This is a genomic window from Escherichia sp. E1130, from assembly GCF_005781065.1.
In the GTDB taxonomy this organism is placed as follows: domain Bacteria; phylum Pseudomonadota; class Gammaproteobacteria; order Enterobacterales; family Enterobacteriaceae; genus Escherichia.
In genome coordinates, this window is the sequence record NZ_VATL01000009.1 from 56,576 (window position 1) to 114,246 (window position 57,671).

Annotated in this window: 58 protein-coding genes (2 of these 58 running past the window's edge); 42 read left to right on the top strand and 16 right to left on the bottom strand. The window is 50.5% G+C overall.

The genetic code is table 11. The annotated features are described in order from the left end of the window. Together ftnA and yecR are read right to left on the bottom strand one after the other, a co-directional pair. Positions 1–264, bottom strand: partial view of a non-heme ferritin gene (gene ftnA, locus FEK66_RS09465; protein ID WP_000917207.1) — the 5' portion only. Its footprint begins 234 nt before the window's first position; only the first 264 of its 498 coding nucleotides appear in the window; its start codon is at positions 262–264; its stop codon lies off the left edge, out of view. A gap of 178 nt (positions 265–442) precedes the next feature. Further along, positions 443–766: a YecR family lipoprotein gene (yecR, locus tag FEK66_RS09470; RefSeq protein WP_130208545.1), complete on the bottom strand. Its 324-nt coding sequence runs from the start codon at positions 764–766 to the stop codon at positions 443–445. A 253-nt stretch (positions 767–1,019) separates the two neighbouring features. Between yecR and azuC the strand changes: the two genes are divergently transcribed. Both azuC and yecJ read left to right on the top strand, forming a co-directional pair. Further along, positions 1,020–1,106, top strand: coding sequence for a stress response protein AzuC (azuC, locus tag FEK66_RS09475; RefSeq protein WP_010723106.1), 87 nt, complete (start codon positions 1,020–1,022; stop codon positions 1,104–1,106). A gap of 116 nt (positions 1,107–1,222) precedes the next feature. Beyond that, positions 1,223–1,474 (top strand): DUF2766 family protein YecJ, encoded by a 252-nt coding sequence (gene yecJ, locus FEK66_RS09480; RefSeq protein WP_064529310.1) that lies wholly within the window; start codon positions 1,223–1,225, stop codon positions 1,472–1,474. A gap of 82 nt (positions 1,475–1,556) precedes the next feature. On the opposite strand, the gene FEK66_RS09485 is transcribed toward yecJ, so the two are convergent. After that, positions 1,557–2,060 (bottom strand): non-heme ferritin-like protein, encoded by a 504-nt coding sequence (locus FEK66_RS09485; RefSeq protein ID WP_130208543.1) that lies wholly within the window; start codon positions 2,058–2,060, stop codon positions 1,557–1,559. Positions 2,061–2,851: 791 nt separating this feature from the next. Here FEK66_RS09485 and araF point away from each other — a divergent pair. The 5 genes from araF to otsA all read left to right on the top strand — a co-directional run bounded on the left by araF (position 2,852) and on the right by otsA (position 8,792). Further along, positions 2,852–3,841 carry an arabinose ABC transporter substrate-binding protein AraF gene (araF, locus tag FEK66_RS09490; RefSeq protein WP_130208541.1) on the top strand — a complete coding sequence of 330 codons (990 nt, stop codon included), beginning with the start codon at positions 2,852–2,854 and terminating at the stop codon, positions 3,839–3,841. 70 nt (positions 3,842–3,911) lie between these two features. Continuing rightward, positions 3,912–5,426 carry an arabinose ABC transporter ATP-binding protein AraG gene (gene araG, locus FEK66_RS09495; protein WP_130259923.1) on the top strand — a complete coding sequence of 505 codons (1,515 nt, stop codon included), beginning with the start codon at positions 3,912–3,914 and terminating at the stop codon, positions 5,424–5,426. A 14-nt stretch (positions 5,427–5,440) separates the two neighbouring features. Beyond that, entirely contained in the window at positions 5,441–6,427 is a 987-nt protein-coding gene (araH, locus tag FEK66_RS09500) for an arabinose ABC transporter permease AraH (protein ID WP_130208537.1), read from the top strand. 162 nt (positions 6,428–6,589) lie between these two features. Then, on the top strand, positions 6,590–7,393 hold the full coding sequence (gene otsB / locus FEK66_RS09505; RefSeq protein ID WP_130218666.1) for a trehalose-phosphatase: 804 nt from the start codon (positions 6,590–6,592) through the stop codon (positions 7,391–7,393). After that, the gene (gene otsA / locus FEK66_RS09510) at positions 7,368–8,792 is read left to right on the top strand and encodes an alpha,alpha-trehalose-phosphate synthase (RefSeq protein ID WP_130208533.1); all 1,425 of its coding nucleotides are present in this window, start codon (positions 7,368–7,370) and stop codon (positions 8,790–8,792) included. Before otsB ends, otsA begins: the two co-directional genes overlap by 26 nt. Positions 8,793–8,798: 6 nt before the next feature. Here the strand turns inward: otsA and uspC are convergent, their stop codons facing one another. Beyond that, the gene (uspC, locus tag FEK66_RS09515) at positions 8,799–9,227 is read right to left on the bottom strand and encodes a universal stress protein UspC (RefSeq protein ID WP_130208531.1); all 429 of its coding nucleotides are present in this window, start codon (positions 9,225–9,227) and stop codon (positions 8,799–8,801) included. A 780-nt stretch (positions 9,228–10,007) separates the two neighbouring features. Here uspC and flhD point away from each other — a divergent pair. The 15 genes from flhD (at position 10,008) to flhe (ending at position 24,097) form a co-directional block, all read left to right on the top strand. Further along, the gene (gene flhD / locus FEK66_RS09520) at positions 10,008–10,358 is read left to right on the top strand and encodes a flagellar transcriptional regulator FlhD (protein WP_130208529.1); all 351 of its coding nucleotides are present in this window, start codon (positions 10,008–10,010) and stop codon (positions 10,356–10,358) included. A gap of 2 nt (positions 10,359–10,360) precedes the next feature. After that, positions 10,361–10,939 (top strand): flagellar transcriptional regulator FlhC, encoded by a 579-nt coding sequence (gene flhC / locus FEK66_RS09525; protein WP_064529301.1) that lies wholly within the window; start codon positions 10,361–10,363, stop codon positions 10,937–10,939. Positions 10,940–11,064: 125 nt separating this feature from the next. Continuing rightward, the gene (gene motA, locus FEK66_RS09535; protein ID WP_130208527.1) at positions 11,065–11,952 is read left to right on the top strand and encodes a flagellar motor stator protein MotA; all 888 of its coding nucleotides are present in this window, start codon (positions 11,065–11,067) and stop codon (positions 11,950–11,952) included. Further along, positions 11,949–12,875: a flagellar motor protein MotB gene (gene motB, locus FEK66_RS09540; RefSeq protein ID WP_131161115.1), complete on the top strand. Its 927-nt coding sequence runs from the start codon at positions 11,949–11,951 to the stop codon at positions 12,873–12,875. The genes motA and motB overlap by 4 nt, the downstream gene beginning before the upstream one ends. Positions 12,876–12,879: 4 nt before the next feature. Beyond that, complete coding sequence (gene cheA / locus FEK66_RS09545; protein WP_135494081.1) at positions 12,880–14,844, top strand: chemotaxis protein CheA; 1,965 nt, start codon at positions 12,880–12,882, stop codon at positions 14,842–14,844. A 21-nt stretch (positions 14,845–14,865) separates the two neighbouring features. Next, a complete protein-coding gene (gene cheW / locus FEK66_RS09550; protein WP_130218676.1) occupies positions 14,866–15,369 on the top strand; it encodes a chemotaxis protein CheW in 504 nt (167 codons plus the stop codon). A 145-nt stretch (positions 15,370–15,514) separates the two neighbouring features. After that, on the top strand, positions 15,515–17,170 hold the full coding sequence (tar, locus tag FEK66_RS09555) for a methyl-accepting chemotaxis protein II (protein WP_135494079.1): 1,656 nt from the start codon (positions 15,515–15,517) through the stop codon (positions 17,168–17,170). Next, positions 17,170–17,307 carry a hypothetical protein gene (locus FEK66_RS25675; protein WP_165383289.1) on the top strand — a complete coding sequence of 46 codons (138 nt, stop codon included), beginning with the start codon at positions 17,170–17,172 and terminating at the stop codon, positions 17,305–17,307. Before tar ends, FEK66_RS25675 begins: the two co-directional genes overlap by 1 nt. Continuing rightward, a complete protein-coding gene (cheR, locus tag FEK66_RS09560) occupies positions 17,304–18,164 on the top strand; it encodes a protein-glutamate O-methyltransferase CheR (protein ID WP_135491485.1) in 861 nt (286 codons plus the stop codon). The genes FEK66_RS25675 and cheR overlap by 4 nt, the downstream gene beginning before the upstream one ends. A gap of 2 nt (positions 18,165–18,166) precedes the next feature. Then, entirely contained in the window at positions 18,167–19,216 is a 1,050-nt protein-coding gene (gene cheB / locus FEK66_RS09565; RefSeq protein ID WP_135494075.1) for a protein-glutamate methylesterase/protein glutamine deamidase, read from the top strand. A 14-nt stretch (positions 19,217–19,230) separates the two neighbouring features. After that, positions 19,231–19,620, top strand: coding sequence for a chemotaxis response regulator CheY (gene cheY, locus FEK66_RS09570; protein WP_000763855.1), 390 nt, complete (start codon positions 19,231–19,233; stop codon positions 19,618–19,620). Between the two features lie 10 nt (positions 19,621–19,630). Then, positions 19,631–20,275: a protein phosphatase CheZ gene (gene cheZ, locus FEK66_RS09575; protein ID WP_135494073.1), complete on the top strand. Its 645-nt coding sequence runs from the start codon at positions 19,631–19,633 to the stop codon at positions 20,273–20,275. Positions 20,276–20,482: 207 nt separating this feature from the next. Beyond that, complete coding sequence (gene flhB, locus FEK66_RS09580) at positions 20,483–21,631, top strand: flagellar biosynthesis protein FlhB (protein WP_130208511.1); 1,149 nt, start codon at positions 20,483–20,485, stop codon at positions 21,629–21,631. Continuing rightward, positions 21,624–23,702: a flagellar biosynthesis protein FlhA gene (gene flhA, locus FEK66_RS09585; RefSeq protein ID WP_135491483.1), complete on the top strand. Its 2,079-nt coding sequence runs from the start codon at positions 21,624–21,626 to the stop codon at positions 23,700–23,702. The genes flhB and flhA overlap by 8 nt, the downstream gene beginning before the upstream one ends. Continuing rightward, positions 23,702–24,097 carry a flagellar protein FlhE gene (gene flhe, locus FEK66_RS09590; protein WP_130208733.1) on the top strand — a complete coding sequence of 132 codons (396 nt, stop codon included), beginning with the start codon at positions 23,702–23,704 and terminating at the stop codon, positions 24,095–24,097. Before flhA ends, flhe begins: the two co-directional genes overlap by 1 nt. A gap of 52 nt (positions 24,098–24,149) precedes the next feature. Here the strand turns inward: flhe and argS are convergent, their stop codons facing one another. Further along, on the bottom strand, positions 24,150–25,883 hold the full coding sequence (gene argS / locus FEK66_RS09595) for an arginine--tRNA ligase (RefSeq protein WP_138211457.1): 1,734 nt from the start codon (positions 25,881–25,883) through the stop codon (positions 24,150–24,152). Positions 25,884–26,098: 215 nt separating this feature from the next. Between argS and FEK66_RS09600 the strand changes: the two genes are divergently transcribed. From FEK66_RS09600 to torZ, 4 genes are all read left to right on the top strand, one after another. Beyond that, on the top strand, positions 26,099–26,665 hold the full coding sequence (locus tag FEK66_RS09600; protein WP_135494069.1) for a VOC family protein: 567 nt from the start codon (positions 26,099–26,101) through the stop codon (positions 26,663–26,665). A 13-nt stretch (positions 26,666–26,678) separates the two neighbouring features. After that, positions 26,679–27,425 (top strand): copper homeostasis protein CutC, encoded by a 747-nt coding sequence (cutC, locus tag FEK66_RS09605; protein WP_135494067.1) that lies wholly within the window; start codon positions 26,679–26,681, stop codon positions 27,423–27,425. A 387-nt stretch (positions 27,426–27,812) separates the two neighbouring features. Continuing rightward, positions 27,813–28,913: a NapC/NirT family cytochrome c gene (locus FEK66_RS09610; RefSeq protein ID WP_138211458.1), complete on the top strand. Its 1,101-nt coding sequence runs from the start codon at positions 27,813–27,815 to the stop codon at positions 28,911–28,913. Positions 28,914–28,937: 24 nt separating this feature from the next. Next, a complete protein-coding gene (torZ, locus tag FEK66_RS09615; protein ID WP_135494063.1) occupies positions 28,938–31,367 on the top strand; it encodes a trimethylamine N-oxide reductase TorZ in 2,430 nt (809 codons plus the stop codon). 164 nt (positions 31,368–31,531) lie between these two features. Here torZ and cmoB read toward each other — a convergent pair whose 3' ends face one another. The 5 genes from cmoB to FEK66_RS09640 are packed head-to-tail and all read right to left on the bottom strand — an operon-like array spanning position 31,532 to position 35,113. Beyond that, positions 31,532–32,503, bottom strand: coding sequence for a tRNA 5-methoxyuridine(34)/uridine 5-oxyacetic acid(34) synthase CmoB (cmoB, locus tag FEK66_RS09620; protein WP_000564757.1), 972 nt, complete (start codon positions 32,501–32,503; stop codon positions 31,532–31,534). Further along, a complete protein-coding gene (cmoA, locus tag FEK66_RS09625; protein WP_130208500.1) occupies positions 32,500–33,243 on the bottom strand; it encodes a carboxy-S-adenosyl-L-methionine synthase CmoA in 744 nt (247 codons plus the stop codon). Before cmoA ends, cmoB begins: the two co-directional genes overlap by 4 nt. Before the next feature lie 40 nt (positions 33,244–33,283). Continuing rightward, entirely contained in the window at positions 33,284–33,679 is a 396-nt protein-coding gene (locus tag FEK66_RS09630) for an MAPEG family protein (RefSeq protein ID WP_130208499.1), read from the bottom strand. A 52-nt stretch (positions 33,680–33,731) separates the two neighbouring features. Continuing rightward, positions 33,732–34,550, bottom strand: coding sequence for a DUF72 domain-containing protein (locus FEK66_RS09635; RefSeq protein WP_135494061.1), 819 nt, complete (start codon positions 34,548–34,550; stop codon positions 33,732–33,734). After that, positions 34,547–35,113, bottom strand: coding sequence for a hydrolase (locus FEK66_RS09640; RefSeq protein ID WP_135494059.1), 567 nt, complete (start codon positions 35,111–35,113; stop codon positions 34,547–34,549). Before FEK66_RS09640 ends, FEK66_RS09635 begins: the two co-directional genes overlap by 4 nt. 310 nt (positions 35,114–35,423) lie before the next feature. On the opposite strand from FEK66_RS09640, the gene aspS reads away from it, so the two are divergent. The 4 genes from aspS to ruvC all read left to right on the top strand — a co-directional run bounded on the left by aspS (position 35,424) and on the right by ruvC (position 39,091). Beyond that, positions 35,424–37,196 carry an aspartate--tRNA ligase gene (gene aspS, locus FEK66_RS09645; RefSeq protein WP_130208496.1) on the top strand — a complete coding sequence of 591 codons (1,773 nt, stop codon included), beginning with the start codon at positions 35,424–35,426 and terminating at the stop codon, positions 37,194–37,196. A 117-nt stretch (positions 37,197–37,313) separates the two neighbouring features. Further along, positions 37,314–37,766, top strand: a complete 453-nt coding sequence (nudB, locus tag FEK66_RS09650; protein WP_001300367.1) for a dihydroneopterin triphosphate diphosphatase — start codon at positions 37,314–37,316, stop codon at positions 37,764–37,766. Between the two features lie 28 nt (positions 37,767–37,794). After that, on the top strand, positions 37,795–38,535 hold the full coding sequence (locus tag FEK66_RS09655; protein WP_000907234.1) for a YebC/PmpR family DNA-binding transcriptional regulator: 741 nt from the start codon (positions 37,795–37,797) through the stop codon (positions 38,533–38,535). 34 nt (positions 38,536–38,569) lie between these two features. Next, complete coding sequence (gene ruvC, locus FEK66_RS09660; protein ID WP_010350951.1) at positions 38,570–39,091, top strand: crossover junction endodeoxyribonuclease RuvC; 522 nt, start codon at positions 38,570–38,572, stop codon at positions 39,089–39,091. A gap of 4 nt (positions 39,092–39,095) precedes the next feature. On the opposite strand, the gene FEK66_RS09665 is transcribed toward ruvC, so the two are convergent. Beyond that, complete coding sequence (locus FEK66_RS09665) at positions 39,096–39,695, bottom strand: YebB family permuted papain-like enzyme (RefSeq protein ID WP_130218702.1); 600 nt, start codon at positions 39,693–39,695, stop codon at positions 39,096–39,098. 273 nt (positions 39,696–39,968) lie between these two features. Here FEK66_RS09665 and ruvA point away from each other — a divergent pair, with 273 nt between their 5' ends. Together ruvA and ruvB are read left to right on the top strand one after the other, a co-directional pair. Then, positions 39,969–40,580 carry a Holliday junction branch migration protein RuvA gene (ruvA, locus tag FEK66_RS09670; protein WP_000580323.1) on the top strand — a complete coding sequence of 204 codons (612 nt, stop codon included), beginning with the start codon at positions 39,969–39,971 and terminating at the stop codon, positions 40,578–40,580. 8 nt (positions 40,581–40,588) lie between these two features. After that, complete coding sequence (gene ruvB, locus FEK66_RS09675) at positions 40,589–41,599, top strand: Holliday junction branch migration DNA helicase RuvB (RefSeq protein ID WP_000568522.1); 1,011 nt, start codon at positions 40,589–40,591, stop codon at positions 41,597–41,599. A 241-nt stretch (positions 41,600–41,840) separates the two neighbouring features. On the opposite strand, the gene znuB is transcribed toward ruvB, so the two are convergent. Both znuB and znuC read right to left on the bottom strand, forming a co-directional pair. After that, complete coding sequence (gene znuB, locus FEK66_RS09680; RefSeq protein ID WP_130208494.1) at positions 41,841–42,626, bottom strand: zinc ABC transporter permease subunit ZnuB; 786 nt, start codon at positions 42,624–42,626, stop codon at positions 41,841–41,843. Then, a complete protein-coding gene (gene znuC / locus FEK66_RS09685) occupies positions 42,623–43,378 on the bottom strand; it encodes a zinc ABC transporter ATP-binding protein ZnuC (RefSeq protein ID WP_130208493.1) in 756 nt (251 codons plus the stop codon). Before znuC ends, znuB begins: the two co-directional genes overlap by 4 nt. 78 nt (positions 43,379–43,456) lie before the next feature. On the opposite strand from znuC, the gene znuA reads away from it, so the two are divergent. The 3 genes from znuA (at position 43,457) to lpxM (ending at position 46,817) form a co-directional block, all read left to right on the top strand. Next, positions 43,457–44,389: a zinc ABC transporter substrate-binding protein ZnuA gene (znuA, locus tag FEK66_RS09690; RefSeq protein ID WP_074399578.1), complete on the top strand. Its 933-nt coding sequence runs from the start codon at positions 43,457–43,459 to the stop codon at positions 44,387–44,389. A 15-nt stretch (positions 44,390–44,404) separates the two neighbouring features. Beyond that, the gene (gene mepM / locus FEK66_RS09695) at positions 44,405–45,727 is read left to right on the top strand and encodes a murein DD-endopeptidase MepM (protein WP_130208492.1); all 1,323 of its coding nucleotides are present in this window, start codon (positions 44,405–44,407) and stop codon (positions 45,725–45,727) included. 118 nt (positions 45,728–45,845) lie between these two features. Then, positions 45,846–46,817, top strand: coding sequence for a lauroyl-Kdo(2)-lipid IV(A) myristoyltransferase (gene lpxM / locus FEK66_RS09700; protein WP_135559481.1), 972 nt, complete (start codon positions 45,846–45,848; stop codon positions 46,815–46,817). 154 nt (positions 46,818–46,971) lie between these two features. On the opposite strand, the gene pyk is transcribed toward lpxM, so the two are convergent. Together pyk and hexR are read right to left on the bottom strand one after the other, a co-directional pair. Then, positions 46,972–48,414, bottom strand: coding sequence for a pyruvate kinase (pyk, locus tag FEK66_RS09705; RefSeq protein WP_130208490.1), 1,443 nt, complete (start codon positions 48,412–48,414; stop codon positions 46,972–46,974). A 125-nt stretch (positions 48,415–48,539) separates the two neighbouring features. After that, positions 48,540–49,409 (bottom strand): DNA-binding transcriptional regulator HexR, encoded by an 870-nt coding sequence (gene hexR, locus FEK66_RS09710; protein ID WP_105289041.1) that lies wholly within the window; start codon positions 49,407–49,409, stop codon positions 48,540–48,542. 336 nt (positions 49,410–49,745) lie between these two features. Between hexR and zwf the strand changes: the two genes are divergently transcribed. The 3 genes from zwf (at position 49,746) to kdgA (ending at position 53,946) form a co-directional block, all read left to right on the top strand. Continuing rightward, a complete protein-coding gene (gene zwf, locus FEK66_RS09715) occupies positions 49,746–51,221 on the top strand; it encodes a glucose-6-phosphate dehydrogenase (protein WP_130208489.1) in 1,476 nt (491 codons plus the stop codon). A 234-nt stretch (positions 51,222–51,455) separates the two neighbouring features. Then, on the top strand, positions 51,456–53,267 hold the full coding sequence (gene edd, locus FEK66_RS09720; RefSeq protein WP_130208487.1) for a phosphogluconate dehydratase: 1,812 nt from the start codon (positions 51,456–51,458) through the stop codon (positions 53,265–53,267). Positions 53,268–53,304: 37 nt separating this feature from the next. After that, positions 53,305–53,946, top strand: a complete 642-nt coding sequence (gene kdgA / locus FEK66_RS09725; RefSeq protein ID WP_064529269.1) for a bifunctional 4-hydroxy-2-oxoglutarate aldolase/2-dehydro-3-deoxy-phosphogluconate aldolase — start codon at positions 53,305–53,307, stop codon at positions 53,944–53,946. Positions 53,947–53,999: 53 nt separating this feature from the next. On the opposite strand, the gene purT is transcribed toward kdgA, so the two are convergent. After that, positions 54,000–55,178, bottom strand: a complete 1,179-nt coding sequence (purT, locus tag FEK66_RS09730) for a formate-dependent phosphoribosylglycinamide formyltransferase (RefSeq protein WP_135494057.1) — start codon at positions 55,176–55,178, stop codon at positions 54,000–54,002. A 141-nt stretch (positions 55,179–55,319) separates the two neighbouring features. Here purT and yebG point away from each other — a divergent pair, with 141 nt between their 5' ends. From yebG to ptrB, 4 genes are all read left to right on the top strand, one after another. Next, entirely contained in the window at positions 55,320–55,610 is a 291-nt protein-coding gene (gene yebG, locus FEK66_RS09735) for a DNA damage-inducible protein YebG (RefSeq protein ID WP_135494055.1), read from the top strand. 66 nt (positions 55,611–55,676) lie between these two features. Next, on the top strand, positions 55,677–56,033 hold the full coding sequence (gene yebF / locus FEK66_RS09740) for a protein YebF (protein ID WP_130223535.1): 357 nt from the start codon (positions 55,677–55,679) through the stop codon (positions 56,031–56,033). Between the two features lie 294 nt (positions 56,034–56,327). Further along, positions 56,328–56,984, top strand: coding sequence for a tellurite resistance TerB family protein (locus FEK66_RS09745; RefSeq protein ID WP_131161129.1), 657 nt, complete (start codon positions 56,328–56,330; stop codon positions 56,982–56,984). A 208-nt stretch (positions 56,985–57,192) separates the two neighbouring features. After that, positions 57,193–57,671, top strand: partial view of an oligopeptidase B gene (gene ptrB / locus FEK66_RS09750; RefSeq protein ID WP_135494053.1) — the 5' end (the start) only. It continues 1,582 nt past the right edge of the window; only the first 479 of its 2,061 coding nucleotides appear in the window; its start codon is at positions 57,193–57,195; its stop codon lies off the right edge, out of view.

Consider the following 57,671-nt stretch of genomic DNA (forward strand, 5'->3'; position numbering starts at 1 on the left):
CTGGAATAATTCATCAAGTGAAGAATATTCAGCAAACGGTGATTCAACGGTATTAATTCGCGGTAAATTTCCGGTATCGGTCAGGTAATCAAACAGACGCTGCATATGCGTCATCTCTTCCTGGGCGTGGCGACGCAGAAACGCGGCAGCACCTTCGAAGGTGTGATAGCTGCACCATGCGCTCATTTGCTGATAAAGCAGTGAAGAGTAGAGTTCCAGGTTCATCTGCTCATTAAGTTTTTCAATCATTTCTGGTTTCAGCATGATAGTGCTCCACAAAGGTTATATTTGTTGCTGTGGCGCCACTATAATTTGTTATTTTATTATTTGCAAAAGGTAAAATATTAAATTCAATTATTAAAAATGCGAATGTGAATAAAACGCATTAACGCTATTTGAGATGGTAATTAACCAGCGAAGCCTCCCTCGCTGATTAAAATCTTTATTGATAAGCCGAGGGGGTTAAGTATCGGCACTGATACGACAGTGTAAATTGCGTATTCAGACATAATGATCCTGCAAACAAACTACAGTTACTTACAGGTTGCCCAAACGCAAAGGCGCGGGTAAATCCAACCTGCTGACATGCGCGGTTCGCGATTCCCTGATCGAGATAGTTGTCAGTGCGGGCGTGTTGTAAAAAAGCCTGATTATAAACGAGGCGTACAATGCCACTCGTGGCATCAACATCGCTGAGGTGAGCCTGACGAGTTACGGTACAGCCCGCTACTGTTAAAAGTGAAAAAACAATTATCAGATGTTTCATGTCACAGCCTGAAGAGGGAGAAGAAACAGGTATTGTACTTGTGGACACAGCCAGGTTATGGACAGAAAAGACGACGGATTAGCGCTATTCCTTGCTTTCTTCAGAACGCACACATCTTGTGGTTATCATTTATGTAACATTAAAGGGGTATTTATGTGATTTGCATCACATAAAGATTGATTTTTGTGATGGATGTCATATTATAAGCAGCAAGGACAATAACACCTGCATAACAAATAATCGGAGTGGCGCGATGAAACTGCGTAAGATCCTGAAAAGCATGTTCAATAATTATTGCAAGACGTTCAAAGACGTACCGCCAGGCAATATGTTCAGATAATAAAAAAACCTGCTCCGGCAGGTTTTTTTATACCCTGATGCGGGCTGATGTGACTATCGTTGAGGAAGGGAAGCCGCTACTATAACGGCATTTCAAAATGCTATCAGGAGTTTAGGATGTCCCAGCCGCTGAATGCCGATCAGGAACTGGTTTCTGATGTTGTTGCTTGCCAGTTGGTGATCAAACAAATTCTCGACGTGCTCGATGTGATCGCGCCTGTTGAGGTTCGTGAAAAAATGTCCAGCCAGCTGAAGAATATTGATTTTACACATCATCCGGCTGCTGCTGACCCAGTCACTATGCGTGCTATTCAAAAAGCCATCGCGTTGATTGAGCTAAAGTTTACCCCACAAAACGAATCCCATTAAAAAACCGCCGCCTCAGCGATGTGAGGCAGCGGTTTTCACCACTTTTTGTGTATTCGGCGCATCTTTTCATGCGCCGATTTTATTAATGTATCTGATGCGACACGACATTCAGAACATGCTGGTCGGTCTGGACAGGGCACATACCGGCCAGTTTCGCACTGCGCACTTCATCAAGAATGGTTTGCAGTAAGAGACCATCGTGCTGCTGTTCTTTTTCCAGATCGCGCAGAAAATCGACAGTAGAATCATCATTCAATTCTTTAGCTTCATTTGCTAATTGCGCCAGCGTGCTTGAACGCTGCTCATATTCTTCCAACGTTTTTTGGAAGAGTTCTTCCAGAGAGTTCAGTTTTTCGCCAGGTACATCAATGGCTTTAACGATGGGCGTCGCTCCGACGCTTTTCATGAAGTTAAACATGCGCATCATTTGAGTCACGTTACTTTGTGCCTGGGAGCGAAGAAAAGTCGCGGTGCCATTCAGACTTTGTTCAGAACACCAGTTGCTCAGGTGGAGGTAGAGATTGGATGCATAAAACTCGCGGTTCATTTGAGTGTTGAGTTTGAGAAGCATTCCAGTGGTTGCCATACCTAATATCCTTATATCCAGAAGACGAGAGGTGCAAGATAAATCAAAACACCGTAATTACTGTTTGCAGAATAATTCCTTTCTGCGGGTCCGAAATGTGATCCTGGAGTCAATTCTGACGATGATCTGAAATAAGCATAACGTCTGAAGCATTATAAGAAAATCCTTAAATCACCAAGTTTATATTTTTTTACATTTCATTGATTAGAGTTATTGATTTGCAATAACTCTCAATGTTGTGAATTTCTGGATGTTATTGATATTAAATGAATTTATCAATTTCATGATGCTGTTCTTATATTTTTAGGTATTTTTTCAGTTTTGCGATGATGCTCGCATTATGGATTTATCCTTCATTAATGAAGGTGGTGATAATTAACAGCAAAAGGAATTTTGTCTGGAGTTTTTATTCTTCTTACATCATTCACCATTCAGCTGTAATGAGCAGCTTCTTGCCCGAGCAAATTAGATTAAAAAGAAGACACGTCAGAGCTATCAAATGATGCCACAAGGATTTCCAGGCTAATCTTATGGACTAATCTGCTAAGTCATTTCTCATTTGTCATACAATTGACGTCTTCCGTATGTCTTTTATTGCTAAATTCATGCACGTTCTCACTGTAATTCTGCGGTGTGATATTGCTCTCCTATGGAGAATTAATTTCTCGCTAAAACTATGCCAACACAGTCACTTATCTTTTCGCCAAAGGTAATGCTTTGTTTTCCGATTGAATTAACGAAAGTTCTTAGGTTTTGCCCTACACAAAATGATGCTAAAGCTGGAGATAACCATGCACAAATTTACTAAAGCTCTTGCAGCCATCGGTCTGGCTGCCGTTATGTCACAATCCGCTATGGCGGAAAATTTGAAACTCGGTTTCCTGGTGAAGCAACCAGAAGAACCGTGGTTTCAGACTGAATGGAAGTTTGCCGATAAAGCCGGGAAAGATTTAGGCTTTGAAGTTATTAAGATAGCCGTACCTGATGGCGAAAAAACACTGAACGCTATTGATAGCCTGGCAGCCAGTGGCGCGAAAGGTTTTGTTATCTGTACTCCGGACCCGAAACTGGGTGCAGCCATCGTGGCGAAAGCGCGTGGCTACGATATGAAAGTTATTGCCGTGGATGATCAGTTTGTTAATGCCAAAGGTAAGCCGGTTGATACCGTTCCATTGGTGATGATGGCGGCGACGAAAATTGGCGAACGTCAGGGCCAGGAACTGTATAAAGAGATGCAGAAACGTGGCTGGGATGTGAAAGAAAGCGCCGTAATGGCGATTACTGCCAACGAACTGGATACCGCCCGTCGTCGTACCACCGGTTCTATGGATGCGCTGAAAGCCGCCGGATTCCCGGAAAAACAAATTTATCAAGTTCCTACCAAATCTAACGACATTCCAGGGGCGTTTGATGCCGCCAACTCTATGCTGGTTCAGCATCCTGAAGTTAAACACTGGTTGATCGTCGGTATGAACGACAGCACCGTGCTGGGTGGCGTTCGCGCGACGGAAGGTCAGGGCTTTAAAGCCGCAGATATTATCGGTATCGGTATTAACGGTGTGGATGCGGTGAGTGAACTGTCAAAGGCACAGGCTACGGGTTTCTATGGTTCACTGCTGCCAAGCCCGGACGTTCATGGCTATAAATCCAGCGAAATGCTTTACAACTGGGTAGCAAAAGACGTTGAACCGCCAAAATTCACTGAAGTTACCGACGTGGTGCTGATCACGCGTGACAACTTTAAAGAAGAACTGGAGAAAAAAGGTTTAGGCGGTAAGTAATCTGCCGGAAAAATTCCCCTCTGCGTTATGCAGAGGGGGTGTAAAACGACCAGTGATTCACGGAGACGTTATGCAACAGTCTACCCCGTATCTCTCATTTCGCGGCATTGGTAAAACCTTTCCAGGCGTTAAGGCGCTTACGGATATCAGTTTTGACTGTTATGCCGGTCAGGTTCATGCGTTGATGGGTGAAAATGGCGCCGGAAAATCAACACTCTTAAAAATCCTTAGTGGAAACTATGCGCCAACCACGGGTTCTGTAGTGATTAATGGGCAGGAAATGTCCTTTTCCGATACCACCGCAGCACTGAATGCGGGTGTCGCGATTATTTACCAGGAACTGCATCTCGTGCCGGAAATGACCGTCGCGGAAAACATCTATCTCGGCCAGCTTCCTCATAAAGGCGGCATCGTGAATCGTTCACTGCTGAATTATGAAGCTGGGATACAGCTCAAACATCTGGGTATGGATATTGACCCGGATACGCCGCTGAAATATCTCTCCATTGGGCAATGGCAGATGGTTGAAATTGCCAAAGCTTTGGCACGTAACGCCAAAATTATCGCTTTTGATGAACCAACCAGCTCCTTATCCGCGCGTGAAATAGACAATCTGTTTCGCGTCATTCGTGAACTGCGAAAAGAGGGGCGGGTGATCTTATACGTTTCTCACCGTATGGAAGAAATTTTTGCGCTCAGCGATGCCATCACTGTTTTTAAAGATGGTCGTTACGTCAAAACCTTTACCGACATGCAGCAGGTAGATCATGACTCGCTGGTACAGGCAATGGTTGGTCGCGACATCGGCGATATCTACGGCTGGCAACCGCGCAACTATGGCGAGGAGCGCTTGCGTCTGGATGCGGTAAAGGCGCCAGGCGTGCGTACGCCAATAAGCCTGGCTGTTCGCAGTGGCGAAATCGTCGGCCTGTTTGGTCTGGTGGGGGCAGGGCGCAGCGAATTAATGAAAGGCATGTTTGGCGGTACGCAAATTACCGCTGGGCAGGTTTATATCGACCAACAGCCGATCGATATCCGTAAACCGGGCCACGCCATTGCCGCTGGCATGATGCTCTGCCCGGAAGATCGCAAAGCGGAGGGCATTATTCCAGTGCATTCGGTGCGCGACAATATCAACATCAGCGCTCGTCGCAAACATGTGCACGGCGGTTGCGTGATCAACAACGGCTGGGAAGCCAATAATGCCGATCACCACATTCGTTCTCTCAACATCAAAACGCCAGGTGCAGAGCAATTGATCATGAATCTTTCCGGCGGTAATCAGCAAAAAGCCATTTTGGGGCGTTGGTTATCCGAAGAGATGAAAGTCATTTTGCTTGATGAACCTACGCGCGGCATCGATGTGGGGGCTAAACATGAAATTTATAACGTGATTTATGCGCTGGCCGCGCAGGGCGTGGCGGTACTGTTTGCCTCCAGTGACCTGCCCGAAGTCCTTGGTGTCGCCGACCGCATCGTAGTTATGCGGGAAGGTGAAATCGCCGGTGAATTGCTACACGAGCAGGCAGATGAGCGTCAGGCACTAAGCCTTGCTATGCCTAAAGTCAGCCAGGCAGTTGCCTGAGTAAGGAGAATAAGATGTCTTCTGTTTCTACATCGGGTTCTGGCGCACCTAAGTCGTCATTCAGCCTCGGGCGTATCTGGGATCAGTACGGTATGCTGGTGGTGTTCGCAGTGCTTTTTATCGCCTGTGCCATCTTCGTGCCGAACTTTGCCACCTTTATTAATATGAAAGGGCTGGGACTGGCAATCTCCATGTCGGGGATGGTGGCTTGCGGTATGTTGTTTTGCCTGGCCTCAGGTGACTTTGACCTTTCTGTCGCCTCGGTGATTGCCTGCGCAGGCGTAACCACTGCGGTGGTTATTAACCTGACCGAAAGTTTGTGGATTGGCGTGGCGGCAGGTTTACTGCTGGGCGTTCTCTGCGGCCTGGTGAATGGTTTTGTTATCGCTAAATTGAAAATCAACGCCCTGATTACCACGCTGGCGACGATGCAGATTGTCCGTGGTCTGGCGTATATTATCTCTGACGGTAAAGCGGTGGGCATCGAAGATGAAAGCTTCTTTGCACTCGGTTATGCCAACTGGTTCGGCCTGCCTGCGCCAATCTGGCTCACTGTGGCTTGCCTGGTCGTCTTTGGTTTGCTGCTGAACAAAACCACTTTTGGTCGTAATACATTGGCAATTGGCGGTAACGAAGAGGCGGCACGCCTCGCGGGTGTACCGGTAGTCCGTACCAAAATTATTATCTTCGTTCTCTCTGGTCTCGTATCGGCGATTGCCGGGATCATTCTGGCTTCTCGTATGACCAGCGGCCAGCCAATGACGTCTATTGGTTATGAGTTGATTGTTATCTCTGCCTGCGTTTTAGGTGGCGTTTCTCTGAAAGGCGGCATCGGAAAAATCTCATATGTAGTGGCGGGTATCTTAATTTTAGGCACCGTGGAAAACGCCATGAACCTGCTTAATATTTCTCCGTTCGCACAGTATGTTGTTCGTGGCTTAATCCTGCTGGCTGCGGTGATCTTCGACCGTTATAAGCAAAAAGCGAAACGCACTGTTTGATGCTTTATACGATAATTATTTAGTTCCAAAATCCTCCACAGCCAACCGCCACAACGGTTGGCTGTTCTTTTTGCCAATGGCGAGCCTCGTCACACTGTCTATACTTACATGTCTGTAAAGCGCGTTCTGCGCGAACAATAAAAAGATAAGGAGGAGTACCGGGTGACAGAACCGTTAACCGAACCCCCTGAACTATCCGCGAATTATGCCTGGTTTTTTGATCTCGATGGAACGCTGGCGGAAATCAAACCGCATCCCGATCAGGTCGTCGTACCTGAAAATATTCTGCAAGGACTCCAGCTGCTGGCAACCGCAAGTGATGGTGCATTGGCATTGATATCAGGGCGCTCAATGGTAGAGCTTGACGCACTGGCGAAACCTTATCGCTTCCCGTTAGCGGGTGTGCATGGGGCGGAGCGCCGTGACATCAATGGTAAAACGCATATTGTTCATTTGCCGGAAGCGATTGCCCGGGATATTAGCGTTCAACTGCATACGGCTATCGCCAGGCTTCCCGGTGTGGAGATTGAGGCTAAAGGGATGGCGTTTGCGCTGCATTATCGTCAGGCACCGCAGCATGAGGACGCCTTATTGACATTAGCGCAGCGCATTACCCAGATTTGGCCGCAAATGGCGTTACAACAGGGAAAGTGTGTCGTTGAGATAAAACCGAGAGGCACCAGCAAAGGGGACGCGATTGCCGCATTTATGCAGGAAGTTCCCTTTATTGGCCGCAAGCCTATTTTTTTAGGTGATGACTTAACCGATGAATCTGGCTTCTCGGTCGTTAACAGGCTGGGCGGAATGTCAGTGAAAATTGGCACAGGCGCAACTCAGGCATCATGGCGGCTGGCGGGCGTGCCGGATGTCTGGCGCTGGCTTGAAATGATAACCAACGCATTACAACAACTAAAAAGAGACAATAACAGGAGTGATGACTATGAGCCGTTTAGTCGTAGTATCTAACCGGATTGCACCACCAGACGAGCACGCCGCCAGTGCCGGTGGCCTTGCTGTCGGTATACTGGGGGCGCTGAAAGCCGCAGGTGGACTGTGGTTTGGCTGGAGTGGCGAAACAGGGAATGAGGATCAGCCGCTAAAAAAGGTGAAAAAAGGAAATATCACCTGGGCCTCTTTTAACCTCAGTGAAAAGGATCTCGACGAATACTACAACCAATTCTCCAATGCTGTTCTCTGGCCCGCATTTCATTATCGACTCGATCTGGTGCAATTTCAGCGTTCCGCCTGGGAAGGCTATTTACGCGTGAATGCATTGCTGGCAGATAAATTACTGCCGTTGCTGGAAGACGATGACATTATTTGGATCCACGATTATCACCTGTTGCCATTTGCGCATGAACTCCGTAAACGTGGCGTGAATAATCGCATTGGTTTCTTTCTGCATATTCCTTTCCCAACACCGGAAATCTTCAACGCGCTGCCGACTTATAACACGTTGCTTGAACAGCTTTGTGATTATGATTTGCTGGGGTTTCAGACAGAAAACGATCGCCTGGCGTTTCTGGATTGCCTTTCCAACCTGACGCGCGTCACGACGCGTAGTTCGCGCAATCATACGGCCTGGGGCAAGGCATTTCGCACCGAAGTTTACCCTATTGGTATTGAACCGGATGAAATAGCCAAACAGGCTGCCGGACCGCTGCCGCCCAAACTGGCGCAATTAAAAGCGGAGCTGAAAAGCGTACAAAATATCTTTTCTGTCGAACGACTGGATTATTCCAAAGGTCTGCCTGAGCGTTTTCTCGCCTATGAAGCCTTGCTGGAAAAATATCCGCAACATCATGGCAAAATACGTTATACCCAGATAGCGCCAACCTCGCGTGGTGATGTGCAGGCATATCAGGATATTCGTCATCAGCTGGAAAATGAAGCCGGGAGAATTAACGGAAAATATGGGCAATTAGGCTGGACACCGCTTTATTATCTGAACCAGCATTTCGACCGTAAATTACTGATGAAAATCTTCCGCTATTCCGATGTCGGATTAGTGACGCCGCTGCGTGACGGGATGAATCTGGTGGCGAAAGAATATGTCGCCGCCCAGGATCCTGCCAATCCCGGCGTACTGGTACTTTCACAATTTGCGGGGGCGGCGAATGAACTGACGTCAGCGTTAATCGTTAACCCATACGATCGTGATGAAGTCGCGGCGGCGTTGAATCGGGCATTGACTATGTCGCTGGCAGAACGTATTTCCCGTCATGCAGAAATGTTGGAAATTATCGTGAAAAACGATATTAACCACTGGCAGGAGTGCTTTATTAGCGACCTAAAGCTGATAGTTCCGCGCAGCGCGGAAAGCCAGCAGCGCGATAAAGTTGCGACCTTTCCAAAGCTGGCGTAATTGCGCTTAATCTCCCTTAAGCGGAACCAACAGCACATCAACCTCACTTGAGGCAATCACACTTTTCGCAGAGCAGGATGCTCGCGAAAAGAAACTGTGATTATGATTACCGCAAATCACCAAATCGAATTTATGTTTACGGCATACCGCCAGAATATGTTCGCTCAACTCTCCGTAAGCTATAAACTTTTCTTCAACGGGATATCCAGCATCCTGAATTAATTTGTCCAGAAAGTTTTGTGTTTCTTCATGCATCACACTGCGTAAATCCTCAAGCATCGGCGCGGCTAATTGATTGTACATTTCTGGATCGGAAGCGAGGGTGATTAAACTGATACGCCCATTAACGGGACGGGCGATAGATACCGCTTTTGCTAACAGTTGCTGGCTTTCCGGTGAGACAGCAACGGCAACAAGAATATTGGCGTAACTCATAACCTGCTCCTTATTCTATGAACTTCAGGTGAGATCACAGCTTTACCCTGAATGAGCTATAGATGCAATAACAACTTGGTCAAAAATGCAAATATTAGCATGATCATTAATAAAGATAATTAATCAATATCGTAGTGTTACTATGTAGTCATGCGGGTGATGATGAGGAAGTGGAGAAATTGATTTCTCTCACTAAACAAATGGTTAATATTAATAAAACATCTTGTTAACATTGATATTGTTGGCAGCCTTAATTTTTTTTAAATGGCATATTATTATTTAATTGGCTGTTTTTTTAATGATTTACAGAGAACATAGATATTTATCCCATATCCGGGATATGGTTATTCACGGTGATTTATATTAACAGTGCGCAACATCTCAATTTTATCCCGCCACATCATTTTTGCTGGCAGATAAGCTGAAAAACTTTTTAACAGAATGAAATATACGCAAAACAAAAGTATGACTTATACATCAATGTTAAGTAATTGAGTGTTTTGTGTGATCCGTATCACACATTGTCGAAAATCGCAGCTCCGCTCCGTTGTATGTATGAGTGGTGACGAGTACAGTTGCGTCGAATTAGGAAAAATCTTAGATAAGTGTAAAAAGCATCACTCTGTGTAAGACGTGTTTCACCTCTTATGATGTCTGTGTGTTTTTTCGTTGATCGCTACTATTCCATTTTTATTTACTTTTTACCGGGATTTCCCGGCGACATCACGGGATGCGGTGATACCGCATAAAAAATAAAGTTAGTTATTCTGGGTGGGAATAATGCATACCTCCGAGTTGCTGAAACATATTTATGACATTAACTTGTCATATTTACTTCTTGCACAGCGTCTGATCGTTCAGGACAAAGCGTCCGCCATGTTTCGTCTCGGTATTAATGAAGAAATGGCTACAACGCTGGCGACGCTGACTCTTCCGCAAATGGTTAAACTGGCCGAAACCAATCAACTGATTTGTCAATTCCGCTTTGACAGCCACCAGACTATTAACCAACTGACGCAGGATTCCCGTGTTGACGATCTCCAGCAAATTCATACCGGCATTATGCTCTCCACGCGTTTATTGAATGATGTTAATCAGCCCGAAGAAGCACAACGTAAGAAAAGGGCCTGATCATGAGTGAAAAAAGCATTGTTCAGGAAGCCCGTGATATTCAACTCGCCATGGAGTTGATAACCTTGGGCGCTCGTTTGCAGATGCTGGAAAGTGAAACACAATTAAGTCGCGGACGCCTGATCAAGCTCTATAAAGAGCTGCGCGGAAGCCCGCCGCCGAAAGGGATGTTGCCGTTCTCTACCGACTGGTTTATGACCTGGGAACAAAATGTCCATGCGTCGATGTTCTGTAATGCATGGCAGTTTTTACTGAAAACCGGGTTATGTAATGGCGTCGATGCGGTAATCAAAGCCTATCGTTTATACCTTGAACAGTGCCCACAAGCCGAAAACGGACCACTGCTGGCGCTAACCCGCGCCTGGACTCTGGTGCGATTTGTCGAAAGCGATTTACTGCAACTTTCCAGCTGCAACTGCTGCGGCGGTAATTTTATCACTCATGCTCATCAACCTGTCGGCAGTTTTGCCTGCAGCTTATGTCAACCACCATCGCGCGCCGTAAAAAGACGTAAACTTTCTCAGAACCCTGCCGATATTATCCCTCAACTGCTGGATGAACAGAGAATACAGGCTGTTTAACCCATACGGTGTGGCGAAACACTCCAGCAGCGGTAATTAATTACCGCTGCTTATTTTTCTCCAGCCGTAAGGTAACGTCTGCCGACTGAACATCCTGTCATGGTCAACAGTGAAAGGATGATGTCGTGCTTATCTTATTAGGTTACCTGGTTGTTCTCGGTACAGTTTTCGGCGGTTATTTGATGACCGGTGGAAGCCTTGGAGCACTCTATCAACCCGCTGAACTGGTGATTATTGCCGGTGCAGGCATTGGGTCGTTTATCGTCGGCAATAATGGCAAAGCAATCAAAGGTACGCTTAAGGCGCTGCCATTGTTGTTTCGTCGCTCTAAATATACCAAAGCAATGTATATGGATTTGCTGGCGTTGCTTTACCGTCTGATGGCGAAATCGCGGCAAATGGGCATGTTCTCACTGGAACGCGATATTGAAAATCCACGAGAGAGCGAGATCTTCGCCAGTTATCCGCGCATCCTCGCGGATGCCGTTATGCTGGATTTTATCGTCGATTATCTGCGCCTGATTATCAGCGGCCACATGAATACCTTCGAAATTGAAGCCCTGATGGACGAAGAGATAGAAACGCACGAAAACGAGGCGGAGGTCCCGGCGAACAGCCTGGCGTTGGTCGGAGACTCTCTTCCTGCGTTTGGGATTGTTGCGGCCGTAATGGGAGTGGTGCACGCATTAGGATCAGCCGATCGTCCTGCTGCCGAATTGGGGGCGCTCATCGCACATGCGATGGTGGGGACTTTCCTCGGTATCTTATTGGCTTACGGATTTATTTCCCCGTTAGCGAGTGTTTTGCGCCAGAAAAGCGCCGAAACCAGCAAAATGATGCAGTGCGTCAAAGTCACACTGCTTTCTAATCTGAACGGTTACGCACCGCCTATCGCCGTTGAATTTGGTCGCAAAACGCTCTATTCCAGTGAACGTCCGTCGTTTGTTGAACTGGAAGAGCATGTGCGCGCGGTGAAAAATCCGCAACAACAGACGACAACCGAGGAAGCATGAAGAATCAAGCGCATCCGATTATTGTCGTCAAACGACGCAAAGCGAAATCCCACGGCGCAGCACATGGTTCGTGGAAGATTGCTTATGCTGACTTTATGACCGCGATGATGGCTTTTTTTCTGGTGATGTGGCTTATCTCCATCTCCAGCCCAAAAGAGCTGATTCAGATTGCGGAATACTTCCGTACGCCGCTGGCGACAGCGGTAACGGGCGGCGATCGAATTTCTAATAGCGAAAGCCCAATTCCCGGCGGCGGTGATGATTTCACCCAAAGCCAGGGGGAAGTGAATAAGCAGCCGAACATTGAAGAACTTAAAAAACGCATGGAGCAAAGTCGGCTGCGGAAATTGCGTGGCGATCTCGACCAGCTTATTGAATCAGACCCGAAACTACGGGCGATGCGTCCACATCTCAAAATCGATCTGGTACAGGAAGGTTTACGTATCCAGATAATTGATAGCCAGAATCGCCCGATGTTTAAAACCGGTAGTGCTGATGTCGAGCCCTATATGCGCGACATTCTGCGCGCCATTGCGCCGGTGCTGAACGGTATTCCTAACCGTATCAGCCTTTCCGGTCATACCGATGATTTCCCTTACGCCAATGGTGAGAAAGGTTACAGCAACTGGGAGCTTTCCACTGAACGCGCCAATGCGTCGCGCCGTGAGCTAATGGTGGGAAGTCTGGCTGATGGCAAAATTTTACGCGTTGTCGGCATGGCGGCGACCATGCGCTTAAGCGATCGCGGCCCGGATGATGCCGTTAATCGTCGAATCAGTCTGTTGGTACTGAATAAACAAGCCGAACAGGCCATTTTGCATGAAAACGCCGAAAGCCAGAATGAGCCGGTAAGCGTCCTGGAAAAACCTGGGGTAACACCGCAGGTCAGTGTTTCCACAATGCCATCAGCCGAATCGAGGTGACAGCGTGAGCATGGATATAAGCGATTTTTACCAGACATTTTTTGATGAAGCGGACGAACTGTTGGCCGATATGGAGCAGCATCTGCTGAATTTACAGCCAGAAGCGCCAGATGCCGAACAATTGAATGCCATCTTTCGTGCGGCCCACTCCATCAAAGGAGGGGCGGGAACCTTTGGCTTTAGCGTATTGCAGGAAACCACGCATCTGATGGAAAACCTGCTCGACGAAGCCAGACGCGGTGAAATGCTGCTTAACACCGACATTATCAATCTGTTTTTGGAAACGAAGGACATCATGCAGGAACAGCTCGACGCTTATAAACAGTCGCAAGAGCCGGATGCCGCCAGCTTTGACTATATCTGCCAGGCCTTACGTCAACTGGCAATAGAAGCGAAAGGCGAATCGACACCCGCCATGGCCCGGTTAAGTGTGGTTGCCAAAAGTGAACCGCAAGATGAACAGGGTAACAGTGAGTCGCCGCGACGAATTCTACTTTCGCGTCTGAAGGCGGGAGAAGTCGATCTACTGGAAGAAGAGCTGGGGCATCTGACAACGTTAACTGATGTGGTGAAGGGGGCGGATTCTCTTTCGGCAATATTACCGGGCGACATCGCCGAAGATGACATCAAAGCGGTGCTCTGTTTTGTGATTGAGGCCGATCAGATTACCTTCGAAAAAGTAGAGTCCGCGCCCAAAATATCCCCGCCACCGGTACTTAAACTGGCAGCCGAACAAGCACCAGCAGGGCGAGTGGAACGGGAAAAAACGTCGCGCGGCAGCGAATCTAGCAGCATCCGCGTGGCGGTTGAAAAGGTTGATCAGCTGATTAACCTCGTTGGCGAACTGGTGATTACTCAGTCGATGCTGGCCCAGCGCTCCAGTGAACTGGACCCGGTGAATCATGGGGATTTGATTACCAGCATGGGGCAGTTACAACGTAACGCCCGCGATTTGCAGGAATCAGTGATGTCGATTCGCATGATGCCAATGGAATATGTCTTTAGCCGCTATCCCCGGCTGGTGCGCGACCTGGCGGGTAAACTTGGCAAACAGGTGGAACTGACGCTGGTGGGCAGTTCCACCGAACTCGACAAGAGTCTGATAGAACGCATTATCGACCCGCTGACCCACCTGGTACGCAATAGCCTCGACCATGGTATTGAATTGCCAGAAAAACGACTCGCTGCGGGTAAAGATAGCGTTGGAAATTTAATCCTGTCTGCTGAACACCAGGGCGGCAACATCTGCATCGAAGTGACCGACGATGGCGCGGGGCTTAATCGAGAGCGGATTCTGGCAAAAGCCGCCTCGCAAGGTCTGAGCGTTAGCGACAACATGACTGACGACGAAGTGGCGATGTTGATATTCGCCCCTGGTTTTTCCACGGCGGAGCAGGTCACCGATGTCTCCGGGCGCGGCGTCGGCATGGATGTCGTCAAACGTAATATCCAGGAGATGGGTGGCCACGTTGAAATCCAGTCGAAGCAGGGCGTTGGCACCACAATCCGCATTTTACTGCCGCTTACGCTGGCGATCCTCGATGGCATGTCGGTACGCGTTGCTGACGAAGTTTTCATTCTGCCGCTGAACGCCGTCATGGAATCACTACAACCTCGTGAAGCCGATCTCCATCCACTGGCAGGCGGCGAGCGAGTACTGGAAGTGCGTGGTGAATATCTGCCCATCGTCGAACTGTGGAAAGTGTTCAACGTCGCAGGCGCGAAAACCGAAGCTACACAGGGGATTGTTGTCATTCTGCAAAGTGGCGGTCGCCGCTACGCCTTGCTGGTGGATCAGTTAATTGGTCAACATCAGGTGGTGGTTAAAAACCTTGAAAGTAACTATCGCAAAGTCCCTGGCATTTCTGCTGCAACCATTCTTGGCGACGGCAGCGTGGCACTGATTGTTGATGTCTCCGCCTTGCAGGCGATAAACCGCGAACAACGTATGGCGAATACCGCCGCCTGATTGAGTAAAAAGGGAATAAATATGACCGGTATGACAAATGTAACAAAGCTGGCCAGCGAACCGTCAGGCCAGGAGTTTCTGGTATTTACCCTCGGTGACGAAGAGTACGGCATCGATATTCTGAAAGTGCAGGAGATCCGTGGCTACGATCAGGTTACGCGGATTGCCAATACACCCGCGTTTATCAAAGGCGTCACTAATCTGCGCGGCGTGATTGTGCCAATTATTGATTTGCGTATTAAGTTCAGCCAGGTGGATGTGGAGTACAACGATAACACGGTGGTTATCGTTCTGAATCTTGGGCAGCGGGTGGTCGGCATTGTGGTAGATGGCGTTTCAGATGTTCTTTCGTTGACGACGGAACAAATTCGCCCGGCACCGGAATTTGCTGTGACGCTTTCCACAGAATACCTCACCGGCCTGGGTGCGCTGGGCGATCGCATGCTAATTCTGGTTAATATCGAAAAACTGCTGAATAGCGAAGAGATGGCGCTGTTGGATAGCACGGCATCAGAAGTCGCATAATTTATCCCGCCGTACTCAAATGAAATGAGCCCGATGCCCTGCGCATTGGGTTTTTCATTTTAATATCGCCATGACTGGCATCAGAAATAAAGTTTCCCTCCTTCCTGCCGATAACGAAACCAACTTGTTTTCAGGAAGGTGCCTTATGATTAACCGTATCCGCGTAGTCACGCTGTTGGTAATGGTGCTGGGGGTATTCGCACTGTTACAGCTTATTTCCGGAAGTCTGTTTTTTTCTTCTCTTCACCATAGCCAGAAAAGTTTTGTGGTTTCCAATCAATTACGGGAGCAGCAAAGCGAGCTGACCTCAACCTGGGATTTAATGCTGCAAACGCGCATTAACCTGAGTCGTTCAGCGGTGCGGATGATGATGGATTCATCCAATCAACAAAGTAACGCTAAAGTTGAATTGCTTGATAGCGCCAGGAAAACATTGGCCCAGGCTGCAATCCATTATAAAAAATTCAAAATCATGGCACCGTTACCTGAAATGGTCGCTACCCGTCGTAATATCGACGAAAAATATAAAAACTATCACACAGCATTAACAGAACTGATTGATTATCTTGATTATGGCAATACCGGAGCCTATTTCGCTCAGCCAACCCAGGGAATGCAAAATGCGATGGGCGAAGCCTTTGCCCAGTACGCCCTCAGTAGTGAAAAACGGTATCAAGCTATCGTCACTGACAACGCGGATGATTACCGATTTGCCCAGTGGCAACTGGCGGTTATCGCGCTGGTGGTGGTATTGATTCTGCTGGTGGCGTGGTACGGCATCCGCCGCATGCTACTTAACCCATTAGCGAAGATCATTTCTCACATCCGGGAAATTGCTGGTGGCAATCTGGCGCATACCCTCAGCATTGCTGGACGCAGCGAAATGGGCGACCTGGCACAGAGCGTTTCACATATGCAACGCTCTCTGACTGACACGGTCAACCATGTGCGCGAAGGTTCAGACGCTATCTATGCTGGTACTCGTGAAATTGCTGCGGGGAATACCGATCTTTCCTCCCGTACTGAACAGCAGGCATCGGCGCTGGAAGAAACGGCCGCCAGCATGGAACAGCTCACAGCAACAGTGAAACAGAACGCCGATAACGCCCGTCAAGCCTCGCAACTGGCGCAAAGTGCCTCCGATACTGCTCAGCATGGTGGCAAAGTCGTGGACGGTGTGGTGAAAACCATGCACGAAATTGCCGACAGTTCGCAGAAAATTGCTGACATTATTAGCGTTATTGATGGCATTGCTTTCCAGACCAATATCCTGGCACTGAACGCGGCTGTTGAAGCCGCCCGAGCAGGGGAACAGGGGCGTGGTTTTGCCGTGGTGGCGGGCGAAGTGCGTAATCTCGCCAGTCGCAGCGCCCAGGCGGCAAAAGAGATCAAAGCGCTGATTGAAGATTCCGCCTCCCGCGTTGATACCGGTTCGGTGCTAGTAGAAAGTGCCGGGGAAACCATGACGAATATTGTCAATGCCGTCACCCGTGTTACCGACATTATGGGCGAGATTGCCTCTGCATCGGATGAACAGAGTCGCGGTATCGATCAAGTGGCGTTGGCAGTGTCGGAAATGGATCGCGTCACCCAACAAAACGCATCGCTGGTGCAGGAGTCTGCCGCGGCGGCGGCGGCCCTTGAAGAGCAGGCCAGCCGTTTAACACAAGCAGTTTCCACATTCCGTCTGGCTGCAAGCTCGCAAACGAATAAACCACAATCCCGTCCAACCACTGAACAACCACCCGCACAGCCGCGACTGCGTATTACTGAACAAGATCCAAACTGGGAAACATTTTGATGAGTATTTACTCACTCGGTCATTTCAGCCAGATGGATCAGGTGATGCAACAAAACGTCGCACTGGCAGAAGAAGCGGCGGCAACGGCACAACGGGTGAATCAGTGGTTTCCTGAAGTGACTGAGAAGGCGCTATGACATCATCTCTGCCCTGCGGGCAAACGTCTTTATTGTTACAGATGACCGAGCGCCTGGCGCTTTCCGACACACATTTTCGGCGGATAAGTCAATTGATCTATCAACGTGCGGGGATAGTCCTGGCGGACCACAAACGCGACATGGTTTACAACCGCCTGGTGCGCCGTTTGCGCTCGCTGGGGCTTGCAGACTTCGGCCATTATCTGAATTTACTGGAATCTAATCAGCACAGCGGCGAGTGGCAGGCGTTTATTAATTCGCTGACTACAAACCTGACGGCATTTTTCCGCGAGGGGCATCATTTCCCATTGCTCGCGGAGCACGCCCGCCACAGCTCTGGCGAGTATCGCGTATGGAGTGCGGCGGCATCGACAGGTGAAGAACCCTACAGCATTGCGATGACACTGGCGGACACGCTGGGCACCGCGCCCGGACGCTGGAAAGTGTTCGCCAGCGATATCGACACCGAAGTGCTGGAGAAAGCCAGAAGCGGCATTTATCGCCATGAAGAGCTGAAAAACCTGACGCCGCAACAACTCCAGCGCTACTTCATGCGTGGTACGGGGCCGCATCAAGGGCTGGTGCGTGTGCGTAAGGCACTGGCGAACTACATTGATTTTTCCCCGCTGAATTTGCTGGCGAAACAGTACGCTGCGCCGGGGCCGTTCGATGCGATCTTCTGTCGTAACGTCATGATCTACTTCGATCAAGCGACCCAGCAGGAGATTTTGCGCCGCTTTGTACCGCTGCTTAAACCCGACGGATTATTGTTTGCGGGTCACTCTGAAAACTTTAGCCACCTTGAGCGCAGCTTCACATTGCGTGGACAGACGGTGTATGCGCTAAGTAAGGATTAACGATGAGCAAAATCAGGGTGTTGTCGGTCGATGACTCGGCACTGATGCGCCAGATAATGACAGAAATCATCAATAGTCATAGTGACATGGAAATGGTAGCGACGGCTCCCGATCCGCTGGTCGCGCGTGATTTGATTAAGAAATTCAACCCTGATGTGCTGACGCTGGACGTCGAAATGCCGCGTATGGACGGACTGGATTTCCTCGAAAAATTAATGCGTTTGCGACCGATGCCAGTAGTGATGGTTTCTTCTCTGACTGGCAAAGGTTCCGAAGTCACGCTGCGTGCTCTGGAGTTGGGGGCGATAGATTTTGTCACCAAACCGCAACTGGGGATCCGCGAAGGAATGCTGGCGTATAGCGAAATGATTGCCGAAAAGGTGCGTACGGCAGCAAGGGCAAGCCTTACTGCGCATAAACCGTTATCGGCACCGACACCGCTGAAGACCGGACCGCTCTTGAGTTCAGAAAAGCTGATTGCGATTGGTGCCTCAACGGGGGGAACTGAGGCGATTCGTCACGTATTGCAACCGTTGCCGCTTTCCAGCCCGGCACTGTTAATTACCCAGCATATGCCGCCCGGTTTTACCCGCTCTTTTGCCGACAGACTTAATAAGCTGTGCCAAATCGGCGTGAAAGAAGCCGAGGACGGAGAACGCGTCTTGCCGGGGCATGCCTATATCGCCCCGGGCGATCGGCATATGGAACTGGCGCGTAGCGGCGCGAATTATCAAATCAAAATTCACGATGGCCCGGCGGTTAATCGCCATCGGCCATCGGTAGATGTGTTGTTTCATTCTGTGGCCAAACAGGCGGGGCGTAATGCGGTTGGGGTGATTCTGACGGGCATGGGCAACGACGGCGCGACGGGAATGTTAGCAATGCGTCAGGCGGGGGCATGGACTCTTGCGCAAAATGAAGCAAGCAGCGTGGTGTTCGGCATGCCGCGCGAGGCCATCAATATGGGTGGCGTCTGCGAAGTGGTCGATCTTAGCCAGGTAAGCCAGCAAATGCTGGCAAAAATCAGTGCCGGACAGGCGATACGTATTTAAATCAGGAGTGTGAGATGGCGGATAAAGAGCTTAAATTTTTGGTTGTGGATGACTTTTCTACCATGCGACGCATCGTGCGTAACCTGCTGAAAGAGCTTGGATTTAATAATGTTGAGGAAGCGGAGGATGGCGCCGACGCTCTCAATAAGTTGCAGGCGGGAGGATATGGTTTTGTTATCTCCGACTGGAACATGCCCAACATGGATGGCCTGGAGTTGCTGAAAACGATTCGTGCTGATGGCGCGATGTCAGCATTGCCGGTGTTAATGGTGACTGCAGAAGCGAAGAAAGAAAACATTATTGCCGCAGCACAAGCGGGGGCCAGTGGCTACGTGGTTAAGCCATTTACCGCCGCGACGCTGGAGGAAAAACTCAACAAAATCTTTGAGAAACTGGGCATGTGAGGATGCGACTATGATGCAACCATCAATTAAACCTGCTGATGAAAATTCTGCTGGCGATATCATTGCGCGCATCGGCAGCCTGACGCGTATGCTGCGCGATAGTCTGCGGGAGCTGGGGCTGGACCAGGCCATTGCAGAAGCGGCGGAAGCCATCCCCGATGCCCGCGATCGTTTGTACTACGTTGTGCAGATGACTGCCCAGGCTGCGGAAAGGGCGCTCAACAGTGTTGAGGCTTCACAACCGCATCAGGATCACATGGAGAAATCAGCAAAAGCGTTAACCCAACGCTGGGATGGCTGGTTTGCCGATCCCATTGACCTTGCCGACGCTCGCGAACTGGTGACCGATACACGGCAATTTCTGGCGGATGTGCCGACGCATACCCGTTTTACCAATGCGCAGTTGCTGGAAATCATGATGGCGCAGGATTTTCAGGACCTCACCGGGCAGGTCATTAAACGAATGATGGATGTCATTCAGGAGATTGAACGCCAGTTGCTAATGGTGCTGCTGGAAAATATCCCGGAACAGGATGCACGTCCGAAACGTGAAAGCCAGAGTTTGCTGAATGGACCACAGGTAGATACCAGCAAAGCCGGTGTGGTAGCCAGTCAGGACCAGGTCGACGATTTGTTGGATAGCCTTGGATTCTGATTTGTATTGCCTGATGTGACGCGGCCGCGTCACATCGATCTTCAAGGTTGGATAAGGCGTTTACGCCGTACCCGACAAACATGTCACCATGCCTGATGTGCTGTGGCAAAAGCCCTAAATCCCGCCTTTTTTACCCCTTACTCAAACCATTGAACGCTTTGCGCTCTGGCATCATTCACGCTTATTACTCTTTCCAGGATTGGCGACGTGTCTGACGAGAGCGACGACAAAACAGAAGCCCCCACACCTCACCGACTTGAAAAAGCGCGGGAAGAGGGGCAAATCCCGCGTTCCCGTGAATTAACGTCGCTGCTGATTTTGTTAGTGGGCGTGTGTGTTATCTGGTTTGGCGGTGTGTCGCTGGCTCGTCGATTGTCGGGCATGCTCTCCGCGGGATTGCATTTTGATCACAGTATTATCAATGACCCGAACCTGATCCTCGGGCAGATTATTCTGCTGATCAGAGAAGCCATGCTGGCGCTGCTGCCACTGATTAGCGGCGTGGTGCTGGTGGCGCTCATTTCTCCGGTGATGCTGGGTGGGCTGGTATTTAGCGGCAAATCCTTGCAGCCGAAGTTTTCCAAACTCAACCCGCTACCGGGCATTAAACGGATGTTCTCGGCACAGACTGGCGCGGAGTTGCTGAAAGCGATACTGAAATCCATCCTGGTCGGCAGTGTGACGGGGTTTTATCTCTGGCACCACTGGCCGCAGATGATGCGTTTAATGGCCGAGTCTCCGATTACCGCCATGGGAAACGCCATGGATCTGGTTGGGCTATGCGCGTTGTTGGTGGTGCTTGGCGTTATTCCGATGGTGGGATTTGACGTCTTTTTCCAAATCTTCAGCCACCTGAAAAAGCTGCGTATGTCACGGCAGGATATTCGTGATGAGTTCAAACAAAGTGAAGGCGACCCTCATGTCAAAGGGCGAATCCGTCAGATGCAGCGAGCTGCGGCGCGGCGGCGGATGATGGCCGATGTGCCGAAAGCGGACGTTATCGTCAATAACCCAACTCACTACTCAGTGGCTTTGCAGTACGACGAAAACAAAATGAGTGCGCCAAAAGTCGTTGCCAAGGGCGCGGGGCTGGTGGCATTACGCATTCGTGAAATAGCCGCTGAAAATAACGTCCCGACCCTCGAAGCGCCTCCGCTGGCGCGTGCGCTGTATCGACATGCTGAAATCGGTCAACAAATACCTGGTCAACTCTATGCCGCCGTGGCGGAAGTGCTGGCCTGGGTCTGGCAACTGAAACGTTGGCGTCTGGCTGGTGGACAGCGCCCTGTACAACCAACTCATCTTCCGGTGCCGGAAGCCCTGGATTTTATTAACGAGAAACCGACCCATGAGTAATCTGGCCGCGATGCTGCGCCTGCCCGCAAACCTGAAATCGACACAATGGCAGATCCTTGCCGGACCGATTTTGATCTTGCTGATTTTGTCGATGATGGTGCTGCCATTGCCTGCCTTCATTCTCGACCTGCTGTTTACCTTTAATATCGCGTTGTCGATCATGGTGTTGCTGGTGGCGATGTTTACCCAGCGTACGCTCGAGTTTGCCGCCTTTCCGACAATCCTGCTGTTCACCACGCTGTTGCGTCTGGCTCTTAACGTAGCTTCAACCCGTATCATTTTGATGGAAGGGCATACCGGCGCGGCGGCGGCTGGAAAGGTGGTCGAAGCGTTCGGTCACTTCCTCGTTGGTGGCAATTTCGCTATCGGTATCGTGGTGTTCGTCATTCTCGTGATCATCAACTTTATGGTTATCACCAAAGGTGCCGGGCGTATCGCGGAAGTGGGCGCGCGCTTTGTTCTCGATGGTATGCCGGGTAAGCAGATGGCGATTGACGCCGACCTTAACGCTGGATTGATTGGTGAAGATGAGGCGAAAAAACGCCGCTCCGAAGTGACTCAGGAAGCCGATTTTTACGGCTCAATGGACGGGGCAAGTAAGTTTGTTCGCGGCGATGCCATTGCCGGGATCCTCATCATGGTCATTAACGTTGTCGGCGGATTGCTGGTTGGTGTGCTGCAACATGGCATGAGCATGGGGCACGCGGCGGAAAGTTATACGCTATTGACCATAGGCGACGGTCTGGTGGCACAAATCCCGGCACTGGTGATTTCTACCGCCGCGGGGGTCATCGTTACGCGTGTCAGCACCGATCAGGATGTTGGCGAGCAGATGGTGAATCAGCTTTTCAGTAACCCAAGCGTTATGTTGTTAAGCGCCGCCGTGCTCGGTTTACTCGGGCTGGTGCCAGGAATGCCGAACCTGGTATTTTTGCTGTTCACGGCGGGATTGCTCGGGCTGGCCTGGTGGATCCGCGGACGCGATCAAAAAGCGCCAGCCGAACCAAAACCGGTAAAAATGGCAGAGAATAATGCTGTAGTCGAAGCAACGTGGAATGATGTGCAACTGGAAGATTCTCTGGGAATGGAAGTGGGCTATCGACTGATCCCGATGGTTGATTTCCAACAAGATGGCGAGTTGCTGGGCCGTATTCGTAGTATTCGCAAGAAATTTGCCCAAGAAATGGGCTTCCTGCCGCCGGTGGTGCACATTCGCGACAATATGGATCTGCAACCGGCACGTTATCGTATTTTGATGAAAGGCGTAGAGATTGGCAGTGGCGATGCTTATCCGGGGCGCTGGCTGGCAATTAACCCGGGTACCGCTGCCGGGACGTTACCTGGTGAAGCGACCGTCGATCCGGCTTTTGGTCTGAACGCTATCTGGATCGAAAGTGCGCTAAAAGAACAGGCGCAGATTCAGGGGTACACCGTGGTTGAGGCCAGCACAGTGGTGGCAACGCATCTTAACCATCTCATTAGCCAGCACGCCGCAGAGTTGTTTGGTCGCCAGGAGGCGCAACAATTGCTGGATCGCGTCGCCCAGGAGATGCCAAAGCTGACGGAAGATCTCGTTCCTGGCGTCGTCACGCTCACCACGCTACATAAAGTGCTGCAAAATCTGCTCGATGAAAAAGTGCCGATTCGCGACATGCGTACCATTCTCGAAGCGCTGGCGGAGCATGCGCCCATTCAGAGCGATCCGCATGAATTAACCGCCGTCGTGCGCGTGGCGTTGGGGCGAGCGATTACCCAGCAGTGGTTCCCCGGCAAAGATGAAGTCCATGTTATTGGCCTCGACACGCCGCTGGAACGTTTGTTATTACAGGCGTTGCAAGGCGGGGGCGGACTGGAGCCAGGGCTGGCGGATCGTTTACTGGCGCAAACTCAGGAAGCGCTATCCCGTCAGGAGATGTTGGGTGCGCCGCCTGTATTGTTGGTGAACCACGCGCTGCGACCATTATTGTCTCGCTTCCTGCGCCGCAGCTTGCCGCAGTTAGTGGTGCTGTCGAATCTGGAACTATCTGATAACCGACATATCCGCATGACGGCGACAATTGGCGGTAAATGATGAGAACTTTATTGGCTATGCTGTTGTTTCCGGTGATTGCGCAAGCCGCCGGGGAGGGGATGTGGCAGGCAAGTAGTGTCGGAATTACGCTAAATCATCGCGGTGAGTCGATGTCTTCTGCGCCTCTTTCTTCGCGACAACCTGTTTCAGGATTGATGACGCTGGTGGCGTGGCGTTATCAGCTTATCGGTCCGACCCCCGCGGGACTGCGGGTACGTTTATGCTCACAATCTCGTTGTGTCGAATTAGAGGGGCAGAGCGGAACCACCGTGGCCTTTTCCGGTATAGCGGCAGCAGAACCATTGCGCTTTATCTGGGAAGTGCCTGGCGGTGGGCGGTTAATTCCGCCGCTGAAAGTACAACGTAATGAAGTGATTGTGAATTATCGGCGGTGATAAAAAAGCCGATGTCCGTAACTGCGACATCGGCCTTTGACACATAACGCGATTACATACGCTCTACAGTCTCAATACCCAGCGTATCCAGACCCAGCTTCAGCGTCTTCGCCGTCAGTTGTGCCAGTTTCAGACGGCTGTTACGCACTTCTTCGTTTTCTGCGCTGAGGATCGGGCAGTGCTCGTAGAAGCCAGAGAACAGACCAGCCAGATCGTACAGGTAAGCACACATCACGTGCGGTGTGCCTTCACGGGCAACCACGGTGAGGGTTTCTTCAAACTGCAGCAGACGAGCAGCCAGTTGCGCTTCACGATCTTCACGGATGATTACCGGAGCTGAAGCCAGTTGCTCTTCGTTAATTTCTGCTTTACGGAACACAGACAAAACACGCGTGTAAGCATACTGCATGTATGGCGCGGTATTACCCTCAAACGCCAGCATGTTGTCCCAGTCGAAGATGTAGTCGGTAGTACGGTTTTTGGAGAGATCCGCGTATTTCACCGCGCCGATACCCACCGCATTGGCCAGTTTTTCCAGCTCGTCAGCTGGCATATCCGGGTTCTTTTCTGCCACCAGACGACGTGCGCGCTCCAGGGCTTCATCCAGCAGATCGGCCAGTTTCACCGTACCGCCCGCGCGGGTTTTGAACGGTTTGCCGTCTTTGCCCAGCATCATGCCGAACATGTGGTGTTCCAGCGGTACGGATTCCGGCACATAGCCTGCTTTGCGGACGATCGCCCATGCCTGCATCAGGTGTTGATGCTGACGGGAGTCGATGTAATACAGCACGCGATCGGCATGCAGTGTTTCATAACGATATTTCGCACAGGCGATATCAGTAGTGGTGTAAAGATAGCCGCCATCTTTCTTCTGAATGATCACGCCCATCGGTTCGCCTTCCTTGTTTTTGAACTCATCAAGGAATACGACGGTTGCGCCTTCGCTTTCTACTGCCAGACCTTTGGCTTTCAGGTCCGCTACGATACCCGGCAGCATCGGGTTGTAGAGGCTTTCGCCCATCACGTCATCGCGGGTTAGCGTCACGTTCAGACGATCGTAGGTGATCTGGTTCTGCGTCATGGTGATGTCGACCAGTTTGCGCCACATCTCGCGGAAGTATTCGTCACCGCTTTGCAGTTTTACCACGTAGTTACGTGCGCGCTCAGCGAACTCTTCATCTTCATCGTAATGCTTTTTCGCATCGCGGTAGAAACCTTCAAGGTCAGCCAGTTCCATTTCACCGGCGTTTTCCTGCTGCTGTTTTTCCAGCCACGCAATCAGCATACCGAACTGAGTACCCCAGTCGCCGACGTGGTTCGCGCGAATCACTTTGTGACCGAGGAACTCCAGAGTACGCACTGCCGCGTCACCAATAATGGTAGAGCGCAGGTGACCGACGTGCATCTCTTTCGCCACGTTCGGTGCGGAGTAGTCAACCACAATGGTCTGTTTTCCTGGCGTAGCAACACCGAGACGATCTGACGCCAGCGCCTGCTGAACATGTTCAGCCAGGAATGCCGGATCAAGGAAAATGTTGATAAAGCCTGGACCGGCGATCTCAACTTTGCTGGCGATACCGTTAAGATCCAGATGAGTCAGCACCTGCTCTGCTAATTGTCGCGGTGCCATACCCAGTTTTTTAGCGACTGCCATCATGCCGTTAGCCTGATAGTCGCCGAACTGAACTTTTGCTGACTGACGAACCTGCGGTTCGCAATCCGCAGGCGCGCCTGCCGCAATCATGGCCTGACGGACTTTTTCTGAGAGAAGAGCCTGAATATTCACCGGAATACCTTACATTGATGAAGCGAGCAAAAATTGCCCGCACCAGTTAAAGAAATTAGGGCGGGAGTATACTGCAAATGGCTGTTTTCGTCAGCAACGTGCGCGCGGCGCATTGCCGTTTTTACTATTGCATCAGAAGCGGCGTGAAATCAGCGGTTGGTTGGCGCAGGGCAACAGGGTAAATTAACGCTTTTACTAAAAGACGAAGAGTGATTATGGCGAACTGGCAATCAATCGACGAGCTGCAGGATATTGCATCGGATTTACCGCGATTTACCCACGCATTAGATGAACTTTCCCGCCGTCTGGGATTGGATATCACTCCGCTGACTGCCGATCACATTTCTTTGCGTTGCCATCAAAACGCCACCGCTGAACGCTGGCGTCGCGGGTTTGAACAGTGCGGTGAACTCCTGTCAGAAAATATGATCAATGGCAGGCCGATTTGTCTGTTTAAATTGCATGAGCCGGTACAGGTTGCTCACTGGCAGTTTTCCATTGTTGAGCTACCGTGGCCCGGGGAAAAACGTTACCCGCACGAAGGTTGGGAACATATTGAAATCGTTCTGCCGGGCGAGCCAGAAACGCTGAATGCCCGTGCGCTGGCGTTGCTTTCTGATGAAGGACTCAGCCTGCCGGGGATCTCAGTTAAAACCAGTTCGCCAAAAGGTGAGCATGAGCGATTACCGAATCCGACGCTGGCGGTCACCGATGGCAGAACAACCATTAAGTTTCATCCGTGGTCCATTGAAGAGATCGTCGACAGCGAGCAGTCGGCGTAATTAAGGAGCAAAAATGGCATTACTGGAAATTTGCTGTTACAGCATGGAGTGCGCACTAACGGCGCAGCAAAATGGCGCTGACAGAATTGAATTGTGTGCGGCACCGAAAGAAGGGGGCTTAACGCCGTCGCTGGGCGTGCTTAAATCCGTGCGCCAGCAGATAACGATTCCCGTACATCCGATCATCCGCCCGCGCGGTGGTGATTTTTGCTACAGCGACGGCGAGTTTGCCGCCATTCTTGAGGATGTTCGTACTGTCCGCGAATTAGGCTTTCCGGGACTGGTGACGGGCGTTCTCGATGTTGACGGTAATGTCGATATGCTACGAATGGAAAAAATAATGTCTGCTGCCGGTCCGTTGGCCGTTACTTTTCATCGTGCCTTCGATATGTGTGCTAACCCATTAAATACAATGAATAATCTTGCGAAATTGGGCATTGCCCGGGTACTGACTTCCGGGCAAAAATCAGACGCTCTGCAAGGTTTATCAAAAATTATGGAACTTATTGCCTATGGTGATACTCCAATCATCATGGCCGGAGCAGGAGTTCGCGCAGAAAACCTGCACCACTTCCTCGATGCCGGAGTGCTGGAAGTCCATAGCTCCGCGGGAGCGTGGCAAGCCTCACCGATGCGTTATCGTAATCAAGGATTGTCCATGTCATCAGATGCACACGCGGACGAGTATTCGCGTTATGTCGTAGACGGGGCGGCGGTTGCTGAAATGAAAGGAATCATTGAACGCCATCAGGCCAAATGATTTTTACCGTTGCATCATGTCGCCCAATATGATGCTTGCTCGTACCAGGCCCCTGCAATTTCAACAGGGGCCTTTTTTTATTTCCTGGCAGTATAAAAAACGAACGATTGCTGTGATGTGTAGAACGGGTGACAGTGCGCATAGCGTTGTGCTTAAAATGTTTTATATATTCACATTAATTATGTTATTTAAATTACTAAAACTGACAAATATATATTATAAATAACGGCTGGGTTATTCTTTCGCAATTAATGATTACATTGTAATAAATCATATTCTTTATCGATTATTTCAGGCAGTGTTGTGCCGAATTAAGCAAGTAGTCAATTCGTTGTGTATTTATTTATACAATGATTTCGGTGTCCTGGAATTTAATTAGAGGAATCTATGCGAGGGAAAAAACGCATTGGGTTATTTTTTCTGCTGATAGCGGTTGTGGTTGGTGGCGGCGGGTTATTGCTTGCGCAAAAAGCCTTACATAAAACGTCGGATACAGCATTTTGTCTTTCCTGCCACTCGATGAGTAAACCTTTTGAGGAATATCAGGGAACTGTCCACTTTGCGAACCAGAAAGGTATACGTGCGGAATGTGCCGATTGCCATATTCCAAAGTCAGGGATGGATTATTTATTTGCCAAATTAAAAGCATCTAAAGATATTTATCATGAATTTGTTAGCGGCAAAATAGACAGTGACGATAAGTTCGAAGCGCATCGTCAGGAAATGGCCGAAACAGTATGGAAAGAATTAAAAGCATCGGATTCTGCAACGTGCCGTAGTTGCCATTCTTTTGATGCGATGGATATTGCCTCGCAAAGTGAATCTGCGCAGAAAATGCATACCAAAGCGCAAAAGGAGGGTGAAACGTGTATTGATTGTCATAAAGGAATTGCCCATTTCCCGCCAGAAATAAAAATGGATGACAACGCGGCGCATGAACTGGAAAGTCAGGCTGCCACTTCTGTGACCAATGGCGCACATATTTATCCTTTCAAACCTTCCCACATAGGCGAACTGGCCACTGTGAATCCTGGTACCGATCTCACCGTCGTTGATGACAGTGGCAAACAGCCGATCGTTCTGTTGCAGGGTTATCAAATGCAGGGCAGTGAAAACACGCTCTACCTGGCGGCAGGTCAACGTCTGGCGCTAGCCACATTAAGTGATGAAGGTATCAAGGCGCTAACGGTAAACGGGGAATGGCAGGCTGACGAATACGGTAATCAATGGCGTCAGGCGTCATTACAAGGGGCGCTAATCGATCCCGTATTAGCGGATCGTAAACCGTTATGGCAATACGCTGAAAAACTCGATGACACCTATTGTGCTGGCTGCCATGCGCCTATTGCCGCTGACCATTACACCGTCAATGCCTGGCCCTCTATCGCCAAAGGAATGGGGGCGCGAACCAGCATGAGCGAAAACGAACTGGACATTTTGACGCGGTACTTCCAGTACAACGCCAAAGATATTACCGAAAAACAGTGATCCTCGTAGATCAGGGAGGAAGTTATGACATTAACAAGACGTGAGTTTATTAAACATAGCGGTATTGCTGCCGGGGCGCTGGTGGTGACATCGGCTACGCCGTTACCCGCATGGGCAGAAGAGAAGGGCGGAAAAATCCTCACCGCGGGTCGTTGGGGAGCGATGAACGTAGAAGTGAAGGACGGTAAGATTGTTTCTTCGACAGGCGCGCTGGCGAAGACTATCCCGAACTCGTTACAGTCTACGGCGGCGGATCAGGTGCACACTACGGCGCGTATTCAGCATCCGATGGTGAGAAAAAGTTATCTCGACAATCCACTGCAACCGGCAAAAGGTCGCGGGGATGACAGCTACGTTCAGGTGAGCTGGGAACAGGCATTAAAACTGATTCATGAGCAACACGATCGCATCCGCAAGGCCAACGGCCCTTCGGCCATTTTTGCAGGGTCTTACGGCTGGCGTTCATCAGGGGTGCTGCATAAAGCGCAAACGCTGATGCAACGTTATATGAATCTGGCGGGGGGATATTCCGGGCATAGTGGCGATTACTCTACCGGGGCTGCGCAGGTGATCATGCCGCACGTTGTCGGTTCTGTGGAGGTCTATGAACAGCAGACTTCCTGGCCGCTGATTCTGGAAAACAGTCAGGTGGTGGTGTTGTGGGGCATGAACCCGCTGAATACCTTAAAAATTGCCTGGAGCAGTACCGATGAACAAGGGCTGGAATACTTCCATCAGCTGAAAAAATCGGGCAAACCGGTGATTGCCATCGACCCTATCCGTTCCGAAACAATCGAGTTCTTTGGCGATAACGCGACCTGGATCGCGCCGAATATGGGGACCGACGTGGCGCTGATGTTAGGCATCGCGCATACCCTGATGACTCAAGGCAAACACGATAAAGCCTTCCTTGAGAAATACACCACCGGTTATCCGCAGTTTGAAGAGTATCTGTCCGGCAAGAACGATAATACGCCGAAGAGTGCGGCCTGGGCGGCAGAAATTACTGGTGTACCGGAAGCGCAGATTGTCAAACTCGCTGAACTGATGGCGGCGAATCGCACGATGCTGATGGCTGGTTGGGGGATCCAACGCCAGCAATACGGCGAACAGAAACACTGGATGCTGGTGACGCTGGCGGCGATGTTAGGGCAGATTGGTACACCGGGCGGCGGTTTTGGTTTCTCTTATCATTACTCCAACGGTGGCAACCCGACGCGTGTTGGCGGCGTGCTGCCAGAAATGTCTGCGGCGATTGCCGGACAGGCAAGTGAGGAAGCTGATGATGGCGGAATGACCGCGATTCCGGTCGCCCGTATTGTCGATGCGCTGGAAAATCCTGGCGGCAAATATCAGCACAACGGTAAAGAACAAACGTATCCGAATATCAAAATGATCTGGTGGGCGGGTGGCGGTAACTTTACTCATCACCAGGATACTAATCGCCTGATTAAAGCTTGGCAGAAACCGGAGATGATCGTCGTTTCTGAATGCTACTGGACGGCAGCAGCCAAACACGCAGATATCGTATTACCGATCACCACATCGTTTGAGCGCAATGACCTGACGATGACCGGTGATTATAGCAACCAGCATATTGTGCCGATGAAGCAAGCTGTCGCTCCGCAATTTGAAGCGCGTAACGATTTTGACGTGTTTGCCGATCTTGCGGAATTACTGAAACCTGGCGGAAAAGAGATCTATACCGAAGGTAAAGATGAAATGGCGTGGCTGAAATTTTTCTATGATGCCGCCCAGAAAGGTGCGCGTGCGCAACGCGTGACTATGCCAATGTTTAATGCCTTCTGGCAGCAAAATAAACTGCTTGAAATGCGCCGCAGCGAGAAGAACGAGCAATATGTTCGCTATGGCGATTTCCGCGCCGATCCGGTGAAAAACGCGCTGGGTACACCAAGTGGCAAAATTGAAATCTACTCAAAAACACTGGAAAAATTTGGCTATAAGGATTGCCCGGCACACCCGACCTGGCTGGCTCCTGATGAATGGAAAGGTACCGCCGACGAGAAGCAGTTGCAGCTTCTGACCGCGCATCCGGCACATCGTCTACACAGTCAGCTTAACTATGCGGAGCTGCGTAAAAAATATGCGGTTGCCGATCGTGAGCCGATCACAATTCACACCGAAGATGCAGCTCGGTTTGGTATTGCAAATGGCGATCTGGTCCGTGTCTGGAATAAACGTGGTCAGATCCTGACAGGCGCTGTGGTGACTGACGGGATCAAAAAAGGCGTTGTATGCGTGCATGAAGGTGCATGGCCGGATCTGGAAAATGGCTTGTGTAAAAACGGCAGTGCGAACGTGTTAACGGCGGATATCCCCAGCTCGCAGCTGGCGAATGCCTGTGCCGGTAACTCTGCGCTGGTGTATATCGAAAAATATACGGGCAATGCGCCGAAGTTAACGGCGTTTGATCAGCCAGCTATTCAGGCATAAGACGTGAAAAGCGCCCGGAAACGGGCGCTGAGGTTATGCAAACGCAAAACTGCCTGATGTGCTATGCTTATCAGGCCTACATAGTCCCTGCAATATGCTGAATTAGCAAGGTTTTGTAGGCCGGATAAGGCGTTCACGCCGCATCCGGCAGTAATACCAGACCTTTACGGCTTACGCGCAATCAGCACCGCGCGTTTAGGCGCAGGATAACCTTCTACCGTCTTACCCGGATCATGCGGGTCGAGAAAATCGGCCAGAGACTCGGTGACCATCCATTCAGTGCGTCGCTGCTCTTCTGTAGTGGTGACACTCACATCCGCAATGCGAATATCAACAAAACCACACTTCTTCAGCCAGTTTTTCAACGCCAGGGCCGACGGGATGAAATAAACATTACGCATTTGTGCGTAACGATCGCCTGGTACCAGCACCGTGTTTTCGTCGCCATCAATAACCAGCGTTTCAAGCACCAGTTCACCCTCATTCACCAGTTGATCTTTCAACTGCCACAGATGTTCCAGCGGTGAACGACGATGATAAAGCACGCCCATCGAAAAGACGGTATCAAAGGCTTTCAGTGCCGGAAGTTGTTCAATCCCTAACGGCAGCAGATGCGCCCGTTGGTCGTTACCCAACAGTTTACGCACTGCTTCAAACTGGCAGAGGAATAGTTGCGTAGGGTCGATACCCACCGCAAGGTGTGCGCCTGCGCCAATCATGCGCCACATGTGATAGCCGCTGCCGCAGCCGACATCAAGAATGGTGCGCCCGGTTAAATCAGAAAGATGGGGCAGAACACGATCCCATTTCCAGTCGGAACGCCATTCGGTATCGATGTTGACGCCATACAGTGAGAACGGCCCTTTGCGCCACGGCATCAGGTTGCGCATCAGAGTCTCAATGCGCTTAATCTGCCCGGCGCTCAGTGGCTCTTCGCTTTCCGCTGTCACGCTATGCAGTAAATCAAGACGATACGGTTTAATTTCAGGCAGAAATTCCACCGCGTTGGACCACTGTTTAAACAGACCGTGCTGCTGTTCGCGCTGCCAGCTGGCAATCTGCGCGGGCAGGGTTTCCAGCCAGTGTGAAAGATGATTTTTGGCAATCAGAGAATAAAAGTTACCAAAGTCGATCATGCAGCGTCCTCTGCTTTTAATGCCACCAGTGAACCAAAATTAAAGCACTGGAACCACAGCTCGCTATGCTCAAAACCGGCTTTATGCAGGCGTGCCTTGTGGGTTTCCACGGAATCGGTCAGCATGACGTTTTCTAACATGCTGCGCTTCTGGCTGATTTCCAGCTCGCTGTAGCCGTTGGCACGTTTAAAATCGTGGTGCATGTTGAACAGCAGTTCACCAACTTTGGCATCTTCGAAACTAAATTTTTCCGAAAGCACCAGCGCGCCGCCCGGGTTTAGCCCTTGATAAATTTTATCCAGTAACGCCTGGCGCTCGGAAGGTTCCAGGAATTGCAGGGTAAAATTCAGTACCACCATCGACGCGTTTTCAATGGCAATATCACGAATATCACCTTCAATAACGTCAACAGGCGTAGGCGCTTTATAGGCGTCGATATGACGGCGGCAGCGTTCAATCATTGCCGGGGAATTGTCGATGGCGATAATTTTACAATTATCATGATGAATGTTGCGACGCACTGAGAGCGTCGCCGCGCCCAAAGAACAGCCCAGATCGTAAATCTGCGTACCCGGTTGAACGAAGCGTTCAGCTAACATACCAATCATTGAAATAATATTGGAGTAGCCGGGAACGGAACGTTGGATCATATCCGGGAAGACTTCAGCTACCCGTTCATCAAAGGTCCAGTCGCCCAGTCTGGCGATAGGGGCAGAAAATAGCGTGTCGCGGTGAGACATAACGTAAAAATCCGGGAAAAAGAAAGTGGCGTATTGTGCGCTAACGTAGGGAGAAAACCAACTCCCAGGGCATATACCAAAGATTCGCCAGCACCATCAGCAATAGCGCACACCAGGTGGCGCTCATACCAGAACGTCGCCAGCGAAACAGACGGTGATGGAAACCGTAATAATGCATCAAACGACCAGCGAGCAAAACGAGGCCGCAAATATGCACCATCCAGGTTTCAGCACCATTCATTTCCATAAATAGCATCAATACAATCGCGATGGGAATATATTCCACCGCATTGCCATGAATACGAATAGCGCTTTGTAGTTCGCTAAAACCGCCGTCGCCATAGGCAACGCGATACTGCATTCGCAGGCGAACAACATCAAAAGAGAACTTCATTAATAACAACGCACCTAAAACGGCATACAGCGCGCTTACCATACAAACTCCCTTTAAAATGGCCGATGGCACTTGTCTATGATAGGTGGCAAATTCAGAAAAGAGAAGATTGCTGTGGAATAGCCGGGACTGCTCCGATCTCTGGAAGCATTTTACGTAAGTCTTCCCACAGTGTATGTACCAGTTCCGGGGCCTGAGCAATATCTGGCGTGTGCAGAAAAAGATAAGGCGTGGTGCTCTGCTGCCACTGCGCTAATTTCTGTAACCAGACCTGAAATAATTCCCTGTTTTGCGCCATATCATCGCTGCCGATAAAACGGATCAGCGGATTTGTCGCCGTTAGTACGGCATGTACCGGAACCTTCGGTTTCTTCCGTTGAGCGTCGCGTATGACTTCATTATGCGGACGTGCAGCATGAACTGGACGGCTGTCTAAAATCACCCGATTAACGGCGCGCTGGTGTAAACCGCGATTAAGCGTTTGTTCCGCTTCCCCTTTGGCGAAAAACTGCGGATGACGCACTTCCACACCATAATTAAATTCGCCGGGAAGAGTATCGAGAAAATGCCAAAGCGCAGGCAAATCCTGTGGGCCGAAGGTGGCAGGCAGTTGCAGCCAGTATTGCCCAATGCGCGGAGCCAGCGGTGACATACGGGTCAAAAATTCAGTCACTAAATCATCGCAATGACGCAACGCTGCCTGATGCGAAATGGTCGCCGGAAACTTAAAACAGAAGCGGAAGTCATCTGTGGTCTGCTCACGCCAGCGCAGGACAACCTCGGGTTTCGGCAGGGCGTATAGCGTGGTGTTGCCCTCCACGCAATTAAAGTAGCGGGCATACTCTTCCAGGCTGGTTATCCCCAACCGCACCCATTTAGGATGCGACCATTGCGGCAGACCGATATAAATCATAACGCGTTGAGGATCTCTTCCACGCTGCGCACACGGGCGATGCGTGGATAGATATGGTTGATGCTGTTATTGTGCTGCTCGGCACTGGCGGCGCTACAGGCATCTTCGGCAATCACCAGATTAAAACCGAGTTCCCAAGCATTGCGGGCGGTGGACTCAACGCCGATATTGGTCGAGATCCCACATAACACTATTGTATCGATACATCGGCGGCGTAATTGCAACTCCAGATCCGTACCGTAAAACGCACCCCATTGACGTTTGATGATTTCGATATCGCTGTCGGTTGCACCTAATGCAGCAGGATGTTGCCACCAATTTTCGGGCAACACTTTGGCCGGTGAGGGCGCATCGACCGGCTGTTTTAATGCTTCAGCATAATCGGCAGACCAGCCAACACGCACCAGAAACACGGGCTGACCGCTCGCGCGAAATTTCGCCGCCAGTTTTCCTGCGCGATTCACCACGTCTTCGGCAGTATGCGGACCACCGGCAAAAGGCAAGATGCCTTCCTGTAAATCAATCACAACCAGCGCTGTGGTTTTGGCATTAAGTTCAAGCATGATCACTCCAGATAAAACAAAATCGTGCCTCTCACCTTAATGCGATTAGCCGATGGCGGAACGACAAATTTTGTTAATTTTTATGAGTTCGGGCAACACCTTTATAGCAAACTGGCGTAGAGTCTGATTTCAGGCCCGATATAAAGTGGTAACGAGGCGTTCCAGCGCGGGCCAGGCTCTTACGGTGCGGCAGAATTTCCAGTATAATAGCCGCCTTTTTTCATTCAGTTGTGACATACAGCTAACGCTGCGACTCAGGTCACCTGCACAGCAGGGGACATCCGCCAGCAGCTAAGTTAAGGGATATCTCATGCGTACAGAATATTGTGGACAGCTCCGTTTGTCCCACGTGGGGCAGCAGGTGACTCTGTGTGGTTGGGTCAACCGTCGTCGTGATCTTGGTAGCTTGATCTTTATCGATATGCGCGACCGCGAAGGTATCGTGCAGGTATTTTTCGATCCGGATCGTGCGGACGCGTTAAAGCTGGCCTCTGAACTGCGTAATGAGTTCTGCATTCAGGTCACGGGCACCGTACGTGCGCGTGACGAAAAAAATATCAACCGCGATATGGCGACTGGCGAAATCGAAGTGCTGGCTTCCTCGCTGACCATCATCAACCGCGCAGACGTTCTGCCGCTTGACTCCAACCACGTCAACACCGAAGAAGCGCGTCTGAAGTACCGCTATCTTGACCTGCGTCGCCCGGAAATGGCTCAGCGCCTGAAAACCCGTGCGAAAATCACCAGTCTGGTGCGTCGTTTTATGGACGACCACGGTTTCCTCGACATCGAAACTCCGATGCTGACTAAAGCCACGCCGGAAGGCGCGCGTGACTACCTGGTGCCTTCTCGTGTGCACAAAGGTAAATTCTACGCGCTGCCGCAATCCCCGCAGTTGTTCAAACAGCTGCTGATGATGTCCGGTTTTGACCGCTACTATCAGATCGTTAAATGCTTCCGTGACGAAGACCTGCGCGCTGATCGTCAGCCTGAATTTACTCAGATCGATGTGGAAACTTCTTTCATGACCGCGCCGCAAGTGCGTGAAGTGATGGAAGCGCTGGTGCGTCATTTGTGGCTGGAAGTGAAGGGCATTGATCTGGGCGATTTCCCGGTAATGACCTTTGCGGAAGCTGAACGCCGTTACGGTTCTGATAAACCGGATCTGCGCAACCCGATGGAACTGACCGACGTTGCCGATCTGCTGAAATCCGTTGAGTTTGCAGTATTTGCAGGTCCAGCGAACGATCCGAAAGGCCGTGTTGCCGCTCTGCGTGTTCCGGGTGGCGCATCGCTGACCCGTAAGCAGATCGACGAATACGGTAACTTCGTTAAAATCTACGGCGCGAAAGGTCTGGCTTACATCAAAGTTAACGAACGCGCGAAAGGTCTGGAAGGTATCAACAGCCCGGTAGCGAAGTTCCTTAATGCGGAAATCATCGAAGCCATCCTGGATCGTACTGCCGCGCAAGATGGCGATATGATTTTCTTCGGTGCCGACAACAAGAAAATTGTTGCCGACGCGATGGGCGCACTACGTCTGAAAGTGGGTAAAGACCTTGGCCTGACCGACGAAAGCAAATGGGCACCGCTGTGGGTTATCGACTTCCCGATGTTTGAAGACGACGGTGAAGGCGGCCTGACGGCAATGCACCATCCGTTCACCGCGCCGAAAGACATGACGGCGGCAGAGCTGAAAGCTGCACCGGAAAATGCAGTGGCGAATGCTTACGATATGGTCATCAATGGTTACGAAGTGGGCGGTGGTTCAGTGCGTATCCATAATGGTGATATGCAGCAGACGGTGTTTGGCATTCTGGGGATCACCGAAGAGGAACAGCGCGAGAAATTCGGCTTCCTGCTCGACGCCCTGAAATACGGTACTCCGCCGCACGCAGGTCTGGCATTCGGTCTTGACCGTCTGACCATGCTGCTGACTGGCACCGACAACATTCGTGACGTTATCGCCTTCCCGAAAACCACGGCAGCAGCGTGTCTGATGACTGAAGCACCGAGCTTTGCTAACCCGACTGCACTGGCTGAGCTGAGCATTCAGGTTGTGAAGAAGGCTGAGAATAACTGATATGACTCAAATACACGAAATCATTCGCGTTGCATCGAGGCGGCAACTGAGTGAACTCCCATGAGCATAGATAACTATGTGAATGGGATGAGCGAAGGCAGTCAACGAAGAGGCAGCGTGAAGGATAAAGTGTATAAGCGTCCCGTTTCGATCTTAGTGGTCATCTATGCACAAGATACGAAACGGGTGCTGATGTTGCAGCGGCGTGACGATCCCGATTTCTGGCAGTCGGTAACCGGCAGCGTGGAAGAGGGGGAAACCGCGCCGCAAGCTGCCATGCGCGAAGTAAAGGAAGAGGTCACCATCGATGTTGTCGCTGAACAACTGACCTTAATTGACTGTCAGCGCACGGTAGAGTTTGAAATTTTTTCACATTTACGTCATCGCTATGCGCCGGGCGTGACGCGCAATACGGAATCATGGTTCTGTCTTGCGCTCCCGCACGAGCGCCAGATTGTTTTCACTGAACATCTGGCTTACAAGTGGCTTGATGCGCCTGCTGCGGCGGCGCTCACTAAGTCATGGAGCAACCGGCAGGCGATTGAACAGTTTGTTATTAACGCTGCCTGAACAGGCAGGGCTATCTGGAGATATTTTTATGGCAGGTCATAGTAAATGGGCCAACACCAGACATCGTAAAGCTGCGCAGGATGCTAAGCGCGGTAAAATCTTCACTAAAATCATTCGTGAGCTGGTAACCGCGGCTAAGCTGGGCGGTGGCGATCCGGACGCTAACCCGCGTCTGCGTGCAGCAATTGATAAAGCACTGTCTAACAACATGACCCGTGACACCCTGAACCGCGCAATTGCACGTGGTGTGGGCGGTGATGATGATGCAAACATGGAAACCATCATCTACGAAGGTTACGGCCCTGGCGGCACGGCAATCATGATTGAATGTCTGTCTGACAACCGCAACCGTACCGTTGCTGAAGTGCGTCACGCATTCAGCAAATGTGGCGGTAACCTCGGTACTGACGGTTCCGTAGCCTATCTGTTCAGCAAAAAAGGCGTGATCTCCTTCGAGAAAGGCGACGAAGACACCATCATGGAAGCAGCACTGGAAGCAGGTGCTGAAGACGTTGTGACCTATGATGACGGCGCGATCGACGTCTACACTGCATGGGAAGAGATGGGTAAAGTACGCGACGCTCTGGAAGCGGCAGGTCTGAAAGCAGACAGCGCAGAAGTTTCCATGATCCCGTCAACCAAAGCCGATATGGATGCAGAAACTGCACCGAAACTGATGCGTCTGATCGATATGCTGGAAGACTGTGACGACGTGCAGGAAGTTTACCATAACGGTGAGATCTCTGATGAGGTTGCAGCGACCCTCTGATGAGGCCGGCTAAACAACAAAACGGAGACGCGTGATGTCTATTATTCTCGGTATTGACCCGGGTTCGCGCGTTACCGGCTACGGTGTTATCCGTCAGGTGGGCAGGCAACTGTCCTACCTGGGTAGCGGATGCATACGCACCAAAGTGGATGATTTACCGTCTCGTCTGAAACTGATCTATGCGGGCGTGACGGAAATCATCACCCAGTTCCAGCCCGATTATTTCGCAATCGAACAAGTCTTTATGGCGAAGAACGCTGACTCTGCCCTGAAACTGGGGCAGGCACGAGGCGTGGCGATTGTGGCAGCGGTGAATCAGGAATTGCCGGTGTTTGAATATGCTGCGCGTCAGGTGAAGCAAACAGTGGTGGGCATTGGTAGCGCCGAAAAAAGCCAGGTGCAGCATATGGTGCGTACCTTGCTGAAATTACCTGCTAATCCACAGGCGGATGCCGCCGATGCGCTGGCGATTGCCATCACCCACTGCCATGTCAGCCAGAATGCGATGCAGATGAGCGAATCGCGGCTGAACCTGGCGAGAGGGCGACTGCGCTAAATTATCACGCTTCAGTCAGTTCAGGCTGAGGCGTTTCTACTCCCTCCGCATGAATCAACATTAGACTCGGATGATGCCACAAACTCGCTGGTGTAACCGTTTTACGATCCCACGGAATAGAACCTAAGAACCAGAATTTCCAGAAAGTGAGTTTTGCATTCGGATTGCTATTTAACAATTCTCCAAATGTCTCTATTTCACCCACCGGAATACATAGCGCCTCTTTATAAATATCAAAGACAAATTTTGAACAGAACTGGCGTGAAGATTCGTATTTAAAACCGGTGTGGTAGAGTTTGCGTAGCCGGGAGGGAACCTGTTCAACAATTCGTTGTTTTTGTTGTTCTGTTAGCCCTGCGTCTAATCGCTTTATAGCATAGCGTTGATTAGAAGAACGTTTAATAAAACGGGATAGCGTGGTGATGGTTGAAAGGGGAACCCGGCTTTCTGCAACCAGGAAGTCTTCACCGTTATGACCGATAATGATCCCGACGTGATTACTCCAGCAATTTGATGCTGCTGATATTTGACCAAATAAGGCAGCACCTATACATGTAAAGACGATATCACCAATTTCATATTCAGCAGGGTAATTAATATTCACGTTGTCATTCCATTGAAATAAATATGAATACACGTAATAACATAAAAAAGTTTATTTTTCAGGAGTCGAAATGTATATTTTTTTACGCATTACCTCACTGAATATGTAATATTCAAATATTTGCTTCCAATATAACCTGTAGAATAAATTATACTGCGCCATTTTTCAGAACATCGGGGCGCCTCGCAAGTTTTCTTCATCCTTCGCTGGATATCTATCCAGCATTTTTTTATCATACAGCATTATCTTTGATTCATTACGCAGGAGCGTCATGTGATAGGCAGACTCAGAGGCATCATCATTGAAAAACAACCCCCGCTGGTGTTAATTGAAGTGGGCGGCGTAGGCTATGAAGTGCATATGCCGATGACCTGTTTTTATGAGCTCCCTGAAGCGGGTCAGGAAGCGATCGTTTTCACCCACTTTGTGGTGCGTGAAGACGCGCAACTACTGTACGGTTTTAACAATAAACAAGAGCGCACGTTGTTCAAAGAGTTGATCAAAACCAACGGCGTCGGCCCCAAGTTGGCACTGGCGATCCTCTCCGGAATGTCAGCGCAGCAGTTCGTTAATGCCGTTGAGCGTGAAGAAGTGGGGGCACTGGTGAAACTGCCGGGTATTGGCAAAAAAACCGCCGAGCGTTTAATTGTCGAAATGAAAGACCGATTTAAAGGTTTGCATGGCGATCTGTTTACCCCGGCCGCCGATCTGGTGCTCACGTCGCCTGCCAGCCCGGCAACCGATGATGCTGAACAGGAAGCGGTTGCTGCGCTGGTGGCACTGGGCTATAAACCACAAGAAGCCAGCCGGATGGTGAGCAAAATTGCTCGCCCTGACGCCAGCAGTGAAACATTAATTCGCGAAGCTCTGCGCGCCGCGTTATGAGGTAAAGGATGATTGAAGCAGACCGTCTGATTTCTGCCGGTACGACTTTGCCGGAAGATGTGGCAGATCGCGCCATTCGCCCCAAATTACTGGAAGAGTATGTTGGTCAGCCGCAGGTTCGTTCACAGATGGAGATTTTCATCAAAGCAGCGAAACTGCGCGGCGATGCCCTCGATCATCTGTTGATTTTTGGCCCTCCGGGTTTAGGTAAAACCACGCTTGCTAACATTGTCGCCAATGAAATGGGCGTTAATTTACGCACGACTTCCGGTCCGGTGCTGGAAAAGGCCGGCGATCTGGCAGCAATGCTCACTAACCTTGAACCGCATGACGTGCTGTTTATTGATGAGATCCACCGTCTTTCACCAGTGGTGGAAGAGGTGTTGTATCCGGCAATGGAAGACTACCAACTGGATATCATGATTGGTGAAGGTCCGGCGGCACGCTCCATTAAAATTGATTTGCCCCCGTTTACCCTGATTGGTGCAACCACGCGCGCAGGTTCGCTGACATCACCGTTGCGCGACCGTTTTGGTATTGTGCAACGTCTGGAGTTTTATCAGGTGCCAGATCTGCAATATATCGTCAGTCGCAGCGCGCGCTTTATGGGCCTCGAGATGAGTGACGATGGCGCGCTGGAAGTGGCGCGTCGGGCGCGTGGTACGCCACGTATTGCCAACCGCCTGCTGCGTCGAGTGCGTGATTTCGCCGAAGTGAAGCATGATGGTACCATCTCGGCAGATATCGCCGCCCAGGCGCTGGATATGCTGAATGTCGATGCTGAAGGTTTCGATTATATGGACCGCAAATTGTTGCTGGCGGTAATCGATAAATTCTTTGGTGGACCTGTAGGTCTGGATAACCTGGCGGCGGCTATTGGCGAAGAACGTGAAACCATTGAGGATGTGCTGGAGCCTTATCTGATTCAGCAAGGCTTTTTGCAGCGTACACCACGCGGGCGTATGGCGACAGTGCGGGCGTGGAACCACTTCGGCATCACGCCGCCAGAAATGCCGTAGTTCAAATAAGGCGCTGCGCCGCATCCGACACTGGCAATGTGCCTGATGCGACGCTGTTCGCGTTTTATCAGGCCTACCCGATATAGCGAACCGTAGGTCGGATAAGGCGTTCGCGCCGTATCCGACACTGGCAATGTGCCTGATGCGACGCTGTTCGCGTCTTATCAGGCCTACCTGGTATAGCGAACCGTAGGTCGGATAAGGCGCTTGCGCCGCATCCGACAAATGTGTTCAGGCGAAGTTAGCTGGCCTGTTTTTTCATCATACTCAAAATAAACAACAGAGCTGCACACAGCACCACGGACGGACCCGCAGGCGTATCGTAAAACGCTGAAAAAGTTAAACCACCGGTTACAGCAATCATCCCCACCAAAACAGCGACACCTGCCATCTGTTCCGGTGTACGGGCGAAACGACGTGCGGTAGCCGCCGGAATGATCAGCAGCGAGGTAATAATCAACGCCCCGACAAATTTCATTGCCACACCAATCGTCAATGCTGTTACCAGCATCAACAGCAATTTCACGCGCTGTAATTTCACGCCATCGACAAATGCCAGGTCCGGGCTAATGGTCATCGACAGTAAATTACGCCATTGCCAGAACAGAATTGCCACCACAATGACCACGCCAATGGCGATGGAGATGAGATCTTCCGGCGTCACTGCCAGCAAATCACCGAACAGGTATGCCATCAAGTCAACGCGAATGTTAGACATCAGACTGACAACGACCAGGCCCAGCGACAAGGCACTGTGCGCCATAATTCCCAATAACGTATCGATCGCCAGCTGTGGACGCTTCTCCAGCCATACCAGACCGCCCGCCAGCAGCAGCGTAACGGCAATCACTGCATAGAAGGGATTCACGTCCAGCAACAGACCAAAGGCCACTCCAAGTAAAGACGCATGGGCCAGCGTATCGCCGAAATAAGACATACGACGCCAGACAACAAAAGAACCCAAAGGACCTGCGGCACAGGCCAGCATAATCCCGGCTAACCAACCGGGAAATAATAATTCAATCATGAGCGATCACTTCCCCGACGCAGAACAATTCGCCCCTGTAAATCGTGGCGGTGATTATGATGATGGCGATAAATACCCAGCTGTTCAGCTCCACGAGGCCCGAACATCGAAATAAATTCCGGATGCAGGGAAACGACTTCTGGTGTGCCAGAACAACAGATGTGATGGTTCAGGCAAAGTACTTCATCGGTTTTTGCCATCACCAGATGCAGATCGTGAGACACCATTAAAACGCCACAATCCAGTTCGCGACGTAACTGGTCAATAAGGTCATATAACGCCACCTGACCATTCACATCCACGCCCTGGGTGGGTTCGTCCAGAACTAATAACTGGGGCTGATTTAACAATGCGCGCGCGAGTAGTACACGCTGCGTTTCACCGCCAGAGAGCTTTTGCATTGGCGCGTCAATAAGATGCCCAGCCTGAACGCGTTTTAGTGCAGGCAGAATATCTTCCTTATGTGTTCTGGGGCGTAAGCGTAAAAAACGGTTTACGGTCAGTGGCAACGTGGTGTCGAGATACAGCTTCTGTGGCACATAACCAATGCGCAGTTTTCCGTGGCGCTTGATAACACCTTCATCTGGTGTTACCAGCCCGAGGACAACCCGAACCAGTGTCGACTTACCTGCGCCGTTCGGCCCAAGTAAGGTCAAAATTTTACCAGGCTTGAGTTCCAGCGACACATCAGAGAGGACGCGGCGTTGGCCAAATGAAACCGAGACATTTTCCAGGGAAACCAGACTTGTCATGTTAATTTTAGTCTTGCAGTAGTCATGAAATGTTATAATATCACACTTCTTATATTCATTACGATGATTGGTCGCATTATGTTACATAAAAAAACGCTTCTTTTCGCAGCATTATCTGCTGCTCTCTGGGGCAGTGCAACTCAGGTAGCAGAAGCTGCCGTTGTCGCTTCGCTTAAACCTGTTGGATTCATCGCTTCCGCTATTGCTGATGGAGTAACAGAGACGGAAGTGTTACTTCCTGATGGGGCCTCTGAACATGATTATTCACTGCGTCCATCTGATGTAAAACGCTTACAGAACGCGGACTTAGTTGTCTGGGTTGGACCGGAAATGGAAGCGTTTATGCAAAAGCCCGTGAGTAAATTACCCGAAGCGAAGCAGGTAACCATTGCGCAGCTTGAGAGTGTAAAACCGCTGCTGATGAAAAGCATTCACGACGCTGATGATGATCATGACCACGCGGAAAAAAGTGACGAAGATCACCATCACGGCGATTTCAACATGCACGTTTGGCTTTCCCCAGAGATAGCGCGGGCTACAGCGGTTGCAATCCATGGAAAATTAGTGGAACTTATGCCGCAAAGTCGAGCCAAACTTGACGCCAACCTGATGGAATTTGAGGCACAATTAGCTTCAAGTAGGAAACAGGTTGGTAACGAGCTCGCGCCGCTCAAGGGAAAAGGTTATTTCGTTTTTCATGATGCTTACGGCTACTTCGAAAAACAATTCGGACTGACACCGCTTGGTCACTTTACCGTAAACCCAGAGATTCAACCTGGCGCGCAGCGTTTACATCAAATAAGAACACAGTTGGTTGAGCAAAAAGCAACTTGCGTTTTTGCTGAGCCACAGTTCAGGCCTGCGGTCGTTGAAAGCGTCGCACGAGGGACATCCGTTCGTATGGGAACGTTGGATCCCCTTGGGACGAATATCAAACTGGGCAAAACAAGCTATTCAGAATTCCTGAATCAATTAGCTAACCAGTACGCGAGCTGCCTGAAAGGAGATTAATGAGGAAGTGATTACGTGCAACAGATAGCCCGCTCTGTCGCCCTGGCGTTTAATAATTTACCGCGACCACACCGCGTTATGTTGGGGTCGCTCACCGTTCTTACACTGGCCGTCGCTGTCTGGCGGCCTTATGTTTACCACCGAGACGCCTCGCCTATTGTCAAAACCATTGAGCTTGAACAGAACGAAATTCGTTCTCTCTTACCTGAGGCCAGTGAGCCGATTGATCAAGCTGCGCAAGAAGATGAAGCCATTCCACAGGACGAACTGGACGACAAAATCGCTGGTGAAGCCGGCGTTCATGAATATGTCGTTTCTACGGGCGACACGTTAAGTAGCATCCTTAATCAATATGGTATTGAGATGGGTGATATCACCCAACTTGCTGCTGCTGATAAAGATCTGCGTAACCTGAAAATTGGTCAACAACTCTCCTGGACATTAACAGCTGATGGCGAGTTACAGCGTCTGACCTGGGAAGTGTCTCGCCGCGAAACTCGTACCTATGACCGCACCGCTGCTAATGGTTTTAAAATGACCAGCGAAATGCAGCAAGGGGAGTGGGTTAATAGTCTGTTGAAAGGAACCGTTGGGACAAGTTTTGTTGCCAGCGCCCAAAGTGCAGGTTTAACCAGCGCTGAAGTGAGCGCGGTGATTAAAGCAATGCAGTGGCAGATGGACTTCCGCAAAGTGAAAAAAGGTGACGAATTTGCGGTATTAATGTCACGTGAAATGCTTGATGGCAAACGTGAACAAAGCCAACTGTTGGGCGTGCGTTTGCGTTCAGAAGGCAAAGATTACTATGCTATTCGCGCTGAAGATGGCAAATTCTACGACCGCAACGGTACGGGCCTGGCGAAGGGATTCTTACGATTCCCGACGGCAAAACAGTTCCGCATTTCGTCTAACTTTAACCCGCGTCGTCTGAACCCGGTAACCGCTCGCATTGCGCCGCACAGAGGCGTTGATTTTGCGATGCCGCAGGGTACGCCGGTGCTTTCGGTGGGGGACGGTGAAGTGGTCGTTGCTAAACGCAGTGGCGCCGCTGGTTATTATGTCGCGATTCGTCATGGTCGCAGCTACACCACGCGTTATATGCATCTGCGTAAGATTCTGGTTAAACCGGGGCAGAAGGTGAAGCGTGGCGATCGTATCGCGCTTTCCGGTAACACCGGGCGTTCAACTGGGCCACATCTGCACTATGAAGTATGGATTAACCAACAGGCTGTGAACCCGTTGACAGCGAAACTGCCGCGTACTGAAGGGCTGACCGGTTCAGATCGTACCGATTTCCTGGCGAAGGCCAAGGAGATTGTACCGCAGCTACAGTTTGATTAATTAATACCCATTGGCAGCCGGTACGCAGTCAGTGCCGGCTTTTTTATTTGGTGCGGGGCAAGTTGCGCCGTTACACTACCACCAGATTGATTATTGCCTTATCCAAAACTGGAAAAGCATGGAAACGAAAAAAAATAATAGCGAATATATTCCTGAGTTTGATAAATCCTTTCGTCACCCTCGTTACTGGGGAGCCTGGTTGGGCGTGGCGGCAATGGCCGGTATTGCCTTAACACCAGCGAAATTCCGTGATCCCATCCTTGCGCGGTTGGGGCGTTTTGCCGGAAGACTGGGTAAAAGCTCACGTCGTCGGGCGTTGATCAATCTGTCTCTCTGCTTTCCAGAACGTAGCGAAGCCGAACGCGAAGCGATTGTGGATGAGATGTTTGCCACAGCGCCGCAAGCGATGGCAATGATGGCTGAACTGGCGATACGTGGGCCGGAGAAAATCCAGTCTCGCGTCGACTGGCAGGGGCTGGAGATCATCGAAGAGATGCGGCGTAACAACGAGAAAGTGATCTTTCTGGTACCGCACGGCTGGGCAGTTGATATCCCCGCTATGCTGATGGCCTCACAAGGGCAGAAAATGGCAGCAATGTTCCATAATCAGGGCAACCCGGTTTTTGATTATGTCTGGAACACGGTGCGTCGTCGTTTTGGCGGTCGTCTGCACGCGAGAAATGATGGTATTAAACCTTTCATCCAGTCGGTTCGTCAGGGCTACTGGGGATATTATTTACCGGATCAGGATCATGGACCTGAACACAGCGAATTTGTTGATTTTTTCGCAACCTATAAAGCGACGCTGCCAGCAATTGGTCGCCTGATGAAAGTGTGTCGCGCGCGTGTCGTTCCGTTGTTCCCAATCTATGATGGCAAAACCCATCGTCTGACGATTCAGGTTCGTCCACCGATGGATGACCTGTTAGAGGCGGATGACGCTACCATTGCGCGGCGTATGAATGAAGAAGTTGAGATTTTTGTTGGTCCGCGACCAGAGCAGTACACCTGGATTTTAAAATTGCTGAAAACGCGCAAACCGGGCGAAATCCAGCCGTATAAGCGTAAAGATCTTTATCCCATCAAATAAAAAAAGCCTCTCGTGAGGAGAGGCTCTCGTCTAATGTTAAGTGCGCATTTATTCTATGCGCATGCTTATCGGCCCTACAGGTTGATCGTAATTTATTGAATTATCACGGTCCTGTAGGCCGGATATGGCATTTATGCCGCATCCGGCAACTAACTTACTCTACCGTTAAAATACGCGTGGTATTCGTCGAACCCACGGTACTCATCACGTCGCCCTGGGTGACAATCACCAGATCACCAGACATCAGGTAGCCTTTATCGCGCAGCAGATTTACTGCTTCGCTGGCAGCAACTACGCCATCATTTGTACTGTCAAAATAGACCGGCGTAACACCACGATAAAGCGCAGTCAGGTTCAGCGTGCGTTCATGACGTGACATGGCGAAAATCGGCAGACCGGAGCTGATACGAGAAGTCATCAGCGCGGTACGACCAGATTCGGTCATGGTGATGATCGCGGTAACGCCTTTCAGGTGGTTAGCTGCGTACATTGCGGACATCGCGATAGCTTCTTCCACATTGTCGAACTGAACGTCCAGGCGGTGTTTAGACACATTGATGCTCGGGATTTTTTCGGCACCCAGGCAAACACGCGCCATTGCAGCAACGGTTTCTGATGGATATTGACCAGCGGCGGTTTCCGCAGACAACATTACGGCGTCAGTACCATCCAGAACGGCGTTCGCCACGTCCATGACTTCTGCACGCGTCGGCATTGGATTGGTAATCATCGATTCCATCATCTGGGTAGCAGTAATGACTGCGCGGTTCAGCTGACGCGCGCGACGAATCAGCGCTTTCTGAATCCCAACCAGTTCGGGATCGCCAATCTCTACGCCGAGGTCGCCACGTGCGACCATCACCACGTCAGAAGCGAGGATGATGTCGTCCATTGCATCCTGGCTGCAAACGGCTTCCGCACGTTCAACTTTGGCGACAATTTTCGCATCACAACCTGCATCGCGCGCCAGGCGACGAGCATAATTCAGATCTTCGCCGCAGCGTGGGAAAGAGACAGCTAAATAATCTACGCCAATCAATGCCGCAGTTTTAATGTCTGCTTTGTCTTTCTCTGTCAGCGCTTCAGCCGACAGACCGCCGCCGAGTTTGTTGATCCCTTTATTGTTGGAGAGAGGGCCGCCGACGGTCACTTCGGTGAACACTTTCATGCCCTGAACTTCCAGCACTTTTAACTGTACGCGACCGTCGTCCAGCAGCAGAATGTCGCCAGGCACGACGTCAGAAGGCAGACCTTTATAGTCGATACCGACTTTTTCTTTATCGCCTTCACCTTTGCCCAGGTTGGCATCCAGCAGGAATTTATCCCCAATATTGAGGAAAACCTTACCTTCTTTAAAGGTAGATACGCGAATCTTTGGCCCCTGAAGGTCACCGAGAATAGCCACATGACGACCCAGTTTTGCGGCAATTTCACGAACTTTATCCGCGCGCATTTTATGGTCTTCAGGCGAGCCATGAGAAAAGTTCATTCGTACGACGTTTGCACCCGCTGCGATGACCTTTTCAAGGTTATTATCGCGATCGGTAGCCGGGCCTAACGTGGTAACGATTTTGGTTCTGCGAAGCCTTCTGGACATGTAATACTCCGTTGACTGAAACAACCAGGTGTTGCTTGAACATGAATTCGCATAAACTAAAACCATTATGGTTGTAATTTAAACACATGCGAATATCGTATAAAGATAGAACAGTGATAATCGATTTAGCGATCGTCACTCAATTTAAGTAACTGCTTATCAAAGCGCGATTCCTTGAGTGCTTCCTTGACCCGCTTCAAGTTATCTCTGAATTTTGTGCCGCGTCGCAAAGTAAATCCTGTTGCCAGCACATCTATCACGGTCAACTGCGCAAGTCGAGACACCATGGGCATATAAATGTCAGTATCTTCAGGTACGTCGAGGGTAATTGCCAGCGTTGCTTCCCGGGCGAGTGGCGTACCGGCGGAGGTGAGGGCAATTACCATCGCGTCGTTTTCCCGTGCTAACTGCGCCAGTTCAACCAGATTTTTGGTTCTTCCGGTGTGAGAAATCAGCACAACCACGTCTCCGTCGCTACAATTCATACAACTCATGCGTTGCAGCACGATATCGTCGGAGTAAACCACTGGAACATTAAAGCGAAAAAACTTATTCATCGCATCGTGGGCGACGGCGGCAGAAGAGCCCAGACCGAAAAAGGCGATTTTTTTGGCCTGAGTCAGGAGATCGACGGCACGATTGACGGCAGATTTGTCCAGCGAGTGACGGACGTGATCGAGCGTGGCCATTGCCGACTCAAATATTTTCCCCGTGTATGATTCAACGCTGTCATCTTCATTAACGTTGCGATTAACATAGGGCGTGCCATTTGCCAGGCTTTGTGCCAGATGAAGTTTAAAATCAGGAAAACCGCGGGTGTCCATGCTGCGACAGAAACGATTCACCGTTGGTTCGCTAACATTGGCCTCAAGCGCCAGAGCAGCAATACTCGAATGGATCGCGTTGTCAGGCGAAGCAAGAATGACCTCGGCGACTTTTCGTTCTGATTTGCTCAAATGTTCCAGTTGAGACTGGATTTTTTCCAGCATATTCATGATGTAAAGAGACTCACGGTAATGACGATTTCCACACTGAAAGAAATCGAAATGCAGTTTGGTCTGATATTACGCCTGTGTGTCGTATTAATGACAAAAGCGGATAAAAAAGTTGTCATTTTTTTTCATAACATGATCAGTGTCAGATTTTTACCCAATGGAAAACGATGATTTTTTTATCAGTTTTGCCGCACTTTGCGCGCTTTTGCCGTAATCGCACGGGGGGATAAGCGTTTACAGTTTTCGCAAGCTCGTAAAAGCAGTACAGTGCACCGTAAGAAAATTACAAGTATACCCAGGCTTAAGTACCGGGTTAGTTAACTTAAGGAGAATGACATGGCGGTAACGCAAACAGCCCAGGCTTGTGACCTGGTCATTTTCGGCGCGAAAGGCGACCTTGCGCGTCGTAAATTGCTGCCTTCCCTGTATCAACTGGAAAAAGCCGGTCAGCTCAACCCGGATACCCGTATTATCGGCGTAGGGCGTGCTGACTGGGACAAAGCGGCATATACCAAAGTAGTCCGCGAAGCGCTGGAAACTTTCATGAAAGAAACTATTGATGAAGGTTTATGGGACACCCTGAGTGCACGTCTGGATTTTTGTAATCTCGATGTCAATGACACCGCTGCATTCAGCCGTCTTGGTGCGATGCTGGATCAAAAAAATCGTATCACCATTAACTACTTTGCCATGCCGCCAGGCACTTTTGGCGCAATCTGCAAAGGGCTTGGTGAGGCGAAACTGAACGGCAAACCGGCGCGCGTGGTGATGGAAAAACCGCTGGGTACGTCGCTGGCGACCTCGCAGGAAATCAATGATCAGGTCGGTGAGTATTTCGAGGAGTGCCAGGTATACCGTATCGACCATTACCTTGGTAAAGAAACGGTGCTGAATCTGTTGGCGCTGCGTTTTGCTAACTCCTTGTTTGTGAACAACTGGGACAACCGCACTATTGATCATGTTGAGATTACCGTGGCAGAAGAAGTGGGGATCGAAGGGCGCTGGGGCTATTTTGATAAAGCCGGTCAGATGCGCGACATGATCCAGAATCACCTGTTACAAATTCTCTGCATGATTGCGATGTCTCCGCCGTCTGATCTGAGCGCAGACAGCATCCGCGATGAAAAAGTGAAAGTACTGAAGTCTCTGCGCCGCATTGACCGCTCCAACGTACGCGAAAAAACCGTACGCGGGCAATACACTGCGGGCTTCGCCCAGGGCAAAAAAGTGCCGGGCTACCTGGAAGAAGAGGGCGCGAACAAAAGCAGTAACACGGAAACCTTCGTGGCTATCCGTGTCGATATCGACAACTGGCGCTGGGCTGGCGTACCGTTCTACCTGCGTACCGGTAAACGTTTGCCGACCAAATGCTCTGAAGTGGTGGTCTATTTCAAAACGCCAGAGCTCAATCTGTTTAAAGAGTCGTGGCAGGACCTGCCACAGAACAAACTGACTATCCGTCTGCAACCTGATGAAGGCGTGGATATTCAAGTGTTGAACAAGGTCCCGGGTCTTGATCACAAACATAACCTGCAAATCACCAAGCTGGATCTGAGCTATTCAGAAACCTTTAATCAGACGCATCTGGCAGATGCCTATGAACGCCTGCTGCTGGAAACCATGCGCGGTATTCAGGCGCTGTTTGTACGTCGTGATGAAGTGGAAGAAGCGTGGAAATGGGTGGACTCCATTACCGAAGCATGGGCGATGGATAACGATGCGCCGAAACCGTATCAGGCCGGAACCTGGGGACCGGTTGCTTCGGTGGCGATGATTACCCGTGATGGCCGTTCCTGGAATGAGTTTGAGTAATATCTGCACTCATCCTTTATGGTTATTTTACCGGTAACATGATCTTGCACAGATTGTAGAACAATTTTTACACTTTCAGGCCTCGCGTGGATTCACCCGCGAGGCTTTTTTTATTACACTGACTGAAACGTTTCTGCCCTATGAGCTCCGGTTACAGGCGTTTCACTCATAAATCCTCTGAATGAAACGCGTTGTGAATCATCCTGCTCTGACAACTCAATTTCAGGAGCCTTTATGAATCCACAATTGTTACGCGTAACAAATCGAATCATTGAACGTTCGCGCGAGACTCGCTCTGCTTACCTCGCCCGGATCGAACAAGCGAAAACTTCGACCGTTCATCGTTCGCAGTTGGCATGCGGTAACCTGGCTCACGGTTTCGCAGCTTGCCAGCCAGAAGACAAAGCCTCTCTGAAAAGCATGTTGCGTAACAATATCGCTATCATCACCTCCTACAACGACATGCTCTCCGCTCACCAGCCTTATGAACATTATCCAGAGATTATTCGTAAAGCACTGCATGAAGCTAATGCGGTTGGCCAGGTTGCGGGTGGTGTTCCGGCGATGTGCGATGGTGTTACCCAGGGGCAGGATGGTATGGAACTGTCGCTGTTAAGCCGCGAAGTCATTGCGATGTCTGCGGCGGTGGGGCTGTCCCATAACATGTTTGATGGCGCGCTGTTCCTCGGCGTGTGCGATAAGATTGTCCCGGGGCTGACGATGGCCGCGCTGTCGTTCGGTCATCTGCCTGCGGTATTTGTGCCGTCAGGTCCGATGGCAAGCGGGTTGCCAAATAAAGAAAAAGTGCGCATTCGCCAGCTTTATGCCGAAGGGAAGGTGGATCGAATGGCACTGCTGGAGTCAGAGGCTGCGTCTTATCATGCCCCTGGTACATGTACTTTCTACGGTACTGCCAACACCAACCAGATGGTGGTGGAGTTTATGGGGATGCAGTTGCCGGGCTCTTCTTTTGTTCATCCAGACTCCCCGTTACGTGATGCATTAACTGCAGCCGCTGCGCGCCAGGTTACACGCATGACTGGCAACGGTAATGAATGGATGCCGATCGGTAAGATGATCGACGAGAAAGTGGTGGTGAACGGTATTGTTGCGCTGCTGGCGACCGGTGGCTCCACTAACCACACGATGCACCTGGTGGCGATGGCGCGAGCGGCCGGTATTCAGATCAACTGGGATGACTTCTCTGATCTTTCTGATGTCGTACCTCTGATGGCACGTTTGTATCCAAACGGTCCGGCCGATATTAACCACTTCCAGGCGGCGGGTGGTGTACCGGTTCTGGTGCGTGAGCTGCTCAAGGCTGGCCTGTTGCATGAAGATGTCAATACGGTGGCGGGATTTGGTCTTTCGCGCTATACCCTCGAACCATGGCTGAATAACGGCGAGCTGGACTGGCGCGAAGGTGCAGACAAATCGCTCGACAGCAATGTGATTGCTTCCTTTGAACAACCTTTCTCGCATCATGGCGGGACAAAAGTGTTAAGCGGCAACCTGGGCCGTGCCGTCATGAAAACCTCTGCAGTGCCGGTTGAAAACCAGGTGATTGAAGCGCCTGCTGTTGTTTTTGAGAGCCAGCATGACGTTATGCCTGCTTTTGAAGCGGGTATGCTGGACCGTGATTGTGTGGTTGTTGTCCGCCATCAGGGGCCAAAAGCGAACGGAATGCCAGAATTACATAAACTCATGCCGCCACTTGGTGTATTATTGGACCGGCGTTTCAAAATTGCGTTAGTTACCGATGGACGACTCTCTGGTGCTTCAGGTAAAGTGCCGTCAGCTATCCACGTAACACCAGAAGCCTACGATGGTGGGCTGCTGGCAAAAGTGCGCGATGGGGACATCATTCGTGTGAATGGACAGACAGGCGAACTGACGCTGCTGGTAGACGAAGCTGAACTGGCTGCTCGCGAACCGCACATTCCTGACCTGAGCGCGTCACGCGTGGGAACAGGACGTGAATTATTCAGCGCCTTGCGCGAAAAACTGTCCGGTGCCGAACAGGGCGCAACCTGTATCACTTTTTAAGACGACAAAATTTGTACTCAGGCGAGAGAAAACTCTGATGAAAAACTGGAAAACAAGTGCAGAATCAATCCTGACCACCGGCCCGGTTGTACCGGTTATCGTGGTAAATAAACTGGAACACGCGGTGCCAATGGCAAAAGCGTTGGTTGCTGGTGGGGTGCGCGTTCTGGAAGTGACTCTGCGTACGGCGTGTGCAGTTGATGCTATCCGCGCTATCGCCAAAGAAGTGCCGGAAGCGATTGTGGGTGCCGGTACGGTTCTGAATCCGCAGCAACTGGCAGAAGTAACTGAAGCGGGCGCACAGTTCGCAATTAGCCCGGGTCTGACTGAACCACTGCTGAAAGCGGCGACAGAAGGGACTATTCCTCTGATTCCAGGTATCAGCACTGTTTCCGAACTGATGCTGGGTATGGACTACGGCCTGAAAGAATTCAAATTCTTCCCGGCAGAAGCTAATGGCGGCGTGAAAGCACTGCAGGCCATTGCGGGTCCGTTCTCTCAGGTTCGTTTCTGCCCGACTGGCGGTATTTCTCCGGCTAACTACCGTGATTACCTGGCGCTGAAAAGCGTACTGTGCATTGGTGGTTCCTGGCTGGTTCCGGCAGATGCGCTGGAAGCAGGCGATTACGACCGCATTACTAAGCTGGCGCGTGAAGCAGTAGAAGGCGCGAAGCTGTAACAGTCAAAATGCCCGATCGTGAATCGGGCATTTTTGTCGCGTTTTTGCCAGATTTAACCTTGTACTTTTACCTGTGCGGCGGCGTGCTTCGCGCGTTCAATCGCTTCATCAACACTTTCTGCTGTAGCAAGCGCAACCCCCAGACGACGGCTACCATCAATTTCCGGCTTACCAAATAAACGAATCTGCAAACCTGCGCCAACGGCCTCCTGCACGTTGTCAAACGTGACATTCTGGCTGGTCAGTTGCGGCAGGATAACGGCTGAAGCAGCAGGGCCGTACTGACGAATCCCGCCCACCGGCAGTCCCAGGAAAGCACGCACATGCAGGGCAAACTCAGAAAGATCCTGAGAAATTAACGTCACCATCCCGGTGTCATGCGGGCGAGGAGAGACTTCACTAAAAATCACCTCATCACCACAGACAAACAACTCGACACCAAACAGCCCATAACCACCCAGTGCAAGCACCACCTTGCGGGCAATCTCCTGCGCACGTTCGAGGGCCAGTGGGCTCATTTGCTGCGGTTGCCAGGATTCACGATAGTCACCATCTTCCTGGCGATGACCTACAGGCGCACAGAAATGAACACCATCCACCGCGCTGACGGTCAGCAGGGTAATTTCGAAATCAAACTTAACGACGCCTTCAACAATCACGCGACCCGCTCCGGCGCGACCACCTTGCTGGGCGTACTCCCATGCCTGAGCCAGTTGTTCGGCAGAGCGAATAAACGTTTGCCCCTTGCCGGAAGAGCTCATCACCGGTTTAACAATGCAAGGATAGCCAATGGCGGCGACCGCCTCGCGGAAAAGGTCTTCGCTATCAGCGAAACGATAAGTTGAAGTGGGAAGCTGAAGCTCTTCCGCAGCCAGATGACGAATACCTTCGCGGTTCATCGTCAATTGTGTTGCACGCGCGCAGGGGACAACATTTAGCCCTTCCTCTTCAAGCTGGATCAGCATATCGGTAGCAATAGCTTCGATCTCCGGCACGATATAATGTGGTTTTTCCAGTTCAACAACACGGCGCAATGCGTCGCCATCCAGCATATTAATGACATGGGCGCGATGCGCGACATGCATGGCGGGCGCGTCGGCATAGCGATCGACCGCAATCACCTCTACGCCGAGGCGTTGGCATTCGATAGCCACTTCTTTACCCAGTTCACCGGAGCCCAATAACATCACGCGAGTTGCTGCCGGACGCAGCGCAGTGCCTAATAACGTCATAACGAATATCCCCTGATTAATTCCGCGTGAAGTATAAACGAAAACGTTTGCGCGTGTCTTTATTGCTTGATTGCTTGCGTTGATTTTTCGACTGAAAAGCAATATACTGTATAAAATTACAGTTATGGTGAGAGGCTGCAAATGGCGGTTGAAATTAAATACGTAGTCATTCGTGAGGGCGAAGAGAAGATGTCGTTTACCAGCAAAAAGGAAGCCGATGCTTATGACAAAATGCTCGATACAGCGGATCTACTCGACACATGGTTGGCGAATTCTCCGGTGACAATGGAAGACGAGCAGCGTGAGGCGCTTTCTTTGTGGTTGGCGGAACAGAAAGATGTGCTTAGTACCATTCTGAAAACCGGTAAATTACCTTCTCCTCAGGTGGTTGATACTGACACGGATGTGGAAGGTGAAACCCACGCCGCCTGAAGCAACTTGCGCTCCTGATAATTTGTACCATGCTTTCTCCTGAATCATTGTGCTATGGAGAAAAACATGAAAAAAAGAGGAGCGTTGTTGGGGCTGTTGTTGGTTTCCGCCTGTGCATCAGTTTTCGCTGCCAATAACGAAACCAGCAAGTCGGTAACTTTCCCCAAATGTGAAGGTTTGGATGCAGCCGGAATCGCTGCGAGTGTAAAACGTGATTACCAGCAAAACCGCGTGGCGCGCTGGGCCGACGATCAAAAAATCGTCGGTCAGGCCGATCCGGTGGCGTGGGTTAGTTTGCAGGACATTCAGGGGAAAGATGATAAATGGTCGGTACCGCTGACCGTGCGTGGTAAAAGTGCCGATATTCATTATCTGGTTAATGTGGACTGTAAAGCGGGAATGGCGGAATATCAGCGGCGCTAATGGCTTCTGATAATTCGGCTGACCGTTGGCGGATGCGGCGCGAGCGCCTTATCCGCCCAACAATGTACCAGCCCCCACAAGCCTGATAAGAAGCGCCAGGTTCGCATCAGGCAATTACAATCAAATCTACAAGTTTCAAATTAATCACATCACCCGGCACCTTACATGACGTGAATTTCCTGTGAGGACTGCCTCCCGTCCCGCTTATTTGCGCATCTTTTGTCTCTATATACACTTTCTGACATCCTCATTCGCTATGCTGTTGCCATTAAAATAGTGAATCGAGGAGTAAATATGGCTAACTGGTTAAATCAACTGCAATCCCTTCTTGGGCAAAGCAGCGCTTCCTCTTCGTCTACAGATCAGGGATTGGGCAAACTTTTAGTACCCGGCGCATTAGGCGGGTTGGCAGGACTGCTGGTTGCCAATAAATCAGCACGTAAACTATTAACGAAATACGGCACAAACGCGTTGCTGGTTGGCGGCGGAGCGGTCGCCGGTACCGTACTGTGGAACAAATACAAAGATAAAATTCGTGCGGCGCATCAGAACGAACCGCAATACGGCACCCAAAGTACGCCGCTGGATGAACGTACAGAACGTTTAATCCTCGCCCTGGTTTTTGCTGCCAAAAGCGATGGTCATATCGATAGTAAAGAACGCGCGGCTATCGACCAGCAATTGCGTGAAGCTGGTGTTGAAGAGCAGGGGCGTGTACTTATCGAACAGGCAATCGAGCAACCATTGGATCCGCAGCGCCTGGCCCAGGGGATTCGCAACGAAGAAGAGGCACTGGAGATCTATTTCCTGAGCTGTGCGGCTATTGATATTGACCATTTTATGGAGCGCAGTTACCTGAATGCACTGGGGGATGCGCTGAAAATTCCCCAGGAAGTCCGTGAAGGAATTGAACGCGATCTCGAACAGCAAAAACGCACTTTGTCTGAATAATATCTCACTCCGTATAGCCTGATATGCCTGTTTATCGGGCTATACAAAACCGCATAGCTATTTGAGCGAATTAATTTTCGCGGGCGACATCCTTTCGATTTTCACACCATTACCTGTCATCATCTATACAATGACCGCCCTGTTTCGCTTGCATCCCGGGTGAGTTTTGCCACCCTTATAAGATGTTTCAACCAGAAAGAACAATAACATGCTACCAAAAGCCGCCCGCATCCCCCATGCCATGACGCTTCATGGCGACACGCGCATCGATAATTACTACTGGCTGCGGGACGACACACGCTCGCAGCCGGAAGTGCTGGATTACCTGCAACAAGAAAATAGCTACGGTCATCAGGTCATGGCGTCGCAACAAGCTTTGCAGGATCGGATATTAAAAGAAATCATTGACCGCATACCGCAAAGAGAAGTCTCTGCACCTTACGTCAAAAATGGCTATCGCTACCGGCAAATTTATGAACCTGGTTGTGAATATGCAATCTACCAGCGTCAGTCGGCGTTCAGTGAAGAGTGGGACGAATGGGAGACTCTGCTCGATGCGAACAAACGGGCGGCGCACAGTGAATTTTATTCAATGGGCGGAATGGCGATTACGCCCGATAACACGATTATGGCACTTGCAGAAGATTTTCTTTCCCGACGCCAGTACGGTATCCGTTTTCGCAATCT

Excerpts from the sequence above, each read along its gene's own strand:
- cmoB (WP_000564757.1), bottom strand. The coding sequence starts at position 32,503 with ATGATCGACTTTGGTAACTTTTATTCTCTGATTGCCAAAAATCATCTT.
- FEK66_RS09485 (WP_130208543.1), bottom strand. The coding sequence starts at position 2,060 with ATGGCAACCACTGGAATGCTTCTCAAACTCAACACTCAAATGAACCGC.
- ruvB (WP_000568522.1), top strand. The coding sequence starts at position 40,589 with ATGATTGAAGCAGACCGTCTGATTTCTGCCGGTACGACTTTGCCGGAA.
- motB (WP_131161115.1), top strand. The coding sequence starts at position 11,949 with ATGAAGAATCAAGCGCATCCGATTATTGTCGTCAAACGACGCAAAGCG.
- yecJ (WP_064529310.1), top strand. The coding sequence starts at position 1,223 with ATGTCCCAGCCGCTGAATGCCGATCAGGAACTGGTTTCTGATGTTGTT.
- FEK66_RS09745 (WP_131161129.1), top strand. The coding sequence starts at position 56,328 with ATGGCTAACTGGTTAAATCAACTGCAATCCCTTCTTGGGCAAAGCAGC.
- araF (WP_130208541.1), top strand. The coding sequence starts at position 2,852 with ATGCACAAATTTACTAAAGCTCTTGCAGCCATCGGTCTGGCTGCCGTT.
- FEK66_RS09640 (WP_135494059.1), bottom strand. The coding sequence starts at position 35,113 with ATGCTTGAACTTAATGCCAAAACCACAGCGCTGGTTGTGATTGATTTA.
- lpxM (WP_135559481.1), top strand. The coding sequence starts at position 45,846 with ATGGAAACGAAAAAAAATAATAGCGAATATATTCCTGAGTTTGATAAA.
- FEK66_RS09630 (WP_130208499.1), bottom strand. The coding sequence starts at position 33,679 with ATGGTAAGCGCGCTGTATGCCGTTTTAGGTGCGTTGTTATTAATGAAG.
- cmoA (WP_130208500.1), bottom strand. The coding sequence starts at position 33,243 with ATGTCTCACCGCGACACGCTATTTTCTGCCCCTATCGCCAGACTGGGC.
- znuA (WP_074399578.1), top strand. The coding sequence starts at position 43,457 with ATGTTACATAAAAAAACGCTTCTTTTCGCAGCATTATCTGCTGCTCTC.
- edd (WP_130208487.1), top strand. The coding sequence starts at position 51,456 with ATGAATCCACAATTGTTACGCGTAACAAATCGAATCATTGAACGTTCG.
- zwf (WP_130208489.1), top strand. The coding sequence starts at position 49,746 with ATGGCGGTAACGCAAACAGCCCAGGCTTGTGACCTGGTCATTTTCGGC.
- yecR (WP_130208545.1), bottom strand. The coding sequence starts at position 766 with ATGAAACATCTGATAATTGTTTTTTCACTTTTAACAGTAGCGGGCTGT.
- torZ (WP_135494063.1), top strand. The coding sequence starts at position 28,938 with ATGACATTAACAAGACGTGAGTTTATTAAACATAGCGGTATTGCTGCC.
- cheY (WP_000763855.1), top strand. The coding sequence starts at position 19,231 with ATGGCGGATAAAGAGCTTAAATTTTTGGTTGTGGATGACTTTTCTACC.
- cheZ (WP_135494073.1), top strand. The coding sequence starts at position 19,631 with ATGATGCAACCATCAATTAAACCTGCTGATGAAAATTCTGCTGGCGAT.
- azuC (WP_010723106.1), top strand. The coding sequence starts at position 1,020 with ATGAAACTGCGTAAGATCCTGAAAAGCATGTTCAATAATTATTGCAAG.
- cheB (WP_135494075.1), top strand. The coding sequence starts at position 18,167 with ATGAGCAAAATCAGGGTGTTGTCGGTCGATGACTCGGCACTGATGCGC.
- flhe (WP_130208733.1), top strand. The coding sequence starts at position 23,702 with ATGAGAACTTTATTGGCTATGCTGTTGTTTCCGGTGATTGCGCAAGCC.
- znuC (WP_130208493.1), bottom strand. The coding sequence starts at position 43,378 with ATGACAAGTCTGGTTTCCCTGGAAAATGTCTCGGTTTCATTTGGCCAA.
- araG (WP_130259923.1), top strand. The coding sequence starts at position 3,912 with ATGCAACAGTCTACCCCGTATCTCTCATTTCGCGGCATTGGTAAAACC.
- flhA (WP_135491483.1), top strand. The coding sequence starts at position 21,624 with ATGAGTAATCTGGCCGCGATGCTGCGCCTGCCCGCAAACCTGAAATCG.
- pyk (WP_130208490.1), bottom strand. The coding sequence starts at position 48,414 with ATGTCCAGAAGGCTTCGCAGAACCAAAATCGTTACCACGTTAGGCCCG.
- tar (WP_135494079.1), top strand. The coding sequence starts at position 15,515 with ATGATTAACCGTATCCGCGTAGTCACGCTGTTGGTAATGGTGCTGGGG.
- FEK66_RS09655 (WP_000907234.1), top strand. The coding sequence starts at position 37,795 with ATGGCAGGTCATAGTAAATGGGCCAACACCAGACATCGTAAAGCTGCG.
- FEK66_RS09610 (WP_138211458.1), top strand. The coding sequence starts at position 27,813 with ATGCGAGGGAAAAAACGCATTGGGTTATTTTTTCTGCTGATAGCGGTT.
- cheW (WP_130218676.1), top strand. The coding sequence starts at position 14,866 with ATGACCGGTATGACAAATGTAACAAAGCTGGCCAGCGAACCGTCAGGC.
- ruvC (WP_010350951.1), top strand. The coding sequence starts at position 38,570 with ATGTCTATTATTCTCGGTATTGACCCGGGTTCGCGCGTTACCGGCTAC.
- FEK66_RS25675 (WP_165383289.1), top strand. The coding sequence starts at position 17,170 with ATGAGTATTTACTCACTCGGTCATTTCAGCCAGATGGATCAGGTGATG.
- otsA (WP_130208533.1), top strand. The coding sequence starts at position 7,368 with ATGAGCCGTTTAGTCGTAGTATCTAACCGGATTGCACCACCAGACGAG.
- purT (WP_135494057.1), bottom strand. The coding sequence starts at position 55,178 with ATGACGTTATTAGGCACTGCGCTGCGTCCGGCAGCAACTCGCGTGATG.
- kdgA (WP_064529269.1), top strand. The coding sequence starts at position 53,305 with ATGAAAAACTGGAAAACAAGTGCAGAATCAATCCTGACCACCGGCCCG.
- FEK66_RS09600 (WP_135494069.1), top strand. The coding sequence starts at position 26,099 with ATGGCGAACTGGCAATCAATCGACGAGCTGCAGGATATTGCATCGGAT.
- yebF (WP_130223535.1), top strand. The coding sequence starts at position 55,677 with ATGAAAAAAAGAGGAGCGTTGTTGGGGCTGTTGTTGGTTTCCGCCTGT.
- araH (WP_130208537.1), top strand. The coding sequence starts at position 5,441 with ATGTCTTCTGTTTCTACATCGGGTTCTGGCGCACCTAAGTCGTCATTC.
- cheR (WP_135491485.1), top strand. The coding sequence starts at position 17,304 with ATGACATCATCTCTGCCCTGCGGGCAAACGTCTTTATTGTTACAGATG.
- aspS (WP_130208496.1), top strand. The coding sequence starts at position 35,424 with ATGCGTACAGAATATTGTGGACAGCTCCGTTTGTCCCACGTGGGGCAG.
- hexR (WP_105289041.1), bottom strand. The coding sequence starts at position 49,409 with ATGAATATGCTGGAAAAAATCCAGTCTCAACTGGAACATTTGAGCAAA.
- uspC (WP_130208531.1), bottom strand. The coding sequence starts at position 9,227 with ATGAGTTACGCCAATATTCTTGTTGCCGTTGCTGTCTCACCGGAAAGC.
- znuB (WP_130208494.1), bottom strand. The coding sequence starts at position 42,626 with ATGATTGAATTATTATTTCCCGGTTGGTTAGCCGGGATTATGCTGGCC.
- FEK66_RS09635 (WP_135494061.1), bottom strand. The coding sequence starts at position 34,550 with ATGATTTATATCGGTCTGCCGCAATGGTCGCATCCTAAATGGGTGCGG.
- flhD (WP_130208529.1), top strand. The coding sequence starts at position 10,008 with ATGCATACCTCCGAGTTGCTGAAACATATTTATGACATTAACTTGTCA.
- cutC (WP_135494067.1), top strand. The coding sequence starts at position 26,679 with ATGGCATTACTGGAAATTTGCTGTTACAGCATGGAGTGCGCACTAACG.
- yebG (WP_135494055.1), top strand. The coding sequence starts at position 55,320 with ATGGCGGTTGAAATTAAATACGTAGTCATTCGTGAGGGCGAAGAGAAG.
- flhC (WP_064529301.1), top strand. The coding sequence starts at position 10,361 with ATGAGTGAAAAAAGCATTGTTCAGGAAGCCCGTGATATTCAACTCGCC.